The sequence below is a fragment of the Epilithonimonas zeae genome (assembly GCF_900141765.1).
Classification (GTDB): domain Bacteria; phylum Bacteroidota; class Bacteroidia; order Flavobacteriales; family Weeksellaceae; genus Epilithonimonas; species Epilithonimonas zeae.
On sequence record NZ_FSRK01000002.1, the window covers coordinates 865074 to 922744 of the forward strand.

A 57671-nucleotide genomic window follows, 5' to 3' on the forward strand; every position below is an offset into this window, starting at 1 on the left:
GATGGTGATGTTGATAAGAGGAAAATTTGGGCAAGAGTTTTGGAAAGCCGCCAACAAAAAGGACTTCCTTACATTTTCTTTACAGATAATGTGAATAGAAATAAGCCCCAAGTTTATAAAGATGCAGGATTGATGGTGAATGCAAGTAATCTTTGTTCAGAGATTATGTTGCCTTCAACGGCTAACGAATCTTTCATTTGCTGTCTATCTTCAATGAACCTTGAATTGTATGATGAGTGGAAAGATACCAATGCGGTAAAATTGGCAATCTATTTCCTAGACGCTGTTTTATCAGAATTCATTGAGAAAACAGAAGGGAATTATTATTTGACTTCTGCTAGAAACTTTGCAATGCGTCACAGAGCACTTGGTTTGGGAGTTTTAGGATACCATTCTTACCTTCAGAAAAATATGATTCCGTTTGAGAGTTTCCAAGCGACTCAGTTCAATGCAAGAGCATTCCGTCATATCAAAGAACAGGCTGAAATTGCTTCCAAAGAATTGGCAAACATCTACGGAGAACCGGATATGCTGAAAGGTTACGGGCTAAGAAACACAACAACGATGGCAATTGCACCAACGACATCAAGTTCTGCAATCTTAGGTCAAACTTCTCCTGGGATTGAGCCTTTCGCTTCTAACTATTACAAAGCAGGTTTGGCAAAAGGAAACTTTATGCGTAAGAACAAATATTTGGCAAAATTGTTAGACGAAAAAGGTCTTGATAACGAAGAAACATGGAGAACTATTATGTTGAATCACGGTTCTGTTCAGCATCTTGAAGGTTTGACAGATGATGAGAAAGCAGTATTCAAAACGTTCAGAGAAATTTCTCCAATGGAGATTGTTTCTCAGGCTGCTCAAAGACAACAATACATTGACCAAGCTCAGTCTCTTAACTTGCAGATTCCTTCTACAATGCCAGTTAAAGATGTTAATTACGTAATGATAGAAGCTTGGAAAAAAGGCGTGAAAACTTTGTATTATCAAAGAAGTTCTTCGGTTTCCAAAGAATTGATGGTCAACTTTGTGACTTGTTCTGCTTGTGAAGCATAAGAAAGAAGTAAATAGATAAAATTAACCGCAGATTTTTCTGCGGTTTTTTGTTAACTTTAAACCTCGATTCTAATATCTAGTTTCTAACCTCTAATTTCTTACAAAATGAAATTCGGACAAGTTGCTGACCCGTCACAGATAGACTTTACTTTGCCAAAAGACCATCCTCAAACAAAATTCATTCTCAATCAGAATAAGAAAGATTTAGATAATATATCCATCGGTTGTGCAAAATGGAACAAAACCGACCTCAAAGGTTTTTATCCAAAAGGAACAAAAGATGAGTTAACATATTATGCAACACAATTTAATTCGATTGAATTGAATGCGACTTTCTACGGAATGCCAACAGCAGAGCAAGTTCAAACCTGGAAAGAAAAAACGCCGAAAGATTTCAAATTTTTTCCGAAGATTACCAACACCGTTTCGCATTTCCGAAGATTATTGAATGTTACCGATGTCGTAACGCAATTTGCTTCAGCTGTTCTTAATTTCGATGAAAAAGTAGGAATGGTTTTTCTTCAGCTTCACGATAATTTCAAACCTAAAGATTATGAACGTTTAGAAAAATTCGTACAGGATTGGCCAAAAGAAGTTCCATTGGCAATTGAATTGAGAAATACGGAATGGTTCACAGATGAAGAAGTATTCAACACTATTTGTGAGTTATTTGAAATGAATAACATTACGAATATTATTGTGGATACAGCCGGAAGAAGGGATATGCTGCATATGCGACTGACAACGCCAAATGCTTTTATCCGATATGTTGGAGCCAATGCAGACAGCGATTATGCAAGACTGGAAGATTGGTTGAAAAGATTAACGCAATGGAAAAAAGAAGGTTTGCAGAATCTTTATTTTTTCGTTCATCAGAATATTGAAAAAGCATCGCCGTTATTATCGTCACATTTGATAAAAAAAATGAATGAAGAATGGGGAACTGAAATTCATATTCCCACATTGGCGGATAGTCAGCCCACATTGTTTTAAAAATTAAAATTCCCTTCTAATCACGAAGGGAATTTAATTATCAGTTTGAGGCTCTCAAAGACGATACTAAATTAAGCCAAAAACTTCAGCTCTTTATCTTTAAAATTGTTGTTTTCAACCAGCTTGTGCATTGCTTTCATTGTTTTCTTGCGGATTTTGGCAAGGATGCGGACGTTTTTATCATCGCTGTAATCGAAAATGTCGTCCTCGAAAGAAAATACATCCCCTTTTTTGAACTTGATATTATTCTCTTTCATTTCCTTAAGAAGCATTAGGTTGGTCATTACCCTCAGCGAAGCACTTTCTGCAGCTTCCAGATGTTTCAGCGATTTTAAGAGTTCTTTTTTATATTTTTTCTTTGATTTCATTTTGAATAATGTTAATCAATGAAAGTTATAAAAAATTATCGAGAATTTCTTACTTTTGGGAAAAATAAATCTAAGAAATGCAAGACCCGATTTTCGAACTAATTGAAAAAGAAAGACAAAGACAAACACACGGTATTGAATTAATTGCTTCGGAAAATTTTGTTTCCGAAAACGTAATGAAGGCAATGGGAAGTGTGCTGACCAACAAATATGCAGAAGGTTATCCTGGACGTAGGTACTATGGAGGGTGCGAAGTGGTAGATGAGGTAGAACAATTGGCAATCGACAGAGCTAAAGAATTGTTTGGAGTAGATTATGTAAATGTTCAGCCACATTCTGGTTCTCAGGCTAATGCTGCAATTTATCTTTCAATTCTTAAGCCTGGTGACAAAGTAATGGGAATGGATTTGTCTATGGGTGGCCATTTAACGCACGGTTCTGCGGTTAATTTCTCAGGAATCCAATACCAAGTTTGTTCTTACGGTGTTCAGAAAGAAACAGGTCTGATTGATTATGACCAAATGAGAGAAGTGGCTTTAAGAGAAAAACCAAAAATGCTGATTGCGGGATTCTCTGCTTATTCCAGAGATTTGGACTATGCTAAGTTTAGAGAAGTTGCTGATGAAATTGGAGCGACACTTTGGGCTGATATTGCACATCCGGCAGGGTTGGTTGCAAAAGGTCTTTTAAATAATCCATTCGAACATTGCCACGTTGTAACGACTACGACTCACAAAACATTAAGAGGTCCAAGGGGTGGAATGATTATGATGGGGAAAGATTTCGAAAATACTTATGGACACAAAACACCGAAAGGAGAAACTAAATTGATGAGTGCTGTTTTAGATGGTGCTGTTTTCCCAGGAATCCAAGGTGGTCCTTTGGAACACGTAATTGGCGCTAAGGCTGTTGCGTTTGCAGAAGCGATTGATTCAAAATTTGAAACTTATGCAAAACAAGTAAAAGCGAACGCTCAGGCATTGGCAAAATCGATGATAGATTTAGGCTTCGAAATCGTAAGTGGCGGAACAGATAATCATTTGATGTTAATTGATTTGAGAAACAAAAACGTTAACGGTAAAGAAACTGAAAAAGCGCTTGTGAAAGCCGATATCACTTGTAACAAAAATATGGTTCCTTTTGATGACAAATCACCTTTCACAACTTCAGGAATTCGTCTTGGAACTGCAGCAATTACGACGAGAGGTCTTAAAGAAAATGATATGCAGACTATTGCGGGCTTGATTTCTGAAGTGGTTGATGATATCAAAAATGAAAATGCTTTGGAAGCGGTTAAGAAAAAAGTCAATCAATTAATGGAAGGAAAAGAGCTTTTCAACTATTAATACAAGATATAATTATTGATAAGAGAATGAGCTTTCGGGTTCATTCTTTTTTATTGATTCAGGATGGAGAAAAAGTCTTATACATTTGAGGAGATTAAACAGAAACTGGTGAATTATTGTGTTTACCAGGATCGTTGTCATTCTGAAATAGAACAAAAAATGAGAGATTTTCTTTTGATTCCGGAAGCTAAAGATGAAATTTTTCTTTACCTGATTAAAGAAAATTACCTTAATGAAGAACGTTTTACAAGAAGTTATATCCGAGGAAAGTTCTACATCAAACATTGGGGAAGAACTAAAATCAAAATGAATCTTAAACAAAAAGGAATTATAGAGAAATTAATTTCCAAATGTATGGATGAAATTGATGCTGATGATTACGAAAAAACTGTAAATAAGATTTATCAAGATTATTTTTCCAAACAAAAAGGACTGAAAGAGTATCAGAGAAAAAGTAAGGCAATCAAGCATTTGATGTCCAAAGGCTTTGAATATGATGTTATCTTAGATGTTATTAATAATGAATAAAATAGCATATTAAATTAAATTAATATAGCGTTTTACTATAAGGGTTTAAAATATTTCTTAAAAATTGATAAATAATTCTTAATTTCGTCGCAAATTAGATCAAACAGAATTCATGAAAAAAATAGTTATCATATATGCTTTGGTATTATTTGGTTTTGCAAACGCACAATCGGTAAAGTATGGATTAACAGGGAATATTCACAAGTCGTCCATCGTTGGTATTCATGACCGTTCAAAAGGTATATTTGGAGGTAATGTAGGGGTTTTTGCTGATTTTTCTTTGGTAACTAATGATATTTACGACTCTGCGTGGCTGTATTTTACGCCACAATTGGAGTTTGCAATGTTTGGCGAAAATTCCAAATATCCGAATAAAGATCTTCAGAAGTTTCATAATAATTATATCAGTATGCCTTTGTTTATAAAGTATTTTATAAAAAATCATGGTTATAAAAGTGATATATATTTAATGGCAGGACCTAAATTAGAATATTTAATTACGGATAAAGTTTCCGGACCGGCATCACTTACTGCAGATCAGGAAAAAAATCTGAATAAGTTTGCATACGGATTGGCTGTGGCAGTAGGTGTCAAAGTTCAAGAAAATTGGGATGTGTTTATTCGCTTCGACAGAGGATTCTCGAAAATCTATCCGGACTATACTAAATATACAACATACAACAGAATGTTAGGCATAGGTATTAACTATTACCTGGGCAGTACAAACTAATATTTTTAAAACTGTAATAGATAATAATTATCTTTGCAGGATTCCAATGAAAAAATCATTATTTTTTTTGATGATCATCTTGCTGCTTGTTTCATCTTGCAAACCGAAGCAGAATATGATTTACATGAGTAACAATAATTTTGAGCAGGAGGTGTCTCAGGCTCGCTATGAAGGACTTCATATTCAGGAAGGTGATATGCTAGAGATTATTGTAACGGCTTTAGATGACCTGGCTGTTAAGCCATTTAACAGAACTACGATGCAGCGAACAGGGGATGATGGTAGCGCAGGAGGTAATATTCGTTTAGGTGATAATGAATATCAGGTTACCTCTGAGGGGTATGTTATTTTTCCTGTTTTGGGTAATATCTATTGCAAAGGGATGACAAAGCAACAACTGAAGACAGAGTTGGATACCCGTTTAAAAGAATATTTGGTAGATCCGGTAGTTACGGTAAGACATACCAATTTTAATATTAGTGTTTTAGGAGATGTAGGTAGTCCTGGCCAGAAAACTAGTCCCACAGAGAAGCTGAATGTTTTTCAAGCATTAGCGTTAGCTGGTGATATGAGAGATTCTGCTAACAGAACACAGGTTAAATTGATTCGTTATTCAGAAGAATCTGGCAAAGATGTAACTTACACACTGGATCTTTCAGAAGCTTCTGTAGTCAATTCCCCTTTCTATTATCTACAGCAGAATGACATTTTATATGTAGAACCAGATCGTAATAAGCAGATTGCTGCTAATACAACCAACCCAAATAGGGCATTGTTTTTACAGCTTATGGGCGTTGTCTTAGGATTAGTTACATTTGTCATTGCACTTGCTAAATAAGAGTTATGGAGTTAATGGATAGCCAGCCGGCTGTAAGAAAGAAGAAGATGAATGTCAAAAAAGAGGTCTTCAAATATCTCCGTTATTGGTACTGGATTCTTCTTAGTATGCTGGTTTTTTATGCCGCCGCAAGGATTTATTTGCGTTATACAACACCACAGTATCTTTCCAAAACTACCTTACAGTTTCCGCAGTCTAAAACCAAGGGAGGGGTTCCGCTTAGTGATTTAACTACCTTAGGCAATGGTCTCGGAGGTGATATTGAATTACAGGGCGAGGCTACCGCTATTTTATCAAAGCCAATATTGGCGAAAGTTGTGGAACAACTTAATCTGAATGTTAGCTTTTTTGGCGTTGGTACCATCAAGGAGGCTGAGCTTTATACTTCTTCACCATTGGTGGCACAGATAGCTTCCATTTCAAATCCTAAATTTACGAAGGCAGCTTATGTCGTCTCGCCGACAGGTAAAAATACATATACACTTTCCGAAGGTCCGTTGTTAAAAGGTAAAAGCCAATTTCGTTTTGGAGAATTAGCCGAGTTGCCTTTTGGTAAGGTAAAAATTTCTCTTAAAGCTGGTAGAAAATCTTTCGAATCCATAAAAGTCGTTTTTACAAGCACGTCTAATTTAGTTTCTTCACTGGAAAATGGTGTGTCTGTTTTACTGCCTCCTAACAAAGGTTTGATGATGGAATTGAGTCTTACCGGAGAAGTACCAGGCAAGTCAGAGGATATTTTGAATAAGCTTACAGAGCAATATAGATTAGAGGGAGTGAAAGATCGTAGTCTGGAAGCGCAGAATACCCAGGATTTTATTAATGGTAGATTAGAAATCATCTCTAATGATCTTTCTGGTATTGAGGGAGAGAAGGAGATATTCAAACGGACCAATGAGATTACAGATTTGGATACCCAGGCTAATATGGCGGTAACTAATGCTAATACTAATAATCAGCAATTAGTTACTTATGCAACCCAGCTGGATTTGGTCAACTCTATTTATAATTTGACTTCTTCAGAAAGATTATTACCTTCTAATATGGGTTTGTCAAGTGTTACTGAGGGTTATATTGCGAAGTATAACGATATGTTGCTTACAAAAAATAAGACCCTTAAACAGGCTACGGTACAAAACCCATCAGTCATTCAGTTGAACAGAGAAATTTTGGAAATCCGTGATTTAATTCGCCAGAATATGATGGAGTCAAAAGCTGCATTACAAATTCAGATTGCTCAGCTTCAGGGACAATTAGCCGCAGATCGTACAAAGATTTACAATTATCCAACACAAGAAAAGGTATTTAGAGGGATAGAACGCCAGCAAAATCTAAAGGAGCAGCTATATATTTATCTTTTGCAGAAAAGGGAAGAGAATGCTATAACATTAGCAGTAGCGGCACCAATAGCGAAAGTAATTAATCCGGCATACACCATTGGTATTGTAAAACCAAATAAAGAGCAGATTACTTTGGGAGCTTTGTTAGCAGGTCTACTATTACCGCTGATAATCTTATATGCAACCTATGCCTCGGACAACAAGGTGCATACCAAAGATGATTTGCAAACTCGTATCCATAATGCATCGGTCATCGCAGAGATTACCGAAAATGATGACGAGGTAGCATTGCTAAAGCAGAATGACTTCACAGTATTTGCAGAATCATTCCGAATTCTTACCTCTAATCTCAAATTTTTACTGAGATCTAAAGAGAGTGATAACAAAAGTTCTGTTATTTTGGTAACCTCATCTATTAAGGGCGAAGGTAAAACCACAGTGGCAATGAATACGGCATTGACATTAGCAGGGTCTTCCAAAGTACTAATAATAGGAGCTGATATTAGAAATCCTCAGCTTCATAGATTTGTAAAAGAAAACAAAACCGGACTCACAGACTATTTGGTGTCAGATGATATCTCACCAGAATCTTATATTAAATCTAGTGGTCTGCACGACAATTTGGATGTTTTGTTTAGTGGTGCTATTGCTCCTAATCCTAATGATTTATTGGATATGCACAAATTTGATGAGATGATTATCAATCTTAAGGAGACATACCAATATATTATTTTTGATTCTGCACCTGTGATGCTGGTTAGTGATACATTGCATCTCACTGAGATTTCAGATGTAATTTTATATGTTATAAAATCCAATTATACCGATAATACGATGCTGGATTTTGCGCAGGAATTTAAGGATTCTCACAATATTAGAAATATTTCCTTCGTCTTGAATAACGTAAAACCGGAGGATAGCCGTTATGGTAATAAATATGGCTATGGTTATTATTCAGACGTAAAAGGAAAAAAATAACGGGTCAAGTATTCAGTATTCAAAAAAAAGTCATTAATGAATATCTTAAATCTTATTGGAAGACAATTGGAGTTATTTAAAGAAGATACCTTCAGGAATAACGATGAGTTGGAAAAAATAGTTTCGCTTTCTAAGTTTTTAGTAATAGGCGGTGCTGGCTCAATTGGTTCAGCTACTACAAAAGAAATATTCAAGCGCAATCCAAAAAAACTCCATGTTGTAGACATCAGTGAAAATAATATGGTGGAACTGGTGCGTGATATTCGCAGTTCTTTTGGATATATCGACGGTGATTTCCAAACCTTCGCATTAGATATTGGTTCGATTGAATATGATGCATTCTGGGAAGCAGACGGAGATTATGATTACGTTCTAAATTTATCAGCATTAAAGCACGTTCGAAGCGAAAAAGACCCTTATACATTAATGAGAATGATTGATGTAAATGTTTTCAATACAGATAAAACATTACAACAATCCATCGATAAAGGTGTTAAAAAATACTTTTGCGTTTCTACAGATAAAGCAGCTAATCCTGTCAATATGATGGGCGCTTCAAAACGGATTATGGAAATGTTTTTGATGCGTAGAAGCAAAGAAATTACAATTTCTACTGCACGTTTTGCCAATGTCGCATTTTCAGACGGTTCATTATTGCACGGATTTAATAAAAGAATCGAAAAAAAGCAGCCGATGGTGGCTCCAAACGACATCAAACGTTATTTCGTGATTCCAAAAGAATCGGGAGAATTATGTTTAATGTCTTGTGTCTTTGGAGAAAACCGAGATATCTTTTTTCCGAAATTAAGCGAAAATTTACATTTGATTACTTTTGCAGAAATTGCTGTAAAATATCTTGCAGAAATTGGATACGAACCTTACTTGTGCAAAAATGAAGATGAAGCAAGAGTTTTAATCGAAACTTTACCACAAGAAGGAAAATGGCCTTGTTTATTTACTTCAAGTGATACTACTGGTGAGAAAGATTTCGAAGAATTCTTTACCGATAAAGAAACTTTGGATATGGATCGTTTCGAAAATTTAGGAGTAATTAAAAACGAACTGAATATCGAAGAAGAAAAACTTAATTTATTTGAAACCAAAATCAATGAATTAAAATCCGTACGTAAATGGAACAAAGAAGAAATTGTAGATTTATTCTTTACAATGATTCCGGATTTTGGACATAAAGAAACGGGCAAGTATTTAGATTCTAAAATGTAAAGATGGAAAGTATTCAAAATATGATCTCTTTTGTAAGAGAACATTTTAACTCAAATCAATTCATTCCTCTCCACGAACCGCGTTTCAGAGGCAATGAAAAAAAATATTTGGCAGAAACGATTGATTCTACGTTCGTATCTTCTGTAGGTGCATTTGTCGACCAATTCGAAAATATGATGCAGGACATTACGGGTGCAGCGAAATCTGTAGCTGTGGTAAATGGAACCGCTTCTTTACAGGTAGCTTTGAGATTGGCAGGTGTGGGAAAAGATGAAGAAGTCATTACACAAGCACTCACTTTCATCGCGACTGTCAATGTAATCGCTTATAATAATGCTGTTCCGGTGTTTGTAGACGTAGATTTAGACACAATGGGGCTTTCACCAAAAGCACTTGAAAATTTTTTAGAAGAATTTGGAGAATTGCGTGAGACTGGTTGTTATAACAAATCAACCGGTCGTAGAATTGCTGCTTGTATGCCGATGCACACATTCGGTTTTCCCGTTCATTTAGATGAATTGATGGCGGTTTGCAACAAATGGCAAATTCCGTTGGTAGAAGATGCCGCAGAATCTTTGGGAAGTTTTTACAAAGGAAAACATACAGGAACCAAGGGGTTAATCAGTGGTTTTTCATTCAATGGAAACAAAGTGGTAACAAGCGGTGGCGGCGGCGCAATTATCACCAATGATATCGAACTCGGAACGCAAGCAAAGTATTTGACAACCACAGCAAAACGTCCACATCCTTACGAGTTTTTCCACGACGAAATGGGCTATAATTTCAGAATGCCTAATTTGAACGCCGCTTTAGCTTGCGCACAATTGGAATCTTTGAATGATTTTCTTGAAGACAAAAGAATTTTGGCGAATAAATATGCTGAGTTTTTCAAAGAATCCGGAATCAAATTCAGACAAGAAACTGCTGACACAAAAGCAAATTACTGGCTAATGTGTGTTGAGCTTAATAATAAAGCGGAAAGAGAAGAATTTTTAAAAAACACCAACAACCACGGTATAATGACGCGTCCGATTTGGAATTTGATGTACCGTTTGCCAATGTATGCAAATTGTCAGCGTGATGCTCAGACAAATGCTGAGTTTTTAGAAGAAAGAATTGTTAATATTCCAAGTAGTGCCAGATAAAAATTCCATAGCAATAATAGGATATTCAGGACACTCTTTTGTTGTTTTAGATGCAGCAAAGGAAATGGGTTTGGATGTGGAATACTATTGTGAAAGAAATAAAGTTTCGTTCAATCCTTTTGAAATAAATTATTTGGGAGATGAAGGAAACGAATCTTTTGATTGGAATTCTGTAGATAAATTTATTTTAGGAATTGGTGATAACAGAATCCGTCAGAAAGTGGCAGATTTAATTTTATCTAAAAATAAAAAAATATTAAATGTTTTTCATCCATATTCTGTTATAAGTAATTATGCGAGTTTTGGAACAGGAAATTTCATAGCTGCAAATGTTACAGTTAATGCTTTAGCAAAAATTGCTGATAATTGTATTTTAAACACAGGTTGCATTGTTGAACACGAATGTGTGATCGAAAGTGGAGTTCATATAGCGCCTGGAGCTGTTTTAGCTGGAAGCATTACTGTAGGTGAAAACTCTTTTATCGGAGCGAATACTGTGATAAAACAAGGAATAAAAATAGGAAGTAATATTATCATAGGTGCTGGGAGTGTCGTGACAAAAGATATTTTAGAAAGCAATATTTATTTTGGAAACCCCTGTAAACTAATAAATTCAAATAATCGAAATGAAAGTTAAAGATTTTTCTAATATTAAAATAAATTATTCTGATAGTTTACATAGGGCATTAGAAAAAATGACTAATAACAATCATAAGTTATTAATTGTTGTAAAAGAATCTAAGTATTATAGTTTACTTAGTATTGGCGATATTCAGCGTGCTATTTTACAAGGTAAAGACTTGAACGTAAAAGTAGAAAATGCTCTACGAACTAATGTTAAAATTGCTTATGAGTATGATGATGAAGATGTAATCAAAAATATGATGCTTAATAACAGAATGGAGTTTTGTCCTGTTATTAATTCTGATTCTGAAATTGTAAATATATTCTTTTGGGAGGATTTATTTGATAAAAAGATTGTTCATAATAAAAGCTCCTTTAATCTTCCTGTGGTTGTTATGGCAGGTGGTTATGGAACTCGACTACGTCCATTGACTTATGTCATTCCTAAACCATTAGTACCAATTGGTGAAAAAACAATGCTTGAAGAAATATTTGAAAAATTTAGTATATATGGTTCAGCTAATTTTTATTTATCAGTAAATTATAAGTCAGAGCTTATAAAATTTTATTTACAACAAAATAATCTTCCTTATGAGATTGAATACTTTGAGGAAGAAACACCACTGGGGACAGCAGGAAGTTTAACCTTATTAAAGGGAAAAATAAATACAACATTTTTTGTTACAAATTGTGATATTTTGATTGAAGAAGACTATTCCGAAATTTTAGATTTTCACAGAAAAAATGATAATGTAATAACGGTTGTTGCCGCAATAAAACAGATGACTATTCCATATGGAATCATGAATATTGGTGAAAATGGTGAGCTGTTAAGTATCGAAGAAAAACCTAATTTCAATTTTATTGTGAATACAGGATTTTATATCCTTGAACCTGAAATTTTTGATTTTATACCGGAAAATGAAATTTTTGATTTACCAACATTAATTGAGGAAATAAAGAAAAACCACAGAAAAGTAGGAGTTTTTCCTGTTGCCGAAAATTCCTGGACAGATATGGGGGATTGGGCAGAATATAGTGGAATTTTAAAGAAAAAAGGATTTAATTTAGGCTAAATGAAAATACTGCTAACGGGTATAGGACAAGCAAATTTTTTGAATCAACTTTATTCAAAGGTTATTCCTTTGGGTAAAATAGATGTTCATATAATTGATATGACGTTTAAGTCTGAAGCTGAAAGATTACAATCAGAAAAAATTTTTAAGATACTACCAACTTATAAATTAGAAAAAAATATTCTTTCGTACTTATTACCATTCAAGTCTAAATTCTTTTGGAAACTATTTTTTTTCTTTTCTATTTCTGGTAAATTCAAAACTTTCAAAACTTTTAAATTATTTATAAACGCACAAATCTATCAGTATAATTTGGCCAAAATGATAGATAGTTTAGGTTATGATGTAATACATCATCATTATTTGACTGTTCATTTTGGAAATTTTCTACTTTATTTAAAAAAAACAAAATTTATTGTATCTTTTTGGGGATCTGATTTATTTAGAGAATCTAGCTATATAGATTTATTTTTTAAAAAACAAATTCTAGATAATGCTGAAAAAATAACAGTTGCAACTTCAGATATGCAATATAATGTTATGACAAAATATGGTTTAAGTTTACGTAGTAAGATAAAAAAGCTAAAATTCATTAATAATAATCAATACTTTGATACAATAAATAAACTTACTCCAAGTGATATAGAAACTAATAGGAAGTTATTGTTTCCTCAGGTAGAACAAGAGCTTATACTATCTTTTGGACACTCTGGATTCAAAGAGGAGAACTACGAAGATCTGTTGAACTGTATTGAAAAAATTGATAAAAATACAACTTCAAAATTTCATTTTTTATTTGTTTTAACCTATGGATTAGATAAAGATAATCTAGTATCAATGATAAATTCAAAAATGAGTAAATTAGAGATAGGTTATACTATTTTAAGCAAGTTCTTATCGCATTCAGAATTAGCTAATTACAGATCATGTGTAGACGCCTTTATATTTGCTCCACAGACCGATGCTTTTAGTGGTTATCTTACAGAGTGTTTTTACCAAAAGGTACCAGTTTTTGTAGGTTCTTGGTTACCATACAAAGAATTTATAAGAATGGGAATAAAATACCACGACTTTGACAATTTTAATGATTTAAAGGAGATGTTAATAAATATTGATGATTTTGTAAAGAGCGATTATAGAGGGAATAGGGAGATTGTCAAGCAATATTTTATTGAATCAAACGATAGTGTCGAATGGAGTAAATTATATATAAATGCCTGAAGAGAGTATTGGACAACCGAACTTAAATAAGAAAATTAAGATTGGTTTAAAGTGGAATCTTATAAACCAAGTCATTTCACAATTTATATTCATTTGGTTTAGCATATACCTTGCCAGGTTATTAGGCCCTCAGGCATATGGATTAGTTGGAATGGTTACAGTGTTATCTGGATTTGCTGTAATCTTTGTGGACTTCGGATTTACAAGTTCAATTATTTATTATCAAATTGAAGCGGAGAAAAAACTGTCCAGCATATTTTGGTTTAATATCTTTGCAGCATCAATTATTTATTTAATATTTTTCATTCTTGCTCCCACTATTGCAAAATTTTATAATGAACCACAACTGGTAAAATTGACTCGTGTAATCTGTTTTGGAATTATTATTTCTGCATTTTCTTCTATGCAGGCAACTCTTCTTAGTAAAGAAATTAATTTTAAAAAAAAGGTTATCATTCAATGGTTTAGTACAATTGTCAGTTACTCGGTAGGTTTTTTTCTAGCTTTTAAAGGCTATGGAGTTTGGAGTATTGTATTTATGTCACTTGTCAATAATTTTGTAAATAGTGTAATTCTTTGGTTGACCTCATCTTGGAAACCCTCTTTCTATTTTTCATTAGAGGAGTTAAAAGGTCTAACGAAATATAGTACAAATATCGGTGCAACCAGTATTTTTACTTATCTAACAAGAAATCTTGATAATTTCATTGTAGCTAAATTTTTAGGACAAACGGATTTAGGATTATACACCAATGCTTATCGTCTTATGATGCTGCCGGTTACTAATGTTGCCGGAATATTTGGAAGTGTTTTGTTTTCAGGATTCTCAAAATTAGGTGATGATTTAAATAAAATGGCTGATATATACCTAAAGACAGTTAAAATCATATCATTTGTTACCTTTCCTTTAATGATTGGAATTTTTTCTATTTCACAGGATTTAATTATGATTATGTATGGCCACAAATGGATGGGGGCTGTTCCTCTAATAAGGATTTTATCATTATTAGGGGCTGTTCAATCAATTCTATTTTTAAATGGGACTATATTCAATGCTGTAGGTAAACCTAAGGTAGCTCTTTACACGACAATTGTTTTATATTTATTCTTAATTGTAGGCTGGATTATAGGTTTAAAATTAGATGGTATTATTGGTTTTACAAAAGCCTATTTAATTATTGCAGGTTTAGGGAGTGTTTTTATTCTCTATAATGCAATAAGATTTATCAATCTGAATTTGTTTAATGTTTTTCAAGTAATAAAAAAACAATTATTTGGTTCTTTATTAATGGGATGTTTAATTTATATACTTAACAGATTTTTTTTAATTCAGGATATAAATATTCGTTTTACAGTTAACATTTTGCTAGGTATTTCGTTTTATGTTAGCTATTCATTTTTATTCCAGAGAGATATGATAAGTATAATAAAAGGTTTAAAGAGTAAATCTGGATAAATTTATAAATTATAAATTATCACTTAATAATAGTAATTATTAAAATTAAATCATATGAAAAGTGTTTCTATAATTATAGTAACATATAATGCTGAAAAGTATATTTATAATTGTGTTAGTTCAATTAATGAATCAAAAATTAATGTGCATATCATCGTTATCGATAATGGTTCGCAAGATAAAACATTAGACATCATTAGAGCTAATTTCAAAAATATTGAAATTGTAGATTCCAAGAAAAATTTAGGATTTGGAGCTGCCAATAATATAGGTTATGAAATAGCTTTAGCAAGAAACTCAGATTATATTTATTTGCTTAATCAAGATACAATTAGTTACCCAGAAACATTAAGTAGAATGATTGAGATTTTAGATAGTGATAGTCATATTGGAGTTGCGTCTCCTATGCATTTAAATGATGATGGACAAAAGCTTGATAAAAAATTTGAAGAATATATTTCTGCTGGATCTTGCCCAGAATATATTTCAGATGCTTCATTGAACAAAGTCTCTACTTTTTATGAAATTGGTTTTGTAAATGCTGCAGCTTGGTTGATTAACATAGAAATGATTAAAAAACTTGGGGGATTATTTTCTTCAGCATTTTTTCACTATGGAGAAGATTCAAATTTTTTATCTAGATTGAGATATCATAAAAAGAAATGTGTCATTATTCCAAATATTTACGTTCATCATCTTAGAGAGGAAAGATCTGGAAAGATGAGCGCAGCTTTTGAGAAAAGAAAACTTTCGATAAAAAAAGTTGAGATAATGACAAATATAAATAGAGATTATAAATCTACAGTAAAAATTTTATATAAATATGCCGGACAACAGATTTTTCACGGGAATTTAAAAGGAGGATTCGAATTATTATTATATCCTATAACTCACAGGACTGAAATTTTAAGATATAGAAATTCTTATACAAGTAGTAAAATACTCTAGAAATAGGTAGTCTGTGTTTTTGGCAACTAATCTAAACAATATTTAAAAATGATTACAATCATTATCCCTTTTTTCAATAGATTTTCTCAGTTACACAATACCTTGCTTTCTGTTAAAAATCAGTCTTTTCAAGATTGGGAGTGCCTGCTTATAGATGATGGTTCAGATCAAGAGGAGTTATTCAAAATAAACGAATCTATTTTGGATGATAAAAGATTCAGAATAATCTTAAGACCGGATGATCGGCTTAAAGGAGCCAATTCTTGTAGAAATATTGGAATAGAAAATGCCAAAGGTGAGTATATTGCACTTTTAGATTCTGATGACTTGTGGCCTGAGAATTATCTCTCGGATTATTTAAAATTTGTGAAATCAGTACCTGAGTTTAGTGGTGGTTTTGCAAAATGTCTAATACGAAACGGAGAGAAAGAATGGATTTCCGATTCTAGGGATTTGTTAGAAAATGAGAGTTGTTTTGATTTTTTATTAGATGATAAAGCTATTGCCCAAACATCCACGTTTTTTATAAAAACATCAAAAGCTAAAGATATAAAATTCGATGAGTCGTTATTACGCCATCAAGATTGGGATTTTTTTATACGTTTTGGTGAAAAGTTTAATTGGCAATATAATCCTGAACAATATGTAATAGTGATTTGGGAAAAAGGTGCGAAAAGAACTATTCATTTTCCGTCTTGTATTAAAGTTTACAATAATTTTCAGTCGCAGATTTCAAATTTAGATAATCGTAACAGATATCTTTTTTCAATGTATGAAAAGTCATTGCAGTACAATTCTGATAAAAAAATTAAAGATTTCTATTTGAAACAGCTTAAAATTAATAATTATAAAGTAAACACTAATAGAGAATTTCTAATGATAAAATATCCTTTTATTTATCAGTTTCTCAGAAATTTTGTAAAAAAGTAGCAAATGAAAATAATAAGATTAAGTACTTTTTTAAATTTTGGAGGAATAGAAACTAAGATGGTTAACCTATCGCATTATAATGATACCGAAAACGAATGGATTTTTGCAGCAGTTGGTAAAGGAGGGGTTGCCGAAGAACGAATTTTAAATAACAATAAAAGAACAGCAATCCTCAATTTAAATTATAAGATTCCTTGTTTGAAAACAATATGGGGGCTCTACAAATATTTAAAGAAAGAAAGACCAGATGTTTTACATACTTCGGGAGCCGAAGCTAATTTTTTTGGTTTCTTAGCAGGAAGAATGGCTAAAGTTCCGAAGATTATTGTTGAAGAAATTGGTATTCCGAATCAATCATATAATGCAAAAAAAATATTTGGCTTCATTTTTAAAAATGCAGATTACGTAGTTGGCGAGTCCCAGACTGTGGTCAATCATATTGTCTCAAATTATAAGTTAAATGTTTCAAAGACCAAAGTTATTCACAATTTTGGTTTGTTTAACTATAAATTTGATAGCCAAAAATCCCAAAATGATAATAATTATTTTCATATTGTGATGATATCTCGTCTAGAACCTGTTAAAAATATTGAAGCTGTTATTAATGTTATTGCTCATTTGAAAGATAGGATCTCCGTAAGAATTAAATTAACAATTGCGGGAAGCGGAACATTAGAAGAAAATTTGAAAAATAGAGTTAGTGAGTTAGAGCTTAGTGAGAATGTATTTTTCATGGGTTTTATATCTGATCCTTATCCTATTCTTAAAAACTCAGACTTATACATTTTAAATTCATTTTCTGAAGGATTTTCAAATTCATTAATAGAAGCAATGTATAGCTCCACACCATCCCTCAGTACAGACGTAGGAGCAGCTAGTGAAATTATTGATAACAATGTTAATGGATTCCTTATTCCTGCAGCAAATGAAAAAGTATTATTAGATAGAATAGAAACCATAATTTCTATGCCTAAAGAACGACTTCAGGAAATTGGTATGAAGGGGCACCAAAAAATCACGGAAAATTTCTCTTTAAATAATCATATTGCTGAACTAATGCAAATTTATAAGTCAAATAAGCTATAACCATTATGATTCGAGTATTACATATTATGTCAACAGTCATGGGGGGCGGTGTTGAAAGACGAAGGTTGTCTTTGGCAAAATATTTTAAAAACACCAATTTTGAGATGAAGTTGGTTGGGACTTATAAAGATGGTGTAATAGCTGAGCAAATTGAAGAAAATGGCGTGGAAATCATTGAGGTCGGGGATTTTAACGGGCCTTTTCACTGGGGAAAACATAAAGAAGTTCAGAAGATAATTGATGATTTTAAACCACACATCATCCACGGTGCTGTATATGAAGGTGTCACAATGGCGGCGATAAATGGTTTTATAAAAAGAGTACCCATAGTTCTTTTAGAAGAAACTTCCGATCCTCAAAATAGAAGTTCTAAAGCAAATTTTCTATTAAGAATTTTTTCTTTTGCAGCAGACAGATTCATTGCTATAGCTCCGAATGTAGCAGATTATCTTAAAAAAAAGGCAAAGGTATCTGCGAAGAAAGTTATTACAATTAACAATGGGGTCGAAATTCCAAGAACTGTTTCAGACTTAGAAATTATGAACTTAAAAAATCAATATTCTATAAAGGATGATGATTTTGTCGTAGGAACTGTTGGCAGATTGTTTAATGATCACAAAAAAATTACAGATATAATTGAAGCTGTTCATCTTTTAAGAGAACTTGATAAACTCAAATTAATTATTGTTGGGAGTGGCAAGGATGAAGAGTTGATTATGCAAAAAGCAATCGACTTGGGGATTCAGGATAGAGTAATTTTTACAGGCTATCAATTTGATACAGCACCTTTTTATAAATTAATGGATGTATTCTGTATAGCATCACAAAGAGAAGGTTTTGGATTGGTTGCTGCTGAGGCAATGCTTCACCATCTTCCGGTCATTGCTACTAAGGTAGGGGGGTTGCAAAATGTTGTAGTCGATGGAGAAACGGGTATGTTGATAGAGCCTCATCAACCAAGAGAAATTGCAAATTCAATTCAAAAATTATATAATTCATCAGAATTGCTAGACTTGTATGCAACAAACGGGTATAATAGGGCAATAGAGAATTATACAGAAGAAAGATACGTGAGAGAAGTAATTGCGTTATATATGGAATTATTAAAAAAGAAAAAAATACATGCCTAAAAACCTCCTCTTCATCACTTGGGACGGACCACAGACTTCTTATATGGAAGGTCTTTTTATGCCTATTTTTCAGGAAATTGCTAAGATAAGCGATTTCAAATTTCACGTTTTGCAGTTCACTTGGGCAGAGGAAAAGAAAATCAGTCAAACTAAAAAGAGTGCAGAAAAAATGGGAATCACATATTCTGCTTTGCCTATTCTTAGAAAACCTAATGTATCTATAGGAAGTCTTTTGACGGTTTTTACATCATCAAACAAAATCAAAAAATATATCAGGGAAAATAAGATTGATATCGTGATGCCAAGAAGTACTTTTCCTGCAATGATAATTAATCAAATCAAAAATAAAAATATTAAAATTATTTTCGATGCGGATGGATTACCTATAGAAGAGAGAATTGATTTTGCGGGTCTGAAGAGAGATTCTCTTCAATATAAACTGATGAAGTCTGCTGAAACCAAAATGCTTAAAAATGCAGATGCAGTCATCACTAGATCTCAAAAAGCAATTGATATTCATCTTAGTAATATTGGAGAAGTAAACATGCCAAAATTTTCGGTAGTATTCAATGGAAGAGAAAACAATTTTTTCAAATTAAATGATGAAGCCAGACTAAAAGCACGCGAGAAATTAAAATTAAATAAAGAATTCCTCCTTGTTTATGCAGGTTCGCTAGGACCTCAATACTGCTTGTCCGAAATGTTGGAAATTTTTAAGAATTACAAGACAAAGTACCATTCCAAATTTCTTATTCTAACAGGTAATACTGAGTTTGCCAAACAAAATATCCCAGAAGATCTGCAATCAGACATTATTTTAAAATCTGTAGCATCAGATGAGGTTCCATTTTATCTCAATGCTGGAGATGCTGCTTTTGCGTTACGGCAGCCAAGTTTCAGTATGCAAGGTGTAGCTCCGATTAAATTGGGCGAATATCTTCTTTGTGGCTTGCCGGTGATTGCCAGCAAAGGCATTGGCGATACAGATGATATTTTGGAAATTTTTGAAGAATGTTATCTCTATGATCATTCAATGGGTTTGCTATCTCAATTTGGTCTAATCACGGACTTTTTAGAAAAGTCTATATTTGCGGACAGAAATAATATCTCTAGAAAAGCTCAGCGATATTTTTCTCTGGAAGCTGCTGCAGAATCATACATCACAGCAATCAACAAAATTAAGCAATGAAAATCCTTTATCTTACCAAATACACAAGAATGGCGGGTAGCAGTAGAATGCGGAGCTATCAGTACTTCCCGTATCTTGAAAGGTCAGGGATGAAGATAACGGTAAAACCTTTTTTTGATGATGATTATCTTAAAGATTTTTACGCTGGAAAAAAAAATATAAGCACAGTCATAAAGTCGTATTTACGAAGATTTCTTGTGTTGTTTTCAGTTTTAAAATATAATAAAGTAGTAATCGAAAAAGAAATTTTCCCTTTTATTCCTGCTGTCGCAGAATGGATTTTAAAATTATTTGGAATCAGATATATTGTAGATTATGATGATGCTATTTTTCATAATTATGACCAAAGTTCAAATCCAATTATTAAAAAGTTTCTGGGGAATAAAATTGCCAATGTGATGAGATATAGCGGAATTGTTATAGCAGGTAATCATTATTTGGCAGAATATGCTTGGCGATCTGGAGCAAAAAAAATAGAAATCATCCCAACAGTAATAGATCTGGATAGATATCCAATAAAAGCAAATTTAGATTCTGAAAAATTCATTGTAGGCTGGATAGGAACTAAAACGACTTTTGAAAAACATCTCTTACCGTGCAAAAATTGGGTTAAAGAATTGCAAAGCCAAGATCCAAATATCCAGTTCAACATTGTTGGGATAAGAGAGGATATGGATCTCGGAAAAAATGTAAAGTACATCCAGTGGAGAGAAAAGACAGAAGTGTCCGAAATTCTAAAAATGGATGTGGGCATTATGCCTCTTCAGGATTCCGAATGGGAAAAAGGAAAGTGTGCCTATAAATTAATTCAGTATGCAGCTTGCGGAATTCCCGGAGTAGCATCCGATGTGGGAATGAATAAGGATGTTTGTATTGATAATGTGACAGGACAAATTGCTTATGAAGATCAGGATTGGATAGATCATATTCTGTTTCTGAAAAATAACAGTCTTCAGAAAAAAGAAATGGGAAATAACGCACGGCAGTTGGTAGAACAAAAATATTGCATACAGGTCACTGCAGATAAATGGTGTAAAATATTAAGTAAATGATTCTAGATATCCTATACATACCATTATTTGTATTATTGGCGTTTCAGTTTCCAAAATTGTTGCTTGAAGATAAGGAACAAGCTTATTTGCCAATTCTGAATAAATTGGCTTTATTTCATTTTGTTCTAGGAATAGCGTATTTCTTTACCACCAATAATGGAGGTGGAGACGCTTGGGGCTATTGGACAGCCGCAAAAAATATGAATTATCTACAGTTTGTAAAAGACGTGAGCGGAGGCGAGGGAACCGAGTTTATGAGGGCCTTCAATTATATTCCGGGCAATATGATGGGAATGTCATTCTTGTCCAACACGATGTTTTACAGTTTGTTGGGTTTCATGGGAATAACCTATTTTTTCCTGATAGCCGCGCGTACCATTCCTTACAACAAAATGATAAGTGGTTATGTACTGTTTCCATTGATTTTCTTTCTCCCTAATCTTCATTTTTGGAGCGCAGGAGTAGGAAAAGATACAATCCTGTTTCTTTGTATAGGCATGTTTGTTTATGGATTGATGAAACCCTTTCAGAGAATTCCGCTAATTATAATTGCAGGATTATTAGCAATGGCAATCCGACCTCATATTCTATTATTCTTAATGGTAGGCTTTGGTTTGGCTTATGTATTTGGAGGAAAGGTGTCGCCATTCCAGAGATTCCTATTTTCTGCAGTGATGATAGGCGTTGGGATTGCTATTTTGCCAAGCGTAATGGAGTTTGCCAAGATAGAGGAAGCTTCAGCGGAAGGTTTTGATAAGTTTGCAACGGGGAAGGCTGCTGTTTTGAGCCGTGGAAGTACAGGTTCTGCCATAGATATTTCGTCATATCCATTTCCCCTAAAAATTCTCACGTTTTGGTTCAGACCTTTCTTTTTTGATGTCAGAAATATTAATGGTTTGATTGCCTCACTGGAGAATTTGGTACTTGTTATTGTCTTTATCAAAGCAATGAGAACAAGTCCTGTTATAGCTTTCAAGGCAGCACCTTTTGTAATAAAAGGGCTGGTGTTGTTTTTGATTATGGGAACACTTGCATTTTCGCAGTCATTAGGAAATGTTGGGATTATGATTAGAATGCGCAATATGTTTCTGCCGGGGATGATCATCTACCTGATGTGGGTGTTCTCCTACCAGCAGCAGAGAATTAGGGCTTTTAAAGATAGCACCGAAGTCAAGTAAGATAGTTTTAAATCATATAATTAAACCTGTCACGCTGACACTCTCGAAGCATTCTTAACATTAAATCTTAAAAATCCTTAACTTAGCATTCATTATTTTAGCATTAGATTAGAATATTAGCAAAAGCCCTGATATGAAAAGCAAAGAGTGGTTATTCCCCGTTATTTTATTGGTTTACCACCTGACCTTTGCCATAATAGCCTGGGAGTACAGCCAGCAGCACCCCAGTGATGCTGTTAGATATTGGATGCTGGAAGAAGAATGGTCAGATTATCTTCATTGGGGAACAGATGTTATTAAACTGATCAGTTACCCTTTTTCATCCGTTTTGCAATGGCCATTTTGGACAGGTTTTTTGCTGTACAGCCTAATCGGTTTCTTTGCAATATGGGAATTTTATAGTTTCTCATTAAGATACATCAAACCATCAGGGAAGTGGGAAAAAGGATTGTTAATTTTAATTTTCTTACTGCCTAATCTCCATTTTTGGACTTCTGTTATCGGGAAAGAACCTGTTGTTTTTTTGGCAATTACATGGATCATTATACAAAATAGTCATAGGAAATACGTCAGCATTAAAAATATTTTGGGCTGGTTGCTTCTGGCTTCTGTTAGACCGCACGTCGCAATGTTTCTCCTCATGGCAGTATTATTAGGAATGCTTTGGGAGAATAGAAAATGGAATTGTAAAAAGTCAATAGCGATAGTTGCGAGTGTCTTGACAATATCCGGATTATACCTGATGACAATGCATTTACTGAACCGAAATCCTTTGGATATAGCTTATATTCTGGAGAGAAATAGAGCCTCATTAGTAGCTTTCAAAAGAGCAGGATCGTACATCTCAATGATAGATTATAATTGGATAGAAAGAGTATTTGCACTCAATTTCAGGCCATTGTTTTGGGATGCCCGGTCAACCTATGATTTTATTTTAAGTGTAGAAAACCTTTTGGTAATAGTATTGTTGCTGACATCAGTAGTTGTTTGGGTTAAAAATGCTAAACATATAAAATGGGATTTTTTTGCAAAGATTTCCATATTATTTTTCGCCATCGCTTCTCTGTTTTATATCCAGCGTTATGCGTGTCTCGGAATCTTCGTCCGAACCAAAATAATGTACTTGCCATTTTTGCTAATCGTTGCCATCAAAATAATAGTCAAAACTGCAAAAAAAAAATATTTACTAATCAAAAAAGAATAATGATAATGTCATTTTGATTAGGGATTTAAAGAATCAAACTTAATTCATATGTGATAAATATTTGGAAAAAAGTGTTATGCAATTTCCTATTTCGATTAAGGGTAACTCTTAGTGTAATTCCTTAATTATCTTTTGCAGAATTAATGTTTAATAGAATTCTAGTTGAGATTGGGTTAATTTTAATAACTTTTTATTTAATGAACCAAAGGTTTAAAATGAAAAACTTTATTACCGCGTAAAAGACAATCAAACTTTCCAAGGTTACAACTCTCAAGCCCTGCAACTCACATCTCTCAACCCCAAAGCCTTTTCCTATCTTTGTAAAAAAATTTTTAAATGGCAAAACTCTTCCGCATTACCACAGTTCCCATTTCTGTAGAAAAATTATTGGGCAATCAGCTTACTTTTATGAACCAACATTATGAGGTAACTGCTATTTCATCCGATAAAGAATATCTAGATAGAGTAGGAACCGATTTGGGAATAAGAACCCATGCCATCGGAATGACGCGTCAGATTACACCTTTTCATGATTTGAAATCTCTTTGGCAGATGTACAGGTACATCAAAAAAGAAACCCCCGAAATTGTACATACCCATACACCCAAGGCCGGATTAATTGGGATGCTGGCAGCCAGACTCGCAGGCGTTAAAATCCGTCTTCATACGGTGGCAGGCTTGCCATTAATGGAGGCAGAAGGTCTTAAACGAAAAGTGTTAAATGCAGTAGAAAAATTGACCTATGCTTGTGCAACAAAAGTTTATCCCAATTCTCAGGGATTATATGATTTTATTATAAAAGAGAAATTAGTCAAAGCAGAAAAACTGAAAGTAATAGGCAACGGAAGTACTAATGGTATTAATACTAGCTATTTTGATCCGGCTTTATATTCTCATAAATCCAAACAGGATTTGAGAAAAAACCTTGCTATAAGAGAGAATGATTTCGTCTTCGTATTTGTAGGAAGATTAGTTAAAGATAAAGGAATCAATGAGTTGGTTTCGGCCTTCAGATCCCTCCAGCCTCCAAATCCTCCAGCCTCCAAATCCTCGCATCCTATCACCCTTGAACCATCACCCCTCCGCACCCTTAAACTCCTTCTCGTAGGTCCGTTTGAACAAGAATTGGATCCTTTATCCGATGAGGTACTTCAAGAGATAGAAACAAATCCGGATATCTATTGCGTGGGCTATCAGAGTGACGTTCGGACATATTTTTCAATAGCAGATGCATTAGTTTTCCCAAGTTATCGGGAGGGGTTTCCTAATGTGGTTATGCAGGCGGGCGCAATGGGACTTCCATCTATAGTTAGTGATATCAATGGCTGTAATGAAATTATCGTAAATAAGGAAAATGGACTGATTATCTCTGTCAAGAATGAAATCGCAATTCAAAGCGCGATGAAACAGTTGTCATTAGATAATCAGATGTACAAAAGAATGAAAAATAACAGCAGGACTATGATTAAACAGCGTTATGAACAGAAAGTAATTTGGGAGTTGATTCTTAAAGAATATAAAAGTTTTCTCTAAGTTTTTTTTAGAATCATATTTTATGGAATGGAATAATTTATATAAACATATTATTTATAAATTTGCAAAAAAAAGTATGGGGAAAAATATACAAATATGGATAGCCTTGTTGCTGGTCGTTGGACTTAAGGGGCAAACAACGACTTGGAATGGGACAGCGTGGTCTGCTGGTGTTCCTAATGCGAATGTAGATGCGATAATAAATGGTAATTATAATGTCAGTGCAAATATAGCTGCGAAAAATTTTACAATTAATTTTGGACATACTTTTACAATTGCAGAGGGATTTCGCCTCTTGATTTCTGGTGATTTTGTAAATAATGGAACAATTGTTGTCAATAATGATGCAATACTGACACAACTTTCTGATACTTCGACATACTCTGGATCAGGGAATGCAATAGTTAAAAGAGAATCCAATTTAAGAAAAAATGATTATACTTTTTGGAGCTCACCAGTAAGTGGACAAAATTTATATAATTTTTCTGTAGGTACTCCAACTAATTATTTCTTCAGGTATAATGAGCCAGATGACAGATTTGTTACCTTAGGTCTTAATACAACATCGGTTTTTGAACCGGGAGTTGGTTATGCTATTAAAGGAAAAAATACATACTCTACAACAACACCTGTTAATGAAATTTTCACTTTTAATGGTATACCAAATAATGGAAATATTAGTGTTACTTTAAGACGAAGCACAGGACTGGATAAAGGTTATAATTTAGTAGGTAATCCATATCCTTCTAACATTGCCTTCAAAGTTGTTTATAATAATGCGGGTAATAAAAATTCTATTTTTAATAAACAATGGTTTTGGACTAATTTAAATGAAATTATTAGTCAGCAAGGTTCTAATTATTCTGGAAACAATTATGCCACTTTTGTCTCTGGTGTTGGAGGTGTTGGGCCAACATATATTTCTGGTAGTATTGAAGAAATTACCTTAAGACCGTTGTCTTACACAAAAAGTAGTCAAGGTTTTTTAGTACAAGCAAGACGAAATAATGCTATATTAACTTTTACAAATTCTATGAGAGTATCTACAACTACGGGTTCTATTTTTTATAATAAATCAGAAGATGATGAACCAGAAGAGGAAATACTAAATAGATATTGGTTAAAATTTATCAATCCTGACAATATTGCAAATAATATTTTAATTGCTCATATACCAGAAGCTACAAATGATTTTGATGAAGATTATGATTCATCTCTATTTACTCTTGGTAGTGATTCATTTTATTCAGTTATTGGTACTAATAAATTACAAATTCAAGCACGTGCTTTACCAATACAAGATTCTGATGTAATCATATTAGGTTATAAAAATTCGAAACAAGGAACTTGTGTAATAGCGCTTAATGATAAGGAAGGAGTTTTCAAAGATTCTTCAAAAGCAATCTACCTGAAAGACAAGTTAACGGGTACGGTAACCAATCTACAACAAGGATACTATACGTTCACAAGCGATGTAGTAACCGTAGAAAATGAAACTAGATTTGAAATTCTATATGCTAATGATGTACTTGCTGCTGGAAATGTAACTAAAGAAGATTTGCTGGTTTATAAGCAAAATGATGCATTGATGGTTAAAAATAATTTCAATATTTTTAAAGCTGAACTATATGATGCTTCAGGAAAATTGATTACTTCGCTTTCTGGAAATAACACTAAAGAAATCAAACTAAGTACAGTTGGATTCGTGAAAGGTGTTTATATGTTGAAGATTACTTCTGAAAAAGGTATTACAACTAAGAAAGTTATCTTATAACAAATCATTAAATTATAATTAAAGCCAATCTGAAAAGATTGGCTTTTTATTTTGATAAGAAAAGCTCTTTATTTTTAAATATTTTGTTTCAAGTTAATTTTCATTAATACTTCTTTTAACGATTTCTAAAGCCAATTTCTTCTAATGGCACAAGGTTTGTAAAATTTAAAAAAGATAATTATTAATGAAAAAATTTAACAATATGAAAAAATTATTATTAGGAGCATTTGTGGCCGGAGCAGGATTGTTATCAACAGCTAATGCACAAATACAGGAAGGAAACTGGATGGTTGGTAGTAGCTTAGTTACAAGTAATTTCGGATTGAATACTGGCGCGGGTTACGACTTCTCTATTCAGCCAAAAGCAGCTTATTTTATTAAGGATAATGTAGCACTTGGGGGTTATGTGAATTTAGGATTTGCAAAGCCTGGTAAAGGAGAAGCTACACAATTCAATTATGCTGTTGGCGCTTTAGGAAGATATTTCTTATCTCCAAATGAGCAAGGTGTTGACAATCTATTGAATCACGGACGTTGGTTCTTCGAAGGTAATGTAGGGATTGGAGGAACTTCTGTAGAAAACGGAATTTCGACTAATGGCCTTGATTTCGGAGTTGGACCTGGATATTCTTACTTTATTACACCAAACATAGGCGTAGAAGGATTAGTGAAATACAATGGGGTTACAGGTTTTGGTAATGAAGGCTTGACTTCCAAAATTACTTTCAATGTTGGTTTCAGTATTTATTTGCCTTCCGGTCAAGCGAAAAGAATTGCCAACGAAGCAAAATAAAAACTTATCTTTATAAAATATATCAAACCGGCTTTTGTCGGTTTTTTGTCTTAAATTAGTAGTCGTTATGGAATATTTTCACACCGTTTATGCCGTTTTACAAAGATGGTATATCAGTTTCGCAGAACTCACACCTAGGTTGATTGTCGGGATTTTAGTTTTTCTATTCTTCCTGATGACAAGTACATATCTAAGTAGATGGTCTGTGAAGTTATTTCACAAATTTTTTCCAAAAACAAAGAATGAATCTGTAGTCACTCTCATATCGGTATTCAAATTTCTGATTATTCTGATGGGAACTTTTATCGCATTAGAAATAATGGGATTCAGCGGATTTTTTATGAAATTCCTCGGAAGTTTAGGAGTAGCGGGGGTGATTGCTGGGGTTGCTTTGAAAGACTTAGTATCAAGTATTTTCTCAGGAATGTTGGTAAGTGTTGACAAAGCCTTTAAAATAGGAGATTATGTAACGATTGGAGGTAATTCAGGAACAGTTCAAGATATTGGATTATTAACAACCAAATTGATTACTGATGATGGTAAGAAAGTTTATATTCCGAATCAGGTGATTTTTAATTCGCCGTTTTTCAATATTACAGCATCGCCGCAGCGTAGAATTATTTTTAATTTAGAAATTCCTGTTGGCGAAGATATTGATAAAGCTAAAAATGTCATTTTAGAAACAATCAAAACATTAGAACACGTTGATAAAGCTGATACAACGGATGTTCTTTTAACAGATGTCAAACAAGGCGTGTTCACATTGCAGGTCAAATTCTGGCTGGAAATAGGAAGCGATTTTGGAAGGCTGAAAAGTATCGCAATTATCAAAATCAATGAAACCCTAATGAAAGAAGGAATTAATCTTGTCACGCCAACAAGCATTAATATTACCAATGTAGAACAAAATCCATCAGAGCATAAAGAATAATTATAAATCTAAATTTTACAAAAAAGAAACCCGACTCATTACTGAATCGGGTTTTCTATTTTATTTTAAAATCTCAGCTTAAGCTAAAACTTCTTTTACTTTATTTGCTGCTTCTTCCAAAGTAATTGCAGAGTGGATTGGCAATCCAGCTTCGTCAATCAGTTTTTTAGCTTCTACAGCGTTGGTTCCTTGTAATCTTACGATTAATGGAACAGGAAGGCTTCCCATAGCGTTGTAAGCATCTACAACACCTTGAGCAACTCTATCACATCTTACGATTCCTCCAAAGATGTTGATTAAGATTGCTTTTACGTTCGGATCTCTCAAGATAATTCCGAAAGCAGTCTGAACTCTTTGCGCATCAGCCGTTCCACCAACGTCCAGGAAGTTTGCTGGATTTCCGCCAGACAATTTGATGATATCCATAGTTGCCATTGCAAGACCAGCACCGTTTACCATACAAGCAACGTTTCCGTCCAACTTCACGAAGTTAAGACCAGCTTCACCAGCTTCAACATCCAATGGATCTTCTTCTCTTGTATCTCTTAACTCAGCAAGATCTTTGTGACGGAACAATGAGTTACCATCCAAAGTTACTTTAGCATCTACAGCGATAATTTTGTTGTCAGAAGTTTTCAAAACCGGGTTGATTTCGAAAAGAGAGGCATCAATTCCTACGTATGCGTTGTATAATGAAGTGATGAATTTTGTGAATTCTTTGAAAGCGTTACCTTCCAATCCAAGACCGAAAGCAATTTTTCTAGCCTGGAAACCTTGTAATCCGTAAGCTGGGTCAATTACTTCTTTGTGAATCAAATGCGGCGTTACTTCAGCAACGTGCTCGATATCCATTCCACCTTCAGTAGAATAAACGATAGTGTTTTTTCCCAAAGCTCTGTCCAAAAGGATAGAAACATAAAATTCTTTAGTTTCAGTTTCTCCAGGATAATATACATCTTCTGCTACCAATACAGAGTTTACTTTTTTACCTTCAGCAGATGTCTGAGGTGTAATCAATTGCATCCCGATAATATTGCCGGCGTTTTCCTTAAGTTTGTCCATATTCGGAGAAAACTTAACACCTCCACCTTTTCCACGTCCACCAGCGTGGATTTGAGCTTTTACAACCCAACCTTGTGCACCGGTTTCAGCAGTTAATTTTTCAGCGGCAGCAACTGCCTCATCTACGTTGTTTGCAACAAAACCACGTTGGATGTTAACCCCGTATTTTGCTAAAATCTCTTTTGATTGATACTCGTGAAGATTCATAATATATTAATGATTAATTTTTAAATTTTATAAGACGCACAAATTTAAGAAAAAGTGACGAATTACTTGATATAAATGTCTGATTGAAATCAGTTTTCAAAATAATCTGGGTGTGTCCCTCGCCAGCGCTTTTTCCAGCCGCTTGGGTCGCTACGTTCGCTGCAATTCCTCATTCCGAGGCTTGCCCAAAGCTTATTGCGGGATTTCCGCTATCATCGCTCACACATTAGAATTTCGTCTTAGCAAAATACCAAATCAGCATTCCCCAAGAGATGATCATAAACAAACCTCCAAGTGGTGTGATTGGACCAAGAAATTTCAGATTAATGCCCCAATAATCCTGAAAACTCAAGAAATAAATACTTACCGAAAACAAGAAGGCACCAGCAATCATCAAAATCGAAATCCACTTTTCAGATGAGGTTTCAAATTTCAAAATATAACCGACAATCAACAAAAAGAAAGCCGCATACATCTGATAACGAACACCCGTTTCAAAACTTTCCAGTCTTTCGATTGATAATATTTTTTTGAAGGCGTGCGCACCAAACGCGCCAAGAACTACAGATAGCAAACCGTAGATTCCGCCTATTATTAGAGTAAAGTTTTTCATTTTTTATAATTCTCCTTTTTGATTTAAAATAATAATTCTTCCAACCAGCGTAATGATTCCTAAGATGATAAAAAGCCAAGCAAATCTTTTGGAACTAGCAAAACCTTGATTTTTTGTCAACTTTAGAAATATTCCAAAAACAAGTATAAAAGCTGAAAGTGCGATTCCAAACATAATTTTATTTATTTCTCAATTTTTCCAACTCCGAAATCACCTCGTGATGACTCACCGTTTTGTCTTTGAAATAAGTCACAAAATGCTGTTTTTCTTCTTCCGTTGCACCAAACTGATTCAAGATATTGAAGAGGTGCATTTTCATATGACCTTTCTGGATTCCCGTCGTCACCAAAGAACGAAGCGCGCCAAAATTCTGCGCCAATCCGGAAACTGCCAAAATACTCATCAATTCCTGAGCAGAAGGTTTTCCAAGTAGTGCCAAAGAGAATTTTACCAACGGATGAAGATTCGTCAAACCACCAACTACACCAACCGAAATCGGCAAGTCAATCCAAAATCTGAAAATCCCGTTGTCCGTTGTGCAGTGCGTCAAAGAAGAATATTTTCCGTTTCTCGCAGCATAAGCGTGCGCACAAGCTTCCGTCGCTCGAAAATCATTTCCTGTTGCGATGACCACAGCATCAACACCATTCATAATCCCTTTGTTGTGCGTCGTTGCTCTGTAAGGTTCAATCTCCGCAATCGTCACAGCACGTTTGAATTTCCACGCAAATTCTTCGTTAGAAATTCCGCTGTCATCTTTCAAATCTTCAATTTTGCAGGAAACTTCAGCTCTTACGATGCAATCTGGCGTGTAATTGGAAAGGATATTCATCACAATCTGCAACGAATCTTTTTCTTCCTGAGTGAAACTTTCTTCGTTGGCAACTTCTTCTTTCAAAGTCTTCCCGAACTGTTCCAGACAAGAATTAATGAAATTCGCGCCCATAGAATCTACAGTGTCAAAACTCGCTTTCAATTGGAAATAATCTTCCAGTTCCAAAGTTTTATCGATGAGTTTGATGTCAAGGATTCCGCCGCCACGGTTGCGCATATTTTTGGTAATGTCTTCCGTTGCTTCCAACAATTTTTTCTTCAGTTTAAAATTGAAAAAATGCAAAAGTTTATGAGCCTCAGTTTTGAAAATAAAATGCGTGTGACCCAGCTTTTCTGTATTGATAATCGTTGTTTTGAAACCACCTTTGTCAATCCAGAATTTTGCCGCTTTACTCGCTGCTGCCACCACCGAACTTTCTTCCACTGCCATTGGAAGCGCAAATAATTTCCCGTCAATTAGGAAGTTGGGAGCGATTCCGTATGGCATATAAAAATTGGAAATCGTGTTTTCAGAAAACTCGTCGTGCATTTTTTGCAGATTAGAATCGTTGTTCCAATATTGTTGCAGAATCTGCTCATAACTTCTGTCGTTGCTTAGATATTCGCTGATTAGCCAATCGATTTTTCTTTGTTTGGAAAGTTTTGAAAATCCTTCAACAGGTTGATGGTTCATAGGGAAATTTTATGTTTGTAAAGATAAGGATTTTGAGAGATTGTGATGGGATTGGTTTTATATAATTAGCAATTTTATAAGCACGATTTCGTTTAATTTAAAAATAACTAATGAATCGATATCTCAAAATAATTAAATATACAGCTATAGGAATTTTAGGAGTATTTATAATTCTAGTTTTATCCATTTTTATTTTCTATAAATTTTTCTATTACAGTGAATTTAATTCGATAAAAAAAAATCTTCAAAAAAATGATAAAGTAGAAATCATAAAAATGTGGGGAAATGAAGATGTAACATTCGAAGATATAAATGTTGTTTTAAAAGTGAAAAATAAAGGAATTCTATCGATTTACGGGATAAGCAAAGATGTTAATCATTTCCCCGAAAGTGTTTACATAACCGAAATTGGAAAATTCTCATTTGTTAATTTTAGTTGCCAAAATTCAATGAGTTGGAACTTGAATGTTGGAACCGAATCAGATTTTGGAAAGAAAACAGGGATTGTATTTAATAATGTTGATGACGTAATTAATCACTATGATGACATTAATAAATATGTTGAATCTTTTAAAATTTTTCCTGAATATAATTATCTAAAATCAAATGGAAATCCTGAAAGCATTCTTTTTATAAATAGAGGTGATAATATGAATTATGAGAATTTAAAAAAATATTATAATTCTGAATGTATTGCCGATTTGCAAAATGAGATAAATAAAATAGGGATTACTAAACCGTGTAGGTAATAAGAGATTGAATTTAACAAAAAAAAAAATTTCTGTTAGTAACTTAATTCAAAATATCTATCAACAAATCCTTCAAATGGTTTTATTTTTGACATTCATTTAAAAGAAAATTCTTCTAAATAAAATTCCCAAAATATGAACTTCGACCGCACAAAAGAAAAACTGGAAATACTTGCAGACGCTGCTAAGTACGACGTTTCTTGCTCATCAAGTGGCGGTAAAAGAAAAAATAACGGTGGCTTGGGCGACAGTTCGGCAAGCGGAATTTGTCATACTTATACAGAAGACGGACGTTGTGTTTCGCTTCTCAAAATCCTTTTGACCAACCATTGCATTTACGATTGCATCTACTGCGTTTCCAGAAAATCGAATGACATCAAACGCGCCGCTTTCACAGTGGAAGAAGTGGTGGATTTGACCATCAGTTTTTACCGCCGAAATTACATCGAAGGTTTGTTTCTAAGTTCTGGGATTTTTAAAGATGCGGATACGACGATGGAACGCTTGGTTCGGGTTGCAAAAAAACTGAGAAATGAACATAACTTCAATGGTTATATTCACTTAAAATCAATTCCTGGAGCAAGTGATATTCTGATGCAGGAAGCGGCACTTTACGCTGACCGACTTTCCGTAAACCTCGAAATCCCAACCGAATCTGGATTGAAGCTTTTGGCTCCGGACAAAAACCGAGAAGATATGTTGCAACCAATGCGAATCGTTCAAAAAGGTATCCAGCAATATAAAGATGAAAAGAAAATCATCCGAAGCACTCCTAAATTTGCGCCAGCCGGACAATCAACTCAAATGATTGTTGGAGCAACTAATGAAAATGATTTGCAAATCATCAAGGTAGCTGACCATTTCTATAAGAATTACGGAATGAAACGCGTCTATTATTCGGGTTACATTCCTGTGACGTCGGACAATCGTTTGCCGGCAATCACGGCGGAAGTTCCTGTTTTGAGGGAAAATCGTTTGTATCAATCCGATTGGCTGATGCGTTTCTACGGTTTCAAAGCAGATGAGATTTTAGATTCCAATATGCCATTCCTGGATTTGGAAGTTGACCCGAAACTGAGTTGGGCTTTGAGAAACTTAGGCCAATTTCCAGTTAATCTTCAAACTGCAGATTATAAAATGATTCTTAGAATTCCTGGAATTGGTGTGAAAACGGCACAGAAAATTGTGAGTGCAAGACAATTTCAAGTTTTGAGTATTGACCATCTTAAGAAACTTGGTGCAGCGGTAAATCGAGCGAAATATTTCATTGATTTCACTTACGGAAATCCATTTTTGAAACACTTAACAGATTTGAATTTGAGAAAATTAATTATCGGTGGAAGTCAATCCAAATTTCAGAATCAGTTTTCCCAGCAGTTGACTTTGTTTTAATTTTCCAAATATTCTGTTGCAAATTTTATCCAATCTTCAACGCTTTCATCAAGATATATATCTGGCTGAACTCCAATATTGTCAATTGGATAATCCGGCAATCTGAAAGATTTGTAAGTAGGCATCAGTAGTTTATAATTGTCACATCCGTATTCAAAAAACATCGCATTAGCATAATCCAAAACTCCTGAAGATGGGATTCCCATAAGTTTTACTTTCTTACTTTGTTTGGCGTTGAGGAGAAAGTTTTCGGCCGCACTTCCTGTATGATTATTGGCTAAAACGACAATTTGAGAAGGACTTTTAGCGGCAGGAGAAACCGAACTGATATTGACTTTGTTCTGATTATAATTAACATATTTCCCAAGATTGGCTTTTAGCAATTTCAGTCTGCTATTGATATCGCTGATTTCGTCTTTATTCTTTATGCTGTCTTTTTGAACTCCGAGTAAATAATTTTCCATTGTTTTGATTAAAGTCGGAGAAGCCAAATATTCTGCTCCCACATTTCGCACAGGATTGGTTACCAGATATGGCAGAATTTTTTGATAAGCATTATCTGTTCCGCCACCGTTATCTCTGACATCAATGATTAGAAATTCCGAATTTTCCAATAAAGATTTATTCTTTTCAATCAGCTTTTCAATCGTATTGACAAACATATAACTGAAATACTGCATTTTGATTATGGTGGTTTTAGGAGTCAGTTTTTTGATGTAAAATCCATTGATTTCATTTATTTTGTCCTCAATTTCGTTTTCATTCAAATTTGATTGAGGAAAGGTTCTTGTAAATGCAGATTTAATATCGTTAAAATACAAAAGACTATTGTCTATCATTTTGTAAGTCCCTTTTTGGGAAGAATGGTCTTGCATATAATATTCATAAGTTCCGTCTGCGAATAATCGGAATTTTACTTCGTTTGATTTCCAGAATTTCGGATTCGCTTTTATGATAAAACCGACAGATTCTTTTTCGTTTAGCTTTTTGATTCCAATTTCATAACTATCATCTTTCCAAATCCCTTCGAAACTATTTTTCTGATTTTGAACTTCCTTCCTGAATTTTTCAACATTAATATTAAGAGGTTTCGATACATTTTTTGAGGAAACATTATTAGAAATTTGTGGTGTTGAATTTCCATTTGGAAGAACCCAAATATGTCTGTCTTTAAAAAATCCGGTGTAGCTTTTCAGTATTTCCAGACAATTATCATCAGATTTAGCTTCAGCAGACGCTTTTAGTGCATTTTCTTTTATATTATTGTACAATAATTTGTCTTTAGTTTTAATATCAAAGCCTGGATATTCGCTTTCAATCTTTGAAATTATTTGTTGCAAAGTCTCATTACAACTGCATTTTGTCTGTGCATTAGCGAAACCGAAAAATAAAAAAAGTGGTAGAAATAAAAAGACTTTGGTTTTCATTGATAAAATTTTTCAGCAAAAGAAATCATTTCTGAATTTCAAAAATTGTAAAAATCATTCAATTTTAATCTTTGTTATAAATCCAAGTCAAATCTTTTTGGTTCACAGAGATTTTTTCTGCTAATTTTTTTGGCGAAAATCCTGAAAACATTTTGAAATCTTTGATGAAGTGTGCTTGGTCATAAAACTGATTCTGATAGGCAACCGTCGTCAAAGAATTGTTAGATTGAGAAAGGTCACTCAATACATTTCGAAATCGCAATGTTTTAAGGTAAGATTTTGGATTTTGTCCCAGATTATTTTTGAAAAGTCGGAACAATGTTGCTTCACTGATTTTAAGACTTTTGGAAAGTTCATCGATACTAATCATATTATTTTGATTAATGAGCATCAAAGCTTCTTTCATTTTTCCAGAAACAGAATCGTTTAATTTTTTAAGAAGCAGAATTTCCAGTTCATTGGCTCGTTCAGAGAAATCAGCGATTTCGAATATTTTTTCTAAAACATTTTTATCCGAAGAGAATATTTCATCAAAAACAGAATCGGAAAACATCAGTTCATCGTAAGATTCTTTGGTAAAAGCTCTTAACGCAGAAGGCTGAAAAATAATACAAATCTGACTAAGCGAAGCATCAATATTAACCTGAAAAGGCTTTTTATGAAATCCGTAAAACCGACTTGTAAAAGCACTTCCGACGTTCACTTCACACAAATTGTTTTGATTATTATAAGAAATTTTATTTTCCTTATAAATTGCGAGACAAAGATTGCTGTTGGGAAAAGTCGTGTAAGTTAAAAAATCGTGATTCGCTTTTTCAAAGAACAGAAAATACTGAACATACTTTTTCAGAATCTCATTTTTTGGCTTTATGATTACTGAATTCATTGTATGATTTTCTTTTTTAAAATATTTTCTGTCGTAAATTTGGAAAACTGTTCCAGAATGTAAATTTAATAAACTTTTATTTCTGATAAAGCTTTGGAAAGACTTTTGAGTTAATAAAACTTAGAAAAATTAAAATGACAACTCTTCTCTACGACGGCAGTTTCGATGGCCTTTTCACAGCGATATTCGAAGTTTTTGAATACCGTTACAAAGATGTGGAAATCAAAAACAGAGAAACTTTCCAGCAGGAAAATATGTTTGCGGAGATTCACGAAGTCATTACTCAGCAAGAAAAATCCGAAAGAGTTCTCAATAAATTAGAACAAAACATTGGCAAGTCAGGAATCAGTCAATTAATCAAAGTCTATCTTTCCGAAGATTCAGAATTAGAACAACTCATTTTTTCTGCGGTAAAACAATCCATCAAACATCCAAATGATAATATCCTTCAAAATTTCGCCAACGATGAAATTCTGAAAATCTCAAAAATCTGCAAATCCGTCAGTCGGGAAAGACACAGAATGACTGCATTTGTAAGATTCGAGAAAATGCAGGACGATATTTATTTTGCGAAGATTGACCCCGATTTCAATGTGTTGCCTTTAATCCGAAAACATTTCAAAGACCGATACGCAGACCAGAAATGGATGATTTATGATTTGAGAAGACATTACGGATTGTTCTACGATTTGGAAAACTGCGAATTCTTTTATCCCGATGAAAAATTGAATCTCAATCAATACAAAGAAAAATTCCACGACGAAGAGAAGAAATACCAAACGCTCTGGCAAAGCTATTTTACGAAAACTAACATCAAAGAACGCAAAAATACAAAGCTCCACATTCAGCACGTTCCGAAACGTTATTGGAAATATTTGACCGAGAAATACAATTCTTAACTTACATCAATGTGAGGGAAACCTGACCGGCCTAAATTTGCATCATAATTAACAACAAAATATTAAAAATTATGGCAACTAAATGGTTATTAGACCCAACTCATAGCGAAATCACTTTCAAAGTAAAACACTTGATGATTTCTAACGTAAAAGGAGAATTCACAACTTTCAACGCAGAGATTGATGCGGAAGATGATACATTCGCAAACGCAAAAGTTTCCGCTTTCATCGATACAGATTCTATCTTCACAAACAATACAGACAGAGACAATCACTTGAAATCAGCAGATTTCTTCAACGCAGAAGCTAACCCAAAAATCACTTTCGAAGCTTCAACTTTGAATGGTGATGTTACAGGAAACCTAACATTGAACGGGATTACAAAAGAAATCACTTTGGACGTTGACTTCGGAGGAATCAATTCTGACCCTTGGGGAAATACAAAAGCAGGTTTCTCTTTCGAAGGAAAAATCAAAAGAAGCGACTTCGGTTTGACTTGGAACGCAGCATTGGAAACAGGCGGTGTAATGGTAAGCGAAGAAGTTAAAATTGCAGGAGAATTGCAATTCGTAAAACAATAATACATCATAGTATTTTTTATAGTTTGAGTTTTTAAAGTGTGAACAAAGGCAACTTTGTTCACGCTTTTTTGATTTTAATTGTAATAATTTGGGCAGCTTTTTCCGCCTTCCGCTCCCAATCTTTTTTGCAGAAAGTTTCCAGATAAATAGAATTTGAGCACAAGCAAAAAAGGATTTCCGCTCAAGTCGGGCTGCAGATTCTACATAAAAACAAGATTTGTCAGAAACACAGTATTGTCATTCCGTAGGAATCTAGACTGTTGAGATTCCTACGGAATGACAAAAATTATGTTGAATTTAAAATCTATTCAATCCACCAAATCTGCGAGAAAATAAAATACTTTTTACATTAATACATTTTACTTTTTACAAAAAAAAATGAACCTCAACGACCTTTCAAAAATATCTGACAATTTCAAAACCACACAAAAAATGCCCGTTCTATTCCTAGGACACGGCTCTCCGATGAACGCCATCGAAGAAAATATTTTTGTTCAGGGATTCAGGAATATCAGCAAAGAAATCCCAAAACCAAATGCCATCATTTGTATTTCTGCGCATTGGTTTACCAATGGAACTTTTGTCACGGCGATGGATATGCCCAGAACCATTCACGATTTTGGAGGTTTCCCGCAAGCCTTGTTTGATGTTCAGTACCCCGCAAAAGGAAATCCGGAACTTGCTAAAGAAACTGCTGGTTTACTAACTCCGGTTTTGGTGGAAGAAGACCACAATTGGGGATTGGACCACGGCGCTTGGTCGGTATTGCGACATCTTTATCCGGATGCAGATATTCCGGTTATCCAGTTGAGTATCGATTATACAAAACCACCACAATATCACTTTGATTTGGCAAAAAAATTATCCAGACTTCGTGAGAAAGGAATCTTGATTATCGGAAGCGGAAACATTGTCCATAATCTCCGATTGATTGACTGGAAAAATATTGATACTGTTGGAGCAGGCTGGGATTGGGCGATAGAAGCTAGAGAGAAAACCAACAGCTGGCTTCTGGATGGCGATTTCCAAAAACTCATCGATTATCAAAAACAAGGTTTGTTTCTCCAACAAGCCGTTCCGACACCAGACCATTTTCTGCCGATGATTTATAATCTTGGTTTGAAGGAAAAATCAGAAGAATTATCATTATTCAATGACTCGTTAATTGGCGGTTCTTTGAGTATGACATCGATAAGAATTGGATAAATTTTAATTAATTCCTTTTTATAACTAAAAAATTAGTAATATTGTTTTAATGAAATCGCCATAAATACAAAAACAAATACCTATGAAGATTAGGCGATTGCATATGTCCATTAGAAAAATAAATATCTTCATATGAAAAGAATATTACTTTTTTGCGTATACTTTAGTTTTGTCTGCTGTTATTTTGCTCAGATTATCTCAGGAAAAATCCAAACTGAAACTGGAAACGCTATTTCTGATGTGAATGTTTATCTTGACGGAACTAAAATCTCAACCACATCTACTAATGACGGAAGTTTCCAATTAGATGTTCAAGGACAGAAAAGCGGAAATCTGATTTTCCAGAAAGACAGCTACGAAACCAGTATTTTTCCACTTAATCAAGCGATTGGAAAATCAGTAAAAGTAATTATCAATCCAGTTAAAGAGATTAAAGAGGTTGTTATAATTCCTTATACAGAACAGGCTTACAAAAATTTTATTAATTATTTTCTGGATAAATTTCTTGGATTTGATAGGGAAGGAGTTACGATTAAAAATCAACGAACGCTCAAATTTTCTTATGACAAGAAAAATCAATTTCTGAAAGTGAAAGCACCACAGACTTTGATTATTGAAAATAAAAACCTGGGTTATACACTTCAATATAATCTTATCAATTTTGAAGCGGACTTTAAAAAGAAAACGACAAGCTATCTTGGAACTTCATTCTTTAAAGAGAATAATAGTAAGAAAAATACCATTCTGAATCGGATGAATGCATATAAAGGAAGTCTGATGGATTTTCTACGAAGCCTTTATAATAACGAATTAGAGCAAGAAGGTTTCATCGTCAATCACGCCAAAAGAATAAAAAATCCATCATATCCAACAGACGCCGAACTGCAAAAACTTCAAGACCATTTCGAAATTGTGAAAGCTCAGAAAATCTCCAATGTTCCTTGGACGGATGAGTTAGAAGCCATTTCCCGGAAGAAAAGTAAAAATTCCGAGTTTGTAATGGCGATTCTAAAAACGAAAATGAAAGAATCCGATTTCACTAAACGAAAAGATGGTAGGTTATTTATTGATTTCGAAGATTTGCTGATGGTGAATTATCAAAAATATTTTTACGAAATCAAGAAAGGCGAATTTGTAAAAGCCAACACATTCTCCACACAATCTTCAATCATTCATCCGGAAGCTTTGGAATTTGAAGTGTTTCCTGAGGGTAATACTTCGGAACCGGATTTGTTGATTTTGGAAGAGAATTTTTCTAATCAAAATGTTTCGAAGATGCTGCCGCTAGATTATACTTTTGGAAATTGATTTTTATAATTATTTCTCGCAGATTGGGCTGATTTAATTTCCATTATTATCTGCTTAATTTGCAAAATCAGCGAGAAAAATCATTCCAACTCTTTCTCAAAACAAATACTATTCTCAACGCCAATATATTGACCGTAATTTGGAATGACTTTGTATACGCATTTATTGTAAAGCGCAACTGCTTCGACTTGTCTTTTTCCTGTTTCCAGAACTGTTTTTTCGTAACCCAATTCTTTTGCCCAAGTTTCTAATTCCTTTAAAATCAAAGAAGCCAAACCTTTTCCACGTTTTTCGGGAAGCGTAAACATTCTTTTGACTTCCATAGATTTTGAATCCATCTCTTTTATTGCACCACAAGCAACTGCTTCATCATTATCAAAAATCACAACGCAATTTTTCAGCAAATCGATTTTGTTATATTGATGATAAAAAGCGTGTTCATCACCATCCATTACTGCAAGATAAGCATCCAATTGTTTTACTAATTTTTGAAAGTCTGGATTTTCGGAAGTTGTTCTGAGGGTTTTCATTAATTAAAAGTAATGAAATATATTAAAAAAATAGCCAGAAGATATGATCTTCCGGCTAATAAATGTATTCCGAATATTCTATATTCTTGTAATACCCGTAACGTGAGGTTGTCCGTTAATAGGCTTGTAAATTTCCACAATTGCGTTCCAAATTACATCGGATGGTGGTATACTTGCTGTGCATTTGTAACGGTAATTGGTTCCATTAACTAATTGTGTTGATACTTCTGTAGGAGTATATTTTACTCCAACAAATCCTCTTAGAGCTTCACTGAATATTTGTTGCTCTTCCGATGTAAGACTATGAAACGCCGTCCATCCGCCAACTGTTAGTTCTTCTGTCATGATTAATTTGTTTTAGGTGTCCTACTCTTATGGCCTTTCGGATACGCCCCGTTTTTGGTGGTTTCTGGTCTCCATGGTTAGAATTTTTTTAAATCAAGGTGTCTTTTTGTGATCACAGGACAAAGCTATTGTAGATTACTTATATATTTAAGAGCATATATACCTAATTTTTATTCATAGGTATAATTACTTAATGCATTTATTATCAATTTGATAAAAATGAAAATCCCCCAGTTAAACTGAGGGGTAATTTAATTTTTTGAAAAATATTTGTCAATTATATATGGACTTGAAATTTCTTCTCTCTAATCAACTCCGCAATCTTCAAAATATCTTCACCAATCAATCTGTCATTTTCCAGTTTTGGAACAACAGAACGAATTAATTCATAGTTCTTCTCAACAATTTTAGAACATTTCGCCGGTCTTCGGAATTCTAAGCCTTGGGCTGCGAACATTAACTCAATCGCTAGAATATTTTCCAAATTACCTAAAATCTGATTGAATTTTCGACCGGAAATACTTCCCATAGAAACGTGGTCTTCCTGACCTAAACTTGTCGGTATAGAATCTGCCGAAGCTGGAAAGCAAAGTGTTTTGTTCTCTGTTACTAAAGCTGCACTCGTATATTGAGGAATCATAAAGCCGGAATTGAGTCCAGAACTTTCTACTAATAATTTCGGTAAACCATATTTTCCTTCTAATAAAAGATAACTTCTTCTATCGGAAATATTTCCTAATTCTGCAGCTGCCAAAGAACAATAATCCAAAGGCAAAGCCATCAATTGTCCGTGGAAATTACCTCCGGAAATCGATTCTTCTGCACTTAAAACAATGGGGTTGTCGGTCACGGAATTCAGTTCTGTTTCTGCCATTTGTTTCAGGTGTTCAAAGGCATTTCTACTCGCGCCGTGAACCTGCGGAACGCATCGCATAGAATACGGGTCTTGAACTCTATCACAGAATTCGTGAGACTTGAGATTATCAGAATCTTTAAGGAAATTTCGCATTCTTTCCGCTACTTTTTGACTTCCGTCAAATGGGCGAATCTCGTGCAATTCTTTCTTGAACGGGCTTGATGAACCTCGGTAAGCTTCCAGACTCATAGCTGCAGTCAAATCGGCCAAATCTAAAAGATATTCGAATTTTGTAAGACCTGTAATGGCGTGCGCTAAAATAAACTGAGTGCCATTAATCAATCCCAAACCTTCTTTCGGACCGAGTTTTAAAGGTTGAAGTTTATGTTTCTTCAAAACTTTAGCAGTTTCAACAGTTTTATCATTTTCCCAAACCTGACCTAATCCCAAAAGCGGCAAAACCAAATGTGCCAATGGCGCCAAATCTCCTGAAGCACCAACAGAACCTTGCTCTGGAACAACCGGAATAATATCCAGTTCCAACATCAGAATCAATCGCTCAATAACATCTAACGAAACACCCGAAAATCCTTTCGACAAAGCGTGGATTTTGGAAATCATCATTATTTTGGAAATGTTCTTATCAATCGGTTTTCCTACACCTACAGCGTGAGAAATAATCAAATTATGCTGAAGTTGTGCTGTCTCCGATTCTGAAATCTTAGTGTCGCAAAGTGGTCCAAATCCTGTGTTGATACCATAAACAGTTCGGTCAGATGCTACAATTTTCTGAACATTCTGTTGGGATTTTATGATTTGTTCTTTTGATTTTTTATTGAGTTTTGCTTTGGAAGGATTTTTTAAAATCTCTAAAACATCCTGATATTTAAATTGGTCGATTCCGTAAATCATCACTGAAAAATTTTGCCTAAAAATACACTTTTCGGAAGGAATTATAAAAAGGATTTTATCTTGAATATTAGATTTATTTTATATTTTTAAATGATGAAAAACTATTACCTATTAATTCTCTTATTTAGTCAGCAGATTTTTGCTCAGACAATTCATAACAAAAGTAAACTTGATAGTGTCTATGACGCATTTGGAACTTATGACAAAGCGATGTTCCGAATCAAAGTTCAAAAAGAAGGAAGGGATATCTATGAAAAAAATGTTGGTTTTGCTGATTTGGAAAATGAAACTGTTCCGGATGATAATACTAAATATCGAATTGGTTCTGTAACCAAAACTTTCACTGCAGTTTTGATATTCAAAGCGATTGAGGAAGGGAAACTAAAACAAACTGACAAGCTTTCCAAGTTTTTCCCGAGAGTCAAAAATGCAGATATTATACAGATTTCTAATTTATTAGAACATACAAGTGGAATTAGAAGTTATGATAAATCGAAATTCTATGATGAATTGAAATACAAAAGCTATTCAAAAGAATTGCTATTAGAAATGATTTATAGACTACCTTCGGATTTTCCACCAGATTATAAGTTTTCTTATTCTAACACAGGTTTTGCTCTTCTAGGATTAATTTTGGAAAATGTTTATGGAAAAAATTATTCGGAAATTTTAAAAGAGAAAATTATAAATCCGCTGAACTTACAAAATACTTCTACAGGAAATTTGGCAGACGAAAAAAATAACGAAGCCAAATCTTATGTTTATTATAATAACTGGAGAAAGAAAGAAAATTTAGAACTTAACAATTTTCTAGGAGCAGGAAATATTGCTTCCACGCCTTCGGATATTAATACATTTTTGAAAGCTTTATTTGATGGAAAATTAGTTTCTGAAAAATCTCTTGTCCAAATGAAAAATTTGCAGAAAGGATTGTTTCGCTATCCTTACGAAAGCAAAAATATGTATGGACACACAGGTTCTGTTTTAGGTTATCTGACATTTGCGCTTTATATTCCGGAAGATAAAATTGCCATTTGTATTACAGAAAACGGAGTGAGATACGACATTGGCGATATCTTGGAGTATGTTCTTAATGATTTGTATAATGACAAATATGAAGTGCCTGATTTTAAAAGAATCAAGCTTAGTAACCAGGAATTACAGCAATTTGTAGGGAAATATAAATACTCGGGCTCTTCTACAGATTTGAATGTTTATATTAATAATGATAAACTTTATATACAGCAAGATGATTCTCCTGAAGTTTTGATTGAGGCTAAGGAAAAAAACAAATTTGTTTACGATACAAACAAAGTAGAATTGTTATTTTCTCCCGAGAAAAAGAAAATGACTATGATTACCAAAAGAAATACTTACGTTTATAAGAAAGTAGATTAATTACAGTATAGCTTTAATAATCAAATTGTTCATCATATTCCTTCAGTTGCAACGCTCTTTCTTTGATGATTTGTAACTTTTTGTTTTCAGAAATCACTTGAAAAATTGTTCCTTTTTTGACGTCAAGATAATACTTATTGATTAATTTGAATTCGGAATCTCGGAAAGAAATCCAATTTCTCTGTGCTTCCAACAATTCCTTTTTTGCTGTATTGTTTAATTTATGATTTAGTGAAGTATAAGACTTATTCAGTTCCTTGTCCCAAGATTGTTGAGCAGAAATGATACAGTTTCTTTGACCGGCCGTCGAGTTATCCTGGTTAAGGCATTTTTCCAAGGTATGGTCTATTTTGTTTTGAGCCAAAGGAAAAATAGTTGCAAATAGAAAAAAAATGACGATTGACTTTTTCATAATTTTATTTTTAGATTCACTCAAATTTTAATTCTTTTGCCTGACGAATATGCGCCAAATGATGCTGACAATGCCAGCCGTAAATCAAGATATTTTCTCTGAGCGAAATTCTTTCCGATTGTTCAGGATGAATGAATTCTTTATTCAAATCTTCTTCAAGCAAAGTTTTCAAAAGATATACCCATCTTGTATGCAAAGCTTCCAAAAGCTGTAAAGAAACCAAAGGCGAAAGCTGATTGTCCGGTAATTCTGCCCAAAGACTTTCCTCGTAAGGTTTGATGGTTGGAACATTTTCCGTCAATGCTAATTTGAACCTCATATAGCTATTAATATGACTGTCAGCGCAATGATGAACCACTTGAGTAATTGTCCAACCGTCCGGTCTGTATCTCAATTTTAAATCTTGTTCATCGAGATTTTGAATCTCAGCTTTGACAACATTGGGAAAGTTTTCGATTTCAAAAATAGCAGAATCGATGACTTCTTTGGAGATAGATTCTGACTTGATGAATTTTCCGACTGGATATTTTAATTCTTCTAAATTCATTATTTCAAATTCTTCATCAGGATTGCTTCCATTTTTTCATAACCTAATTTGTTCGGATGGATTCCGTCCTCAGCAATTTCTTTAGGCAAACCATTTTTTTCGTCCTTTAAAACTGAATGGTAATCCACGTAAGTGATATGATTTTTCTGAGCGTAATCTTTTATCATTTTATTCAATGCAATGACTTTATCGGCTGGTTGCATATCTTTTCTCCAAGGGAAATCGTAAGCTGGCAATGCAGAGCATAAAACTACTTTGATGTTATTAGCTTTTGCCAGTTCTGCCATAGAAACAATATTTCCGAACACTTTATCCAAAGAAATCGGACCTTGATTTTCTGCAATATCATTAGTTCCGGCAAGGATAATAACACGTTTAGGTTTCAGTTTGATCACATCTTCCCGGAATCTCAAAAGCATCTGCGAAGTCACTTGTCCGCTGATTCCTCGTCCTACAAAATTATTTTTGGTAAAAAATCCTGGGTCTGTGAAGAACCAACCTTCTGTGATAGAATCTCCCATCAAAACAGAATTTGGAGCAATATTTTGAGAAAGAACTTCTTGGTTTTGTTTTTGATATCTGCCGAAATTGGCAAAGTCTTGAGCTGATAGCATTGTGGAAAGTATAATAGATGCGAAGGTTAAGAATTTCATATTTTCTAAATTTGATTATCAAATATATGAAATAAGAATAATGATAAATTTATTTCTTAACATTTAGCTGAGCAAAGCACTTGGCGACCTTAAAATATTTTAAATAATTATAAAAAAATCTTTGCTGACTTTGCGTTCAAAATAATATCAATAATTTTACAAAATGGAAAACACTTCGAAAGACCCTTTACATGGCAAAAGACTGGACGCTATTCTGGAAGAATTGCTAGAATACTACAAAGGCTACAGCGAATTGGGAAAACAAATCAACATCAAATGTTTTACTGGCGAAAATCCAAGTGTCAGTTCCTCTCTGAAATTCCTCCGAAAAACCGATTGGGCAAGGACAAAAGTGGAGAGTTTGTATCTGTATGTTTTGAGACAGAAAAAGAAAAAATCCAAAGAATAATAAACCACAAAAGTCACAAAAGAATATTCAAGGTCTTGATTTTTTATCAGAAGGATAAGAACTTTTGTGACTTTTGTGGTTGAAAATAATCAATCCAAAAATTCTCCGGTCACATAAAACCAACGATTCTGAATCATCTTGAATTGTGACAATTCGTGATGAAGCTGTTCGTTTCCGTCTTCATCGATATAAAATGCTTTGAACTCTACTTTATTAGTTGAAGGTTTGTCGACAATTTCCAACTTTGTCCATTCATTGATTTCGCCCCATTCCTGTAAGCTCTTTTTGTTATGAAATTGTCTTTTGTTTGGCGAGGTCGTTTCCCAGAGATATTCACCGTTTGGGATAGCGAAAGCCGAGAATCGAGAACGCATCAAAGCTTCCGCAGTTGGCGGGAATTTCTCTTTTGTGTGATAAGGTTGACAGCAATCTTCGTAGGATTTTCCAGAACAGCAGGGACAATTCATTTTTAATTCAAATTTCAAACTTCGAATGTACTAAAACTTAAAATTATCCGAGAAATATCTCAACAATTTTCAGAAAATTAAAAACTGATATTTATTAGTCTCCAAAACCTAAAAATGTCCTTATTGTACTATTTTGTAAGCCAATGTCATTAGACTGAATTTGCAAGGAGAAGTAATTTTGCTTCGGGAAATAATGTAATGGATTCTTACTTTAAAGGTTAAAAATAAGAATGTCTATTCAGTTCATTTTCTAAGATATAAGATTATGGATACAAAAGAAAATAGTATAAAAGTTTCAGATAAAATAAAGGAGACGTTCAGAGATTCTGTTGGGACAATGGACGAAGCAGGAACCAGAAAATGGGTCTTCCCAAGAAAGCCAAAAGGAAAATATACCAATTATAGAGAATGTGTTGGTTATTCCTTAATTTTTTTATTTGTGATAATGCCTTTCCTCAAAATCAGTGGAAATCCTGTTTTGTTGATTAATATTATAGATAGGAAGTTTTTCATTCTTGGACAACCTTTCTATTTGCAGGATTTTTTCATTTTAGCTTTGGGAGCAGTGGCCTCGGTTATTTTTGTAATGCTTTTTACTGTGGTTTTTGGCAGGATATTTTGTGGTTGGATTTGTCCACAGACCTTATTTATGGAAATGATCTTCCGTAAAATCGAATATTGGATAGAAGGCGACCGAAACAAACAGATGAAACTGAACAAACAAGCTTGGGATGAAGAGAAAATCAGAAAGAGAGCTTTGAAATGGTCTGTGTTTTTACTTATATCATTGCTAATAAGCCATATTATGTTTATGTACATTGTTGGATACGAAGAAACGTTTAGAATTATTTTGAGCGGACCAGCTAAATATCCAACCAATTTTATTGTGATGTTAGTTTTTACAGGCATTTTTTATTTTGTTTTTGCTTGGTTTCGGGAACAGGTTTGTACATTGGTTTGTCCTTATGGAAGACTACAGGGTGTTCTGATAGACAAGCATACAGTCAATGTTTATTATGATTTCAAAAGAGGAGAGGGAAGGGCAAAATGGAGAAATGGCGAAAATCGTTCTGCGGTCGGAAAAGGCGATTGTATCGATTGTCAGCAATGTGTGGTCGTTTGTCCAACGGGAATCGATATCAGAAACGGACAACAATTGGAATGTATCAATTGTACAGTTTGTATCGATGCCTGCGATGAAGTAATGGAAAAAGTGGGAATGCCAAAAGGACTCATAAGATATGCGACCGAAGCTGAAATAGAGAATCAGGAAAAATTCAAATTTACGGCTAGGATGAAAGCGACCACTGTTGCACTTTTCGTATTAATTGGTGTTTTGTGTGGATTGATGTACGACAGAGGTTCGGTTGAAGCTAAATTCATACGGCCAGCTGGTTCTGCTTATTTTGTAAGAGACGGAAAAATTACCAATACATTTACTTATACGATTCTAAACAAGTCCAATGAGAAAAAAATGATGACCATAAAGGTTCTTTATCCAAAACATTCGGAGATAACTTTTGCTGGTAAAGAAGGTATTATTGTGAAAGGAGATGCGATAATAAAAGGAAATGTCAATATCAGTTTCCCGGAAAATGAAGTGAAATTATCAAAACAAAATATAGAAATAGGCGTTTTCGATGCTGATGGAGAAATGCTGGATTCTTACAAAACTTACTTTGAAGGTCCATTTAAATTTCAGTTTTAAAGTTTAATTAATGTTTATGCTCTTTAACAAAAGTCGAAGGCGTTTGCCCCGTTTTTTTACGGAATACCCGAACGAAATAAGAATATTCCTCGTAACCCAAACGGAAAGCAATGTCCACAAGACTCTCATCAAGATAGATTAGCATTCTTTTGGCTTCCAAAATTGTTCGGTCGGTTATAATTTCCGAAACGGTTTTCTGAACCACGGTTTGTGTGATTCTATTGAGATGTTTGGTTGTCAGATTCATCCATTCAGCATATTGAAAAGCAGATTTTTCTTTGATGAAATTTAATTCTAATAATTCTTCAAAATGTTGATAATGCTGGATATAAGAAGTATTTGAGTTTTGTGTTCCAATGATTTTTTCTTCCGAGAATAATCTGACTGTTTCTATATACAATTGAGAAATAAAAGCTAAGATTAAATTCTCCGATAACAAAGCCGATGAAGAATTCTCATTACCGATTTTAATAAAAAGATTTGAAAATTCTGTAAAATTATATCCTTTCAACTGAAGTTTTCGAGGATATTGAACAGAACTGAAAAACGGATATTCTCTTAGTTTTTGATTGACAAAATGAAGGTCAAAAAATTCCTGAGAATGAAAAAATATAAACCCATCGGCATCTTCTGACAACTTCCAGCTGTGAACTTGTCCAGGTGACATAAAAAATAGTGAACCACCAAAAACGTCATATTTTCTAAAATCGATTTCGTGAGTTCCTGTCCCTTTTGTGAAAAAGATGCAGGCGTAAAAGTCGTGGCGATGAGGTTTTTCGATATGCCTGTGACTTCTTAATAAATGATCTTTAATTGAATTGAAATAAAAATCCGAATGCTTTGCTGCAGACTGAAACAAATTGATATTCAAAACCGATATTTCGTTGTGACCCATTTAATTCAGAAAATTTACAACGGGTTTTTGTAAAGACCAGAGAATCATTCCGTTTTCTTGTTTTTCTTTTGTGAAATTTAATTTGTTTAAAAGATTGATGGAATTGAGATTATCGAATGCGCATTTTGCAGTAATTTCCTTTACTATTTCTTGTGAAAATGCCCAATTTATAAGCTCTGTTACAGCTTCTTCAGCATAACCATTTCTCCGTTCTTCTTTTATGATACCGTATCCAATATCTGCATTTTGCTCTTTTTCATTAAAACCTTTGAATCCTGCATCACCAATTATTTCCAAAGTATCCGCTTTGATAATCATCCATGATTCGAATCCTGTAGGTTCGCCGACTTCAGACAAATTATCAATGATTTTAGGAAGCGTTTCGATAACATCATTGTCCGGCCAACTTTTTCCCTTTTTAAATCCCAATTTGATTAAGTCATTAAAGTCCCAATTCAAAATATTTTCACAAATTTGCTTTGTAAATGGAATAAGAATTAATCTTTTCGTAGTAAGTTTGCTTATTTTCAAAGGTTAATGTTATTTTTTATTTGTTTAAATTTTAGACACGAGAAATAATCTAATATCTGTTATCTCGTGTCTAATGACTTTTTTAATTATTCTCCAAACGCCCTTTTCAAAAGACTCTCGACTTTCGGTTCGCTTCCTCGGAAGTTTTTGTACAATTCCATCGGGTCTTTTGTTCCACCGGAAGACAATAGGATTTTGTATTTTGCAGCGATCTCCGGATTGAAAATTCCATTTTCTTTGAAATATTGAAACGCATCGGCATCCAAAACTTCCGCCCATTTGTAAGAATAATATCCTGCTGAATATCCACCTTGGAAAATATGAGAAAAACTCGGACTTGCTGCAGTTTCCGGATTTGAAGGATAAAGGTTGGTTGCAGCTGTTTTTTCAACTTCAAACTCTTTCACACTCTTATTCTCCAGTGCTTCAACTTCCGAATGATAAGCCATATCCAACAACCCGAATCCAAGTTGTCTCAAAGTCTGGTAGCCTTCCATAAAAGATTTGCTTTGCGACAATTTTTCGATTTTTTCATTTGGAAGAATTTCTCCCGTTTGATAATGTTTGGCAAAAGTTTTCAGAAATTCCGGTTCGTAACAGAAATTTTCCAAAAACTGAGAAGGCAATTCCACAAAATCCCATTTAACCGAGGTTCCGGAAAGGTTCGGATATTGCGTGTCCGCCAAAACGCCGTGAAGTGCGTGTCCAAATTCGTGGAAAAGCGTTGTCACTTCTTGGAAAGTTAACAAACTTGGTGTGTCTTTCGTCGGTTTTGTGAAATTACAAACCACGGAAATATGAGGACGAGAATTTTCGCCGTTTTTTTTGTATTGATTTTTATAACTCGTCATCCAGGCGCCGGCACGTTTTCCTTTTCGAGGATGATAATCGGCATAGAGTAGGGCTTTTACATTTCCATTTTCTGTGATTTCGTAGGTTTTCACATCTTCGTGATATTTCTGAACGTCGTTGATTTCTTTAAATTCAAGTCCGAACAATTTACCGGCTAAACCAAAAACCGCTTCCTGCACTTTTTCCAATTGGAAATAAGGTTTCAGTTCTTCATCATCAATATCGAATTTTTGTTTGCGTAATTTTTCAGCGTAGAATGCGTGGTCATAACTTTGAATTTCATCGATTCCGTCTGCTTTTGCCAAAGTCTTTAATTCTTCGATTTCTTTTTGAGCATAAGGTGTTGCTTTGTCCAAAAGTTCATTCAGGAATTCAAAAACTTTTTCCGGCGATTTTGCCATTCTTTCTTCCAAAACGAAATCTGCATAGTTTTTATAACCTAATAATTCTGCTTTTTCCTGACGAAGTTTGACGATTTCTTTAATCAAATTCTGATTATCAAATTCTCCACCGTCAAACGATTTCTTTCCGTTAGCTAATGCCAATTCTTTTCTGAGTTCTCTGTTTTCTGCGTAAGTCATCGCCGGAAGATAACTAGGATATTGAAGCGTGATGACATAGCCTTTTAAGCCTTTTTCCTTCGCATCTTCTTCGTATTGTTGAAGAATAGCTTCCGGAATTCCTTTCAACTCTTCTTTATCCGTAATATTTTTGAAATAAGCATTGGTTGAACCTAAAGCATTTTGTCCGAATTGAAGTGATTTGATAGACAAATCCATACTGATTTTCTCCAGTTTCTTTTTATCTTCTTCATTTAATAAAGCTCCACTTCTCACAAAACCTTTGTAAGTTTCGTTGAGCAACATTTTTTGTTCGTCGTTCAATGACAAGCTGTCTTTTTGGTCGTAAACGCTTTTGATTCTTTCGAATAGCTTTTCGTTTTGAGAAATTTTGGAAGAGAATTCTGTCAAAAGTGGCGAAACGTCTTGAGCGATTTTCTGGATTTCGTCATTGGTTTCAGCAGAATTTAGGTTGAAGAAAATACTGGAAACTCTGTCCAATTGTTCGCCAGAAAATGCCATTGCTTCAATCGTATTTTCGAAAGTTGGAGCTTCGGAGTTATTTGTTATTTCATCGATTTCTTTTTCAGAATTTTTTACCAATTCCTGAAAAGCAGGAAGGTAATTTTCTTCTTTGATTTCCTCGAAAGGCGATGAGGTATATTTGGTGTTGAATTTTTCTAAAAGTGGATTCATAAAGATGAATTATTAATGATAAATTATAAATGATTTTCTGTGTGTCGTAATTGACAAATTTAGTACCTAAAGTTGAAAGTATGACAAAATTGCGCCCCGACTTGAACGGAGCTCATTTTTTTATTGCAATGTCCGAAATTTCTATTGTCGGATTAACTTTCTTTGCAATAAAAAGATAGCGGGAGTGGAAGGCGGATAAAGGCGCCCCAATAAATATTATCATAGAAAAAGTTTTTGTGTTCAAATTCTTTTTAGATTTGTTTTCAACTTAAAACTAACTTATTATGAAGAAATTTTTAAAAATTATTAGCGTTATCGTGGCAATAATCATTGCTTATTGCGCAATTGCAATGTTGTTTTTTGACAGCAAATGTCACAACGAACAATCTCTCGTTATCAATGCTCCGAAAGAGAAAGTATGGCAAAATGTGAATTCTATGAAAGCTTTTAACACTTGGAATCCTTGGATGAAAATGGATCCGAACTTGACAGTAACTTACAGAGGAACGGCTGGCGAAGTGGGTGACGGCTATCACTGGAAAGGTAATGATGATGTGGGCGAAGGCGAACAGGAGATCACGGCGATTGCTCCGAACGAAAAAGTGTCCACGAAAATGCATTTTATCAAACCAATGGATGATAATGCGACTTCGGACCTGCTCTTGACGTCGGAAGGTTCCGGAACCAAAGTGACTTGGAATATTGAATACGAAATTGAAACGCTTTTCAAACCGATGAAACCGATGATGACCTGGCAAATGAACAAATCATTCTCGGAAGGTCTTGGAAAACTGAAAGAACTTTCTGAAAAATAGTAAACAAAAATCGCCTCAGCTAGCTGAGGCGATTTCATTTGATTTGAAAATTTATTTTGTATTATTTGATGATCAGTTTAGAAACTGCCAAACCTTCATCTGACTTTAATTGTACTAAGTAATTTCCTGTTCCAATTCCGTTTACAGAGAATGTTTCGTCTCCTTTAGCAGATTTCAGTCCGAAAGATTTTACCAGTTTACCGTTAAGGTCATAGATATTGATCTGTCCGTTTTTAGCTTTGTTGTATCTGATTTTCAATAATCCGTCAGTAGCAGGATTCTGAACGATTTGTAATGATGTTCTGTTGGCACCGATTTTCGTTTCATCCGTAGCCAAAGCAGTTTGATTACCAAAAATTCTGAACTCTCCTGGCTGAAGAACTACTGTTGTAGAGCCGTTAGCGTTCATAGAAGAATTGTCCATTAGATTGTACCAGTTTCCGGCATAAGGGAAATTAGGCGTTACAGTTTGAGCTGTTGTTGTAAAGTTGGCAACTACCACTACGTTTTTCAAAGAACTTGCAGGTAAAGCATCATTCCAAACATAGATTCTAGGTAAAAGATTTCCGGATTCTACCGTAAAAGTTGTTGTGTCAAAAACCTGACTTGATAATCTGATGGCCAGGATTTTTGACCAAGTGTCATAAACTGCTTTTCTATTGGCATTGGTGTCATATCCCAAAGTAAAAGCTACTGGTTTTGGAGCAGTTCTACAATCGTTGCTGATGGTTCCGTTCTCACATCTGTTGATACTGAATTCGTAACCCAATTCTCCAAACTGCCAAATCATCTTAGGACCAGGAACTGTGAAGAAAACGGCACCAAAAGCTTTTTGTCTTTCCAGTGCGGTATTCAAATCTTTAACACTGTAAGAACCATTAGCATTTCCATAAGCTAAATTTTTGAACATTAGTCTTTCCTCGTCGTGACTCTCGCCATAGCTCATATTTCTTCTTTCAGAAAAAGTATGGTTTCTAAAATCAACTCTGTTGAAGTTGCTGTCAGAATCGTAACCCATTGTGTTTTGATTGTAAGGTCCAACCAAATTATCCCACATCATTACACCTTTCCCTTCGTTCAATCTGTAGTCAGCCCATTGTTTTTCTTCAGCATTTCCTCCCAAATGTTCGAAAATAATATAAGAAGTTGGATCATATGACCATTGATAGTCTGAATATAATTTCAATACATCCACTCTGTCTTGCTGATAAGAACCTGTACAGTTTTCATCTGATGCAGTACAATTTTGTGTAAATCCTTTGGTCAAATCCCAACGAAATCCATCGATTTTATATTCAGAAATCCATTGTTCCAAAACTCTGTTCACATAATATCTTGTTTCAGGTTTTGAATGGTTGAAATCATAGAATACACTATAAGCATGTTTTGCAACCTGATTGAAATATGGATTGTTAGCTGCAACATCCCCATAACCACCGGATGTACTTGTTGACCAAAGTCTTTCCAATGGAGATCTGCCAGAAGCGTGATTAAGTGCAACATCAAGAATTACAGCAATCCCATTTTGGTGACATTTGTCAATAAATTCTTTGAATTTTTCTGGCGTTCCGTAAGCTTTATCTAATGCTAAATGGAATCCAGGGTTGTACCCCCAAGAATTATTTCCATCAAATTCCATTACCGGCATTAATTCGATGGCATTAACATTTAATCCTTTGATATAAGGGATTTTATCAATCATAGATTGCCAGTTTTTCTGCTCTGTAAAATCTCTTACCAGAGCTTCATAGACAATTAGATTTTGTTTTGCTGGTTTTTGGAAATTAGTTACAGTCCAGTTGTAAGCCGGTTTCGCTGTCTGAATTACTGAAACGTCATATTGTTGTCCAGCAGGATAAGCTGGCAAATTAGGATAGGTACTTGATGAAATCCAAGGATCATCATCCGGAGATAATACCAAAGTTGAATACGGATCCGCAACTTTCACTCCGTCATTGGTTCTGTATTGGAAAGTATAAACCTGCTGAGGTGTCAATCCTGTAATTTCTAACCAAAATAGATCGGTGTTATTAGTATCTCTTTTCATCACATAGTTGGAAGAAATCTGCCAATTGTTAAAACTTCCGATAACATGAACGTAGCTTTTAAGAGGCGCGTATAAAGCTAAACCAACTTTCGTTGGATCATTAGGATCGTAAGTGATACCTTGTCTCATATAAGAAGGCATTGCCGCAGATTGAGAAGTTGGTGTCGGAGAAACTACAAAATTAGAAGTCAAAGTGGTTCCAGATGCTGTCGCAGAAACTTCTATATTATTATCAGTAGTAATGCTTGGAGAGGTGGTAATAGTTGATACATTACTAGCTGTGTAGATTGTATTACCATTAGATTTTACAACATAATTAGCAGGCAAAGAAGTGCTGTAAGTAATAGGGAAAGTACTTCCTGAAGCTACAAAATTAACAGTTCCGTTTTGCGGAGTAGTACTTGTAAACTGAAATCTTCCAACTTCCGAATAGATATCCTGAGATTGTCCGTTTCCAGTTTTAGTTTTTAAAAGAAAACCAATTCTTCCGATTCCTGTTCTGTTGTAAAAGGTTCTAGGAACAAATGTAATTGTGTATGTATCTGTACCAGAATTGTAAGTCAGCTTATTGGATTCATTAGATGAAGCCCAGGTTCCGTTGGTTGGACAGTCTTGGCTGTTAGCATCATTGCTGTCATAGGACCAAGCCCAAAGGTATAATGCATTGTTGGTAACACCCCAAGTGGATTCATTAATACTGTTTCCATTAAAGGTAATGGTAATCGATTCGTCTTCGTTAAAAGTCGGAGGACTGATAGAAGAACTCACAGTTTGCTGCTGCGCAAAACTTGTAATCGCAATGAAAATTGCGATCAGATTGTAAAAAAATTTCATAAGGTCTATATATTAAGTGATAAATATATCATTTTTTAATTCACACAATATATTTTTATTTGAAATGAAATTTTTATTTTTAAATAATTGTAAATGAGTTAGTTGCTGTTTTGACTTGATTTGGAGAGAATTAATTTATTAATTTTAGTTTAACCAAAAATCAACATTGTGCAAGAATTTGATGAATTTTTTGCTTTAAATGATATTTGTATTATTTTGTAAAATAATCAACAATATATTTTTATAGTTCGTATAAATTTCTATAAATTTACGGACACAGTAAAAAATAATGAACATTTAATTTGATTAAATGCGAATTTTAAATTTAGTATTAAACCTTAAAGTTCGTTAATTGTTTTTGATTAATTAAATGTTTGTTTTAAATTGCAAATAAAATTAATAATTAAAATTATGAAGAGTGCATCTGAAACCGGTTATCATTTAGACGGAGTTGACAAAGAGATTATTTATATGTTAATGGACAACGCTAAAACTTCTCTTGCACATATTTCCAAGCACGTAGGTATTTCTACAACTGCGGTTCACCAAAGAATCAAAAAACTGGAACAAGCGGGCGTAATAGAAAATTCTATTTCTTTCCTTAATCCAAGAAAAATTGGTTACAAAGTCGTTTCTTACATTGGTGTTTTCTTGGAGCAACCAAGCCATTATCAGGACGCTATCAAAAATCTTAATTTGGTAAATGAAGTAGTAGAAGCGCATTACACAACAGGAAATTACACGATTTTCTTAAAAGTACTTTGTAAAGATAATGATCACCTGATGCAGATTCTTAACAAAATCCAAAAGCTGAAGGGCGTTACGAGAACAGAAACAATTCTTTCTCTGGAGCAAAGCATCAGCAGACAATTGAAAGTTTAAAAAATTTTATATAATCGCGAAAGGATACAAATTATTTGTATCCTTTTTTTATTTTTGTAATTATGGAAATCAATCAATATTTAGACTCAACATATCTGAAAACGCCGGAACAATCTGGGCTGACAGAAGAACAGACTTTTGAAAAAGTTAGAGAATTGACAGATGAAGCGATTGCTTACAACTTCAAAGAGGTAATGATTCGTCCGAATTATGTTAAGCTCATCAAAGATTATTTAGTTTCGAAAAATTCTGACGTTCTGGTGGGAACAGTTATTGGTTTTCACGAAGGAACATATTCTATAGAAGATAAATTGAAAGAAGCTAATCAGGCAGTTTTGGATGGCGTAGATGAGTTGGATTATGTTATCAATTATGAAGCTTTCAAAGCCGGAGAATTAGAATTGGTAAAAAAAGAATTTGTTGAAGGAACCAAATTAGGTTTGGATTTCGATAAAACAGTGAAATGGATTATAGAAATTGCTGCACTTTCAGATGCTCAAATTGCTAATTTAACGACTAACATTTGGACTTGGGCGCAGGAAAATTTTGAAGAAAAAGATTTCTCCAGAATCTTTGTTAAATCCTCAACAGGATTTTATGTAACCGAAGGCGGAAAACCCAATGGCGCAACTTTCGAAGGTGTAAAAATTATGCTGGATAATGCCGGAAAACTTCCAGTGAAAGCTGCTGGTGGTGTGAAGACGCCTGCCGATGCAGAAAAAATGATTGCAATGGGAATCCAGAGAATCGGAACTTCTGCAGCCAAAGCACTTCTTGGAGAAGGCGAAGCTGGAGTTGGCTATTAAGTAATCCCTTT

General features: G+C 34.1%; 54 protein-coding genes (1 of these 54 only partly in view). 37 read left to right on the forward strand and 17 right to left on the reverse strand.

Going from position 1 to position 57671, the window contains the following annotated elements; translation table 11 throughout:
- Both BUR19_RS15755 and BUR19_RS15760 read left to right on the forward strand, forming a co-directional pair.
- A protein-coding gene (locus BUR19_RS15755) for a ribonucleoside-diphosphate reductase subunit alpha (protein WP_262494438.1) crosses the window boundary here: on the forward strand, positions 1-1056 show its 3' portion. The gene continues 627 nt to the left of window position 1, outside the view; the window shows 1056 of its 1683 coding nt (coding positions 628-1683); its start codon lies off the left edge, out of view; the stop codon is at positions 1054-1056.
- Between the two features lie 105 nt (positions 1057-1161).
- On the forward strand, positions 1162-2049 hold the full coding sequence (locus BUR19_RS15760) for a DUF72 domain-containing protein (protein WP_074236382.1): 888 nt from the start codon (positions 1162-1164) through the stop codon (positions 2047-2049).
- Between the two features lie 71 nt (positions 2050-2120).
- Here BUR19_RS15760 and BUR19_RS15765 read toward each other — a convergent pair whose 3' ends face one another.
- On the reverse strand, positions 2121-2417 hold the full coding sequence (locus tag BUR19_RS15765; protein ID WP_074236383.1) for a hypothetical protein: 297 nt from the start codon (positions 2415-2417) through the stop codon (positions 2121-2123).
- A 77-nt stretch (positions 2418-2494) separates the two neighbouring features.
- Between BUR19_RS15765 and glyA the strand changes: the two genes are divergently transcribed.
- The 23 genes from glyA (at position 2495) to BUR19_RS15880 (ending at position 28668) form a co-directional block, all read left to right on the forward strand.
- Complete coding sequence (gene glyA / locus BUR19_RS15770; RefSeq protein ID WP_074236384.1) at positions 2495-3763, forward strand: serine hydroxymethyltransferase; 1269 nt, start codon at positions 2495-2497, stop codon at positions 3761-3763.
- 63 nt (positions 3764-3826) lie between these two features.
- Entirely contained in the window at positions 3827-4291 is a 465-nt protein-coding gene (locus tag BUR19_RS15775; RefSeq protein WP_083600797.1) for a regulatory protein RecX, read from the forward strand.
- A gap of 112 nt (positions 4292-4403) precedes the next feature.
- Complete coding sequence (locus BUR19_RS15780; RefSeq protein WP_074236385.1) at positions 4404-5021, forward strand: porin family protein; 618 nt, start codon at positions 4404-4406, stop codon at positions 5019-5021.
- A 151-nt stretch (positions 5022-5172) separates the two neighbouring features.
- Entirely contained in the window at positions 5173-5859 is a 687-nt protein-coding gene (locus BUR19_RS15785) for a polysaccharide biosynthesis/export family protein (RefSeq protein ID WP_245799091.1), read from the forward strand.
- A 5-nt stretch (positions 5860-5864) separates the two neighbouring features.
- Positions 5865-8174: a GumC family protein gene (locus BUR19_RS15790; RefSeq protein WP_074236387.1), complete on the forward strand. Its 2310-nt coding sequence runs from the start codon at positions 5865-5867 to the stop codon at positions 8172-8174.
- A 36-nt stretch (positions 8175-8210) separates the two neighbouring features.
- Entirely contained in the window at positions 8211-9398 is a 1188-nt protein-coding gene (locus BUR19_RS15795; RefSeq protein ID WP_074236388.1) for a UDP-N-acetylglucosamine 4,6-dehydratase, read from the forward strand.
- A gap of 2 nt (positions 9399-9400) precedes the next feature.
- Positions 9401-10543: a LegC family aminotransferase gene (locus tag BUR19_RS15800; protein ID WP_175565923.1), complete on the forward strand. Its 1143-nt coding sequence runs from the start codon at positions 9401-9403 to the stop codon at positions 10541-10543.
- Complete coding sequence (locus BUR19_RS15805) at positions 10533-11180, forward strand: acetyltransferase (protein WP_074236389.1); 648 nt, start codon at positions 10533-10535, stop codon at positions 11178-11180. Before BUR19_RS15800 ends, BUR19_RS15805 begins: the two co-directional genes overlap by 11 nt.
- Positions 11170-12243: a nucleotidyltransferase family protein gene (locus BUR19_RS15810; RefSeq protein ID WP_074236390.1), complete on the forward strand. Its 1074-nt coding sequence runs from the start codon at positions 11170-11172 to the stop codon at positions 12241-12243. Before BUR19_RS15805 ends, BUR19_RS15810 begins: the two co-directional genes overlap by 11 nt.
- The gene (locus BUR19_RS15815; RefSeq protein WP_074236391.1) at positions 12244-13464 is read left to right on the forward strand and encodes a glycosyltransferase; all 1221 of its coding nucleotides are present in this window, start codon (positions 12244-12246) and stop codon (positions 13462-13464) included.
- Positions 13457-14920, forward strand: a complete 1464-nt coding sequence (locus tag BUR19_RS15820) for a lipopolysaccharide biosynthesis protein (protein WP_074236392.1) — start codon at positions 13457-13459, stop codon at positions 14918-14920. Before BUR19_RS15815 ends, BUR19_RS15820 begins: the two co-directional genes overlap by 8 nt.
- A 54-nt stretch (positions 14921-14974) precedes the next feature.
- Positions 14975-15868 (forward strand): glycosyltransferase family 2 protein, encoded by an 894-nt coding sequence (locus BUR19_RS15825; protein ID WP_074236393.1) that lies wholly within the window; start codon positions 14975-14977, stop codon positions 15866-15868.
- Between the two features lie 48 nt (positions 15869-15916).
- Positions 15917-16798 carry a glycosyltransferase family 2 protein gene (locus BUR19_RS15830; RefSeq protein ID WP_074236394.1) on the forward strand — a complete coding sequence of 294 codons (882 nt, stop codon included), beginning with the start codon at positions 15917-15919 and terminating at the stop codon, positions 16796-16798.
- Between the two features lie 3 nt (positions 16799-16801).
- Positions 16802-17884: a glycosyltransferase family 4 protein gene (locus BUR19_RS15835; protein WP_074236395.1), complete on the forward strand. Its 1083-nt coding sequence runs from the start codon at positions 16802-16804 to the stop codon at positions 17882-17884.
- Between the two features lie 5 nt (positions 17885-17889).
- Entirely contained in the window at positions 17890-19014 is a 1125-nt protein-coding gene (locus BUR19_RS15840; RefSeq protein WP_083600798.1) for a glycosyltransferase family 4 protein, read from the forward strand.
- Positions 19007-20203 (forward strand): glycosyltransferase family protein, encoded by a 1197-nt coding sequence (locus BUR19_RS15845; RefSeq protein ID WP_074236397.1) that lies wholly within the window; start codon positions 19007-19009, stop codon positions 20201-20203. The genes BUR19_RS15840 and BUR19_RS15845 overlap by 8 nt, the downstream gene beginning before the upstream one ends.
- Positions 20200-21255: a glycosyltransferase family 4 protein gene (locus tag BUR19_RS15850; RefSeq protein ID WP_074236398.1), complete on the forward strand. Its 1056-nt coding sequence runs from the start codon at positions 20200-20202 to the stop codon at positions 21253-21255. Before BUR19_RS15845 ends, BUR19_RS15850 begins: the two co-directional genes overlap by 4 nt.
- The gene (locus BUR19_RS15855) at positions 21252-22433 is read left to right on the forward strand and encodes a hypothetical protein (RefSeq protein WP_139297387.1); all 1182 of its coding nucleotides are present in this window, start codon (positions 21252-21254) and stop codon (positions 22431-22433) included. The genes BUR19_RS15850 and BUR19_RS15855 overlap by 4 nt, the downstream gene beginning before the upstream one ends.
- Before the next feature lie 133 nt (positions 22434-22566).
- A complete protein-coding gene (locus BUR19_RS15860) occupies positions 22567-23637 on the forward strand; it encodes a hypothetical protein (protein WP_074236400.1) in 1071 nt (356 codons plus the stop codon).
- Between the two features lie 336 nt (positions 23638-23973).
- Positions 23974-25170: a glycosyltransferase family 4 protein gene (locus BUR19_RS15865; RefSeq protein WP_083600799.1), complete on the forward strand. Its 1197-nt coding sequence runs from the start codon at positions 23974-23976 to the stop codon at positions 25168-25170.
- A 22-nt stretch (positions 25171-25192) separates the two neighbouring features.
- Complete coding sequence (locus BUR19_RS15870; RefSeq protein ID WP_074236401.1) at positions 25193-26944, forward strand: T9SS type A sorting domain-containing protein; 1752 nt, start codon at positions 25193-25195, stop codon at positions 26942-26944.
- Positions 26945-27146: 202 nt separating this feature from the next.
- On the forward strand, positions 27147-27737 hold the full coding sequence (locus BUR19_RS15875) for a hypothetical protein (RefSeq protein ID WP_074236524.1): 591 nt from the start codon (positions 27147-27149) through the stop codon (positions 27735-27737).
- Positions 27738-27804: 67 nt separating this feature from the next.
- Positions 27805-28668, forward strand: a complete 864-nt coding sequence (locus BUR19_RS15880; RefSeq protein ID WP_074236402.1) for a mechanosensitive ion channel family protein — start codon at positions 27805-27807, stop codon at positions 28666-28668.
- A gap of 78 nt (positions 28669-28746) precedes the next feature.
- Here BUR19_RS15880 and sucC read toward each other — a convergent pair whose 3' ends face one another.
- The 3 genes from sucC to BUR19_RS15895 form a co-directional block, all read right to left on the reverse strand.
- Positions 28747-29937 carry an ADP-forming succinate--CoA ligase subunit beta gene (sucC, locus tag BUR19_RS15885; RefSeq protein WP_074236403.1) on the reverse strand — a complete coding sequence of 397 codons (1191 nt, stop codon included), beginning with the start codon at positions 29935-29937 and terminating at the stop codon, positions 28747-28749.
- Positions 29938-30163: 226 nt separating this feature from the next.
- Positions 30164-30550: a DUF423 domain-containing protein gene (locus BUR19_RS15890; protein WP_074236404.1), complete on the reverse strand. Its 387-nt coding sequence runs from the start codon at positions 30548-30550 to the stop codon at positions 30164-30166.
- Positions 30551-30728: 178 nt separating this feature from the next.
- Positions 30729-32057, reverse strand: coding sequence for a hydroxymethylglutaryl-CoA reductase, degradative (locus BUR19_RS15895; RefSeq protein WP_074236405.1), 1329 nt, complete (start codon positions 32055-32057; stop codon positions 30729-30731).
- Positions 32058-32167: 110 nt separating this feature from the next.
- Between BUR19_RS15895 and BUR19_RS15900 the strand changes: the two genes are divergently transcribed.
- Together BUR19_RS15900 and BUR19_RS15905 are read left to right on the forward strand one after the other, a co-directional pair.
- The gene (locus BUR19_RS15900; RefSeq protein WP_074236406.1) at positions 32168-32806 is read left to right on the forward strand and encodes a hypothetical protein; all 639 of its coding nucleotides are present in this window, start codon (positions 32168-32170) and stop codon (positions 32804-32806) included.
- A 135-nt stretch (positions 32807-32941) separates the two neighbouring features.
- On the forward strand, positions 32942-34198 hold the full coding sequence (locus tag BUR19_RS15905) for a putative DNA modification/repair radical SAM protein (protein WP_074236407.1): 1257 nt from the start codon (positions 32942-32944) through the stop codon (positions 34196-34198).
- Here the strand turns inward: BUR19_RS15905 and BUR19_RS18750 are convergent.
- Together BUR19_RS18750 and BUR19_RS15915 are read right to left on the reverse strand one after the other, a co-directional pair.
- Positions 34195-35625 (reverse strand): S41 family peptidase, encoded by a 1431-nt coding sequence (locus BUR19_RS18750; protein WP_083600800.1) that lies wholly within the window; start codon positions 35623-35625, stop codon positions 34195-34197. The genes BUR19_RS15905 and BUR19_RS18750 overlap by 4 nt on opposite strands.
- Before the next feature lie 64 nt (positions 35626-35689).
- Positions 35690-36511, reverse strand: a complete 822-nt coding sequence (locus BUR19_RS15915) for a helix-turn-helix transcriptional regulator (protein WP_074236408.1) — start codon at positions 36509-36511, stop codon at positions 35690-35692.
- Between the two features lie 134 nt (positions 36512-36645).
- Here BUR19_RS15915 and BUR19_RS15920 point away from each other — a divergent pair, with 134 nt between their 5' ends.
- The 4 genes from BUR19_RS15920 to BUR19_RS15935 all read left to right on the forward strand — a co-directional run bounded on the left by BUR19_RS15920 (position 36646) and on the right by BUR19_RS15935 (position 40505).
- Positions 36646-37410, forward strand: a complete 765-nt coding sequence (locus BUR19_RS15920; protein WP_074236409.1) for a TIGR03915 family putative DNA repair protein — start codon at positions 36646-36648, stop codon at positions 37408-37410.
- Positions 37411-37481: 71 nt separating this feature from the next.
- Positions 37482-37991: a YceI family protein gene (locus BUR19_RS15925; RefSeq protein ID WP_074236410.1), complete on the forward strand. Its 510-nt coding sequence runs from the start codon at positions 37482-37484 to the stop codon at positions 37989-37991.
- Between the two features lie 378 nt (positions 37992-38369).
- The gene (gene ygiD, locus BUR19_RS15930; RefSeq protein ID WP_074236411.1) at positions 38370-39197 is read left to right on the forward strand and encodes a 4,5-DOPA-extradiol-dioxygenase; all 828 of its coding nucleotides are present in this window, start codon (positions 38370-38372) and stop codon (positions 39195-39197) included.
- A gap of 132 nt (positions 39198-39329) precedes the next feature.
- Positions 39330-40505, forward strand: coding sequence for a peptidase associated/transthyretin-like domain-containing protein (locus BUR19_RS15935; RefSeq protein ID WP_074236412.1), 1176 nt, complete (start codon positions 39330-39332; stop codon positions 40503-40505).
- 80 nt (positions 40506-40585) lie between these two features.
- Here the strand turns inward: BUR19_RS15935 and BUR19_RS15940 are convergent, their stop codons facing one another.
- From BUR19_RS15940 to hutH, 3 genes are all read right to left on the reverse strand, one after another.
- A complete protein-coding gene (locus BUR19_RS15940; RefSeq protein WP_074236413.1) occupies positions 40586-41035 on the reverse strand; it encodes a GNAT family N-acetyltransferase in 450 nt (149 codons plus the stop codon).
- A gap of 78 nt (positions 41036-41113) precedes the next feature.
- Entirely contained in the window at positions 41114-41380 is a 267-nt protein-coding gene (locus tag BUR19_RS15945) for an immunoglobulin domain-containing family protein (RefSeq protein WP_074236414.1), read from the reverse strand.
- Between the two features lie 277 nt (positions 41381-41657).
- Positions 41658-43148 carry a histidine ammonia-lyase gene (hutH, locus tag BUR19_RS15950; protein WP_074236415.1) on the reverse strand — a complete coding sequence of 497 codons (1491 nt, stop codon included), beginning with the start codon at positions 43146-43148 and terminating at the stop codon, positions 41658-41660.
- Between the two features lie 93 nt (positions 43149-43241).
- On the opposite strand from hutH, the gene BUR19_RS15955 reads away from it, so the two are divergent.
- Entirely contained in the window at positions 43242-44546 is a 1305-nt protein-coding gene (locus BUR19_RS15955) for a serine hydrolase domain-containing protein (RefSeq protein ID WP_175565924.1), read from the forward strand.
- Positions 44547-44559: 13 nt separating this feature from the next.
- On the opposite strand, the gene BUR19_RS15960 is transcribed toward BUR19_RS15955, so the two are convergent.
- Genes BUR19_RS15960 through BUR19_RS15970 form a run of 3 tightly spaced genes read right to left on the reverse strand, consistent with a single transcriptional unit; the run spans position 44560 to position 46158 of the window.
- On the reverse strand, positions 44560-44958 hold the full coding sequence (locus BUR19_RS15960; protein ID WP_074236417.1) for a lysozyme inhibitor LprI family protein: 399 nt from the start codon (positions 44956-44958) through the stop codon (positions 44560-44562).
- Positions 44959-44974: 16 nt separating this feature from the next.
- Complete coding sequence (locus BUR19_RS15965) at positions 44975-45505, reverse strand: YfiT family bacillithiol transferase (protein ID WP_074236418.1); 531 nt, start codon at positions 45503-45505, stop codon at positions 44975-44977.
- Positions 45505-46158, reverse strand: a complete 654-nt coding sequence (locus BUR19_RS15970; protein WP_074236419.1) for an SGNH/GDSL hydrolase family protein — start codon at positions 46156-46158, stop codon at positions 45505-45507. Before BUR19_RS15970 ends, BUR19_RS15965 begins: the two co-directional genes overlap by 1 nt.
- Positions 46159-46321: 163 nt before the next feature.
- On the opposite strand from BUR19_RS15970, the gene BUR19_RS15975 reads away from it, so the two are divergent.
- On the forward strand, positions 46322-46567 hold the full coding sequence (locus BUR19_RS15975; RefSeq protein ID WP_074236420.1) for a VF530 family protein: 246 nt from the start codon (positions 46322-46324) through the stop codon (positions 46565-46567).
- A gap of 89 nt (positions 46568-46656) precedes the next feature.
- Here BUR19_RS15975 and BUR19_RS15980 read toward each other — a convergent pair whose 3' ends face one another.
- Positions 46657-47034 (reverse strand): YchJ family protein, encoded by a 378-nt coding sequence (locus tag BUR19_RS15980; protein ID WP_074236421.1) that lies wholly within the window; start codon positions 47032-47034, stop codon positions 46657-46659.
- Positions 47035-47299: 265 nt separating this feature from the next.
- Here BUR19_RS15980 and ccoG point away from each other — a divergent pair, with 265 nt between their 5' ends.
- Positions 47300-48742: a cytochrome c oxidase accessory protein CcoG gene (gene ccoG, locus BUR19_RS15985; RefSeq protein WP_074236422.1), complete on the forward strand. Its 1443-nt coding sequence runs from the start codon at positions 47300-47302 to the stop codon at positions 48740-48742.
- Positions 48743-48749: 7 nt separating this feature from the next.
- Here the strand turns inward: ccoG and BUR19_RS15990 are convergent, their stop codons facing one another.
- The 3 genes from BUR19_RS15990 to BUR19_RS16000 all read right to left on the reverse strand — a co-directional run bounded on the left by BUR19_RS15990 (position 48750) and on the right by BUR19_RS16000 (position 52276).
- Entirely contained in the window at positions 48750-49637 is an 888-nt protein-coding gene (locus tag BUR19_RS15990) for an AraC family transcriptional regulator (protein ID WP_074236423.1), read from the reverse strand.
- A complete protein-coding gene (locus BUR19_RS15995; protein ID WP_074236424.1) occupies positions 49638-50168 on the reverse strand; it encodes a GNAT family N-acetyltransferase in 531 nt (176 codons plus the stop codon).
- A gap of 86 nt (positions 50169-50254) precedes the next feature.
- A complete protein-coding gene (locus BUR19_RS16000; RefSeq protein ID WP_074236425.1) occupies positions 50255-52276 on the reverse strand; it encodes a M3 family metallopeptidase in 2022 nt (673 codons plus the stop codon).
- A 284-nt stretch (positions 52277-52560) separates the two neighbouring features.
- On the opposite strand from BUR19_RS16000, the gene BUR19_RS16005 reads away from it, so the two are divergent.
- The gene (locus tag BUR19_RS16005) at positions 52561-53091 is read left to right on the forward strand and encodes an SRPBCC family protein (protein ID WP_074236426.1); all 531 of its coding nucleotides are present in this window, start codon (positions 52561-52563) and stop codon (positions 53089-53091) included.
- 61 nt (positions 53092-53152) lie between these two features.
- Here BUR19_RS16005 and BUR19_RS16010 read toward each other — a convergent pair whose 3' ends face one another.
- Positions 53153-55972: an alpha-amylase family glycosyl hydrolase gene (locus tag BUR19_RS16010; RefSeq protein ID WP_074236427.1), complete on the reverse strand. Its 2820-nt coding sequence runs from the start codon at positions 55970-55972 to the stop codon at positions 53153-53155.
- A gap of 411 nt (positions 55973-56383) precedes the next feature.
- Here BUR19_RS16010 and BUR19_RS16015 point away from each other — a divergent pair, with 411 nt between their 5' ends.
- A complete protein-coding gene (locus tag BUR19_RS16015) occupies positions 56384-56854 on the forward strand; it encodes an Lrp/AsnC ligand binding domain-containing protein (RefSeq protein WP_074236428.1) in 471 nt (156 codons plus the stop codon).
- Positions 56855-56913: 59 nt separating this feature from the next.
- The gene (gene deoC / locus BUR19_RS16020) at positions 56914-57660 is read left to right on the forward strand and encodes a deoxyribose-phosphate aldolase (RefSeq protein ID WP_083600808.1); all 747 of its coding nucleotides are present in this window, start codon (positions 56914-56916) and stop codon (positions 57658-57660) included.
- Positions 57661-57671 lie beyond the last annotated feature (11 nt).

Excerpts from the sequence above, each read along its gene's own strand:
- BUR19_RS15895 (WP_074236405.1), bottom strand. The coding sequence starts at position 32,057 with ATGAACCATCAACCTGTTGAAGGATTTTCAAAACTTTCCAAACAAAGA.
- BUR19_RS18750 (WP_083600800.1), bottom strand. The coding sequence starts at position 35,625 with ATGAAAACCAAAGTCTTTTTATTTCTACCACTTTTTTTATTTTTCGGT.
- ygiD (WP_074236411.1), top strand. The coding sequence starts at position 38,370 with ATGAACCTCAACGACCTTTCAAAAATATCTGACAATTTCAAAACCACA.
- BUR19_RS15860 (WP_074236400.1), top strand. The coding sequence starts at position 22,567 with ATGAAAAGCAAAGAGTGGTTATTCCCCGTTATTTTATTGGTTTACCAC.
- BUR19_RS15945 (WP_074236414.1), bottom strand. The coding sequence starts at position 41,380 with ATGACAGAAGAACTAACAGTTGGCGGATGGACGGCGTTTCATAGTCTT.
- BUR19_RS15915 (WP_074236408.1), bottom strand. The coding sequence starts at position 36,511 with ATGAATTCAGTAATCATAAAGCCAAAAAATGAGATTCTGAAAAAGTAT.
- BUR19_RS15900 (WP_074236406.1), top strand. The coding sequence starts at position 32,168 with ATGAATCGATATCTCAAAATAATTAAATATACAGCTATAGGAATTTTA.
- BUR19_RS15820 (WP_074236392.1), top strand. The coding sequence starts at position 13,457 with ATGCCTGAAGAGAGTATTGGACAACCGAACTTAAATAAGAAAATTAAG.
- BUR19_RS15890 (WP_074236404.1), bottom strand. The coding sequence starts at position 30,550 with ATGAAAAACTTTACTCTAATAATAGGCGGAATCTACGGTTTGCTATCT.
- BUR19_RS15940 (WP_074236413.1), bottom strand. The coding sequence starts at position 41,035 with ATGAAAACCCTCAGAACAACTTCCGAAAATCCAGACTTTCAAAAATTA.
- glyA (WP_074236384.1), top strand. The coding sequence starts at position 2,495 with ATGCAAGACCCGATTTTCGAACTAATTGAAAAAGAAAGACAAAGACAA.
- BUR19_RS15880 (WP_074236402.1), top strand. The coding sequence starts at position 27,805 with ATGGAATATTTTCACACCGTTTATGCCGTTTTACAAAGATGGTATATC.
- BUR19_RS15965 (WP_074236418.1), bottom strand. The coding sequence starts at position 45,505 with ATGAATTTAGAAGAATTAAAATATCCAGTCGGAAAATTCATCAAGTCA.
- BUR19_RS15810 (WP_074236390.1), top strand. The coding sequence starts at position 11,170 with ATGAAAGTTAAAGATTTTTCTAATATTAAAATAAATTATTCTGATAGT.
- BUR19_RS15920 (WP_074236409.1), top strand. The coding sequence starts at position 36,646 with ATGACAACTCTTCTCTACGACGGCAGTTTCGATGGCCTTTTCACAGCG.
- BUR19_RS16010 (WP_074236427.1), bottom strand. The coding sequence starts at position 55,972 with ATGAAATTTTTTTACAATCTGATCGCAATTTTCATTGCGATTACAAGT.
- ccoG (WP_074236422.1), top strand. The coding sequence starts at position 47,300 with ATGGATACAAAAGAAAATAGTATAAAAGTTTCAGATAAAATAAAGGAG.
- BUR19_RS15970 (WP_074236419.1), bottom strand. The coding sequence starts at position 46,158 with ATGAAATTCTTAACCTTCGCATCTATTATACTTTCCACAATGCTATCA.
- BUR19_RS15855 (WP_139297387.1), top strand. The coding sequence starts at position 21,252 with ATGATTCTAGATATCCTATACATACCATTATTTGTATTATTGGCGTTT.
- BUR19_RS15760 (WP_074236382.1), top strand. The coding sequence starts at position 1,162 with ATGAAATTCGGACAAGTTGCTGACCCGTCACAGATAGACTTTACTTTG.
- BUR19_RS15840 (WP_083600798.1), top strand. The coding sequence starts at position 17,890 with ATGATTCGAGTATTACATATTATGTCAACAGTCATGGGGGGCGGTGTT.
- BUR19_RS15795 (WP_074236388.1), top strand. The coding sequence starts at position 8,211 with ATGAATATCTTAAATCTTATTGGAAGACAATTGGAGTTATTTAAAGAA.
- BUR19_RS15775 (WP_083600797.1), top strand. The coding sequence starts at position 3,827 with ATGGAGAAAAAGTCTTATACATTTGAGGAGATTAAACAGAAACTGGTG.
- BUR19_RS15830 (WP_074236394.1), top strand. The coding sequence starts at position 15,917 with ATGATTACAATCATTATCCCTTTTTTCAATAGATTTTCTCAGTTACAC.
- BUR19_RS15835 (WP_074236395.1), top strand. The coding sequence starts at position 16,802 with ATGAAAATAATAAGATTAAGTACTTTTTTAAATTTTGGAGGAATAGAA.
- BUR19_RS15925 (WP_074236410.1), top strand. The coding sequence starts at position 37,482 with ATGGCAACTAAATGGTTATTAGACCCAACTCATAGCGAAATCACTTTC.
- BUR19_RS15980 (WP_074236421.1), bottom strand. The coding sequence starts at position 47,034 with ATGAATTGTCCCTGCTGTTCTGGAAAATCCTACGAAGATTGCTGTCAA.
- BUR19_RS15990 (WP_074236423.1), bottom strand. The coding sequence starts at position 49,637 with ATGGGTCACAACGAAATATCGGTTTTGAATATCAATTTGTTTCAGTCT.
- hutH (WP_074236415.1), bottom strand. The coding sequence starts at position 43,148 with ATGATTTACGGAATCGACCAATTTAAATATCAGGATGTTTTAGAGATT.
- BUR19_RS15850 (WP_074236398.1), top strand. The coding sequence starts at position 20,200 with ATGAAAATCCTTTATCTTACCAAATACACAAGAATGGCGGGTAGCAGT.
- BUR19_RS15790 (WP_074236387.1), top strand. The coding sequence starts at position 5,865 with ATGGAGTTAATGGATAGCCAGCCGGCTGTAAGAAAGAAGAAGATGAAT.
- sucC (WP_074236403.1), bottom strand. The coding sequence starts at position 29,937 with ATGAATCTTCACGAGTATCAATCAAAAGAGATTTTAGCAAAATACGGG.
- BUR19_RS15815 (WP_074236391.1), top strand. The coding sequence starts at position 12,244 with ATGAAAATACTGCTAACGGGTATAGGACAAGCAAATTTTTTGAATCAA.
- BUR19_RS15825 (WP_074236393.1), top strand. The coding sequence starts at position 14,975 with ATGAAAAGTGTTTCTATAATTATAGTAACATATAATGCTGAAAAGTAT.
- BUR19_RS15765 (WP_074236383.1), bottom strand. The coding sequence starts at position 2,417 with ATGAAATCAAAGAAAAAATATAAAAAAGAACTCTTAAAATCGCTGAAA.
- BUR19_RS16005 (WP_074236426.1), top strand. The coding sequence starts at position 52,561 with ATGAAGAAATTTTTAAAAATTATTAGCGTTATCGTGGCAATAATCATT.
- BUR19_RS15865 (WP_083600799.1), top strand. The coding sequence starts at position 23,974 with ATGGCAAAACTCTTCCGCATTACCACAGTTCCCATTTCTGTAGAAAAA.
- BUR19_RS15960 (WP_074236417.1), bottom strand. The coding sequence starts at position 44,958 with ATGAAAAAGTCAATCGTCATTTTTTTTCTATTTGCAACTATTTTTCCT.
- BUR19_RS15780 (WP_074236385.1), top strand. The coding sequence starts at position 4,404 with ATGAAAAAAATAGTTATCATATATGCTTTGGTATTATTTGGTTTTGCA.
- BUR19_RS15875 (WP_074236524.1), top strand. The coding sequence starts at position 27,147 with ATGAAAAAATTATTATTAGGAGCATTTGTGGCCGGAGCAGGATTGTTA.
- BUR19_RS15955 (WP_175565924.1), top strand. The coding sequence starts at position 43,242 with ATGAAAAACTATTACCTATTAATTCTCTTATTTAGTCAGCAGATTTTT.
- BUR19_RS15935 (WP_074236412.1), top strand. The coding sequence starts at position 39,330 with ATGAAAAGAATATTACTTTTTTGCGTATACTTTAGTTTTGTCTGCTGT.
- BUR19_RS15845 (WP_074236397.1), top strand. The coding sequence starts at position 19,007 with ATGCCTAAAAACCTCCTCTTCATCACTTGGGACGGACCACAGACTTCT.
- BUR19_RS15975 (WP_074236420.1), top strand. The coding sequence starts at position 46,322 with ATGGAAAACACTTCGAAAGACCCTTTACATGGCAAAAGACTGGACGCT.
- BUR19_RS15905 (WP_074236407.1), top strand. The coding sequence starts at position 32,942 with ATGAACTTCGACCGCACAAAAGAAAAACTGGAAATACTTGCAGACGCT.
- BUR19_RS15800 (WP_175565923.1), top strand. The coding sequence starts at position 9,401 with ATGGAAAGTATTCAAAATATGATCTCTTTTGTAAGAGAACATTTTAAC.
- BUR19_RS15870 (WP_074236401.1), top strand. The coding sequence starts at position 25,193 with ATGGAATGGAATAATTTATATAAACATATTATTTATAAATTTGCAAAA.
- BUR19_RS16000 (WP_074236425.1), bottom strand. The coding sequence starts at position 52,276 with ATGAATCCACTTTTAGAAAAATTCAACACCAAATATACCTCATCGCCT.
- BUR19_RS16015 (WP_074236428.1), top strand. The coding sequence starts at position 56,384 with ATGAAGAGTGCATCTGAAACCGGTTATCATTTAGACGGAGTTGACAAA.